The sequence below is a fragment of the Pseudoalteromonas sp. BSi20439 genome (assembly GCF_000241165.1).
Taxonomy (GTDB): Bacteria; Pseudomonadota; Gammaproteobacteria; order Enterobacterales; family Alteromonadaceae; genus Pseudoalteromonas.
The window spans coordinates 1-57,671 of record NZ_BADW01000024.1; the positions used below are offsets into that span (position 1 = coordinate 1).

A 57,671-nucleotide genomic window follows, 5' to 3' on the forward strand; every position below is an offset into this window, starting at 1 on the left:
TTTTAATCCGCAAAGGTTAACAGACCCTAGTGCCGAATATGGCCAGTAATATACCTAGTTTTTGTTAAGCTAAGCGCTACAGAACTTATAAGAGCAATTTATGGTTAATCAGCATTGGCAAAAAGCGCGTCAGAGCCGCGATGCGCGTTTTGATGGGCTTTTTTATGTAGCGGTAAAAACCACAGGTATTTATTGTCGGCCAATTTGCCCCGCGCCCACTGCGCATGAAAAAAATGTAACCTACTACCAGTTTGCGCACTCTGCTGCGCAAGCAGGGTTTAGGCCTTGTATTCGTTGCAGGCCCGATAGTGCACCAGGTAGTGCTGCTTGGCAGGGAGCAAAAACCACTGCCTTACGCGCTAAACAGTTAATTGATCAATTTAACGAGTGTGATTGTGAAGTACTTGCAGCGCGTTTAGGAATAAGCAGTCGCTATTTAAGACGACTTTTTTCTCAACATTTTGGTCTTTCAGTTACTCAATATCGATTATTCAATCAATGCCATTTTGCAAAAAAATTGATTCAAGAAACCAGCTTACCGCTTACCGAGATAGCGTTTGCCTCAGGCTTTAAAAGTGTACGACGATTCAATGATGCTTTTTTAAAACAACTTAATATCGCGCCCTCAGCGCTTAGAACTACCAGGCACCCAACTGATCTTGGGCTCACCTTAATTTTGCCTTTTCGTCCACCGTATAACTGGCAAGCATTGCATGGGTTTTTAGCAAAACGACTTATAGAGCCAATAGAGTGGTTAACGCCAACCAGTTATGGGCGTACTTTTACTTATAAATCGTGTAGAGGCCGCTTTAATGCTGAATTTATTTCAGATAAACATCATTTTCGGGTGCAAATTGATATAGATAATACGCAATATTTACAGCCAGTTATTAACAACATTCGCCGTGTACTTGATTTAGATGCAGATACTTATTTAATTGAGGCGCATTTAAGCGAACACATTAATAATGCATTTCCACTTACTAAAGGCTTAAGGTTACCGGGTATTTGGTCAAGCTTTGAAGCGGGCATTCGCGCTGTGTTAGGTCAGCAGGTGAGTGTAACTGCGGCGCATAATTTAGTGACTCAATTAGTGCAACAGCTTTCGGAGCAACAAGAGGGAAAGATGTACTTTCCAACACCTGAAGTAGTGTCAGGTAGTGATTTTGCTTTTTTTAAAATGCCGCAGGCACGTAAAAATGCACTGCATAATCTCGCTGAATTTTGTGCTATTCACCCCAAGGAGGATGATTTAGACCAATGGCTTACTTTAAAAGGAATTGGCCCTTGGACGGTTAATTACGCAAAACTGCGCGGTCAAAGCCAACCCGATATTTTACTTGATGGCGATTTAGGGGTTAAAAAAGCCCAAGCGGCAGCAAGCTCGTTTGAATCTGCGAACTGTGCACCATTTCGATCTTACTTAACTTTTCAACTTTGGCAGCAATTATGATAGTGCAAACCAGTTTACCCAGTCCGATTGACGATATTATTATTCAGGCAACTGAAAACGGTATTAGTTATGTGGGGTTTTATCCACCGACCAGTTATGTCAGTACGCCTTTAAATAAGGTGACTAATTCACATGTTTTATCTTGTGTGGCGCAGCTTAATGAGTATTTTGCTCATACGCGTACTGAGTTTGATTTAGAGCTTGATACTGGCGGCACGCCATTTCAGCAAAGCGTATGGCAGGCATTACAAAGCGTACCGTTTGCTAAAGTGGCAACCTATAAAGATATTGCCATACAATTAAATAATCCTAAAGCAGTGAGGGCGGTGGGGGCTGCAAATGGCAAAAACCCAGTCAGCATTATTGTGCCGTGTCACCGCATCATTGGTGCAAATAAAAAGCTAACTGGTTATGCTGGTGGCCTAGAGCGTAAGCAATGGTTACTAGAGCACGAAGCAAAATAAATAAAATAGCGTTTCCAAATTTGTATTCTCTGCACTTTAGGGTAGCATAAGCGCACTTTTTATTTGAAGGCACGGCCATGGCGCAATTATACTTTTACTACTCTGCAATGAATGCAGGTAAATCAACCACTTTATTACAATCAGCGTTTAATTATAAAGAGCGCGGTATGGAGCCGGTGATCCTCACCGCAGCCATTGACGATAGAGCAGGAGTGGGCAAAGTATCCTCACGTATAGGCCTTCAAGCAGATGCACATATTTATGATGCGGATAAAGACGTATACGAGCTAATTAAATCGCTCAATAGTGATAAAAAACGCCATTGTGTACTCGTGGATGAATGTCAGTTTTTATCTAAAGATCAAGTTATGCAGTTAACCGATGTAGTCGATGAGTTAGGTATTCCCGTATTGTGTTACGGCTTAAGAAACGACTTTAGAGGTGAGTTATTTAGCGGCTCGCAATATTTACTTGCTTGGGCTGATAAGTTAATAGAACTTAAAACGGTGTGTCATTGTGGGCGTAAAGCAAATCACGTATTACGTACCGATGAAAATGGCGAGGCTATTGCCGATGGCAACCAAGTAGAAATTGGCGGCAACGATCGTTATGAATCGGTGTGCCGCAAACATTATAAAGCCGCGTTAAATATGGGCCGTTAAGGCTTTAATAAAGGTATCTATATCCGCTTTGGTAATACCTAAATGGGTTACTAGCCTAAGCTGCTTACTTGGGCTAAACACAATGTCCTGTGCTTTTAAATCGGCTGCTAGTTTTGTGATGTTTATGTTGTTATCAAACGTAGCGTAAACCATGTTTGTGGTATTACTCATGTTTACGTTAAAACCTGCCACGTTATTTAACTGCTTTGCTAAATAACGTGCATTAGCGTGGTCATCGACTAAACGTTGAGTGTTATTTTCTAAAGCATATTGCCCCGCAGCAGCTAATATACCCGCTTGGCGCATACCGCCGCCAAGCACTTTTCGCCAGCGTCTTGCTTTGGCTATCAATGCTGTTGAACCAAGCAATAATGAACCAACAGGTGCACCTAATCCTTTTGATAAGCAAATAGATACAGAGTCAAAATGTTGGGTTATTTCTTTAATATCAACGTTAAGCTCGGCAGCGGCATTAAAAGCGCGAGCGCCATCTAAATGCAGTGCTAAGTTATGTTGGTTAACAAATTCGCGTGCTTTGAGTAAATAATCAATACCGAGTACTTTGCCACCTATGGTGTTTTCAAGGCTCAGTAATCGCGTTTTCGCAAAGTGGCTATCATCGGGTTTTATTGCAGCAGCAATTTTAGTAAAACACAAGCTACCATCGGCTTCATTTTCAATAGGCTGTGGCTGAATAGAGCCTAAAACGGCAGCGCCACCGCCTTCAAACTTGTAGTTATGAGCATTTTGGCCACATATATACTCGTCGCCGCGTTCACAATGGGCCATTAATGCAAGCAGATTTGTTTGTGTGCCTGAGCTACAAAAAAGTGCATCTTGCACATTAAAACGTAATCGAGCATAAGCTTCTAATTGGTTTACACTTTCATCATCGCCATAAACGTCGTCGCCGACGGGGGCATGATACATAATATCCCGCATTTTGCTGCACGGCTTTGTTACTGTATCTGAGCGAAAATCTATCATGGGGTGTCCTTAAGTGGCTTTATACTAATTCTTCACAAATTTGTTCTCGGGTGGCTTTATCAAAATAGCTCCATGCAATAAAGCGACTGACTTTTTGCCCTTGTGCCATTTCAACAATTTTAAATTCACTAATAGGCTGTTGTTTTAGCTGTGCTTCTAAGGCTGCTAGAGTTTCTTTTTTAGAAACCAACGAGGTAAACCAAATTACTTGGTCACTGTGATCCCTGCTTTCTTTGATCATGTTAGAAATGAATGCTAACTCACCACCTTCACACCATAGCTCATTACTTTGTCCGCCAAAATTAAGTGCTTGCGAAGGCGTTTTGCCTAAGTTTTTCCATTTACGTTCACTGCCTTTATTGGCTTCTTCTGCACTGGCGTGAAATGGCGGGTTACACATCGTTAAATGATACAAATCTTTCGCATTAACCACCCCTTTAAAAATATGCTCGGGATTTTTTTGTTGTTTAAGCGTTATTTTTAGATTATTGAACTGAGCGAGCTGCTTGGCTATTTTTATTGCTGCAGAGTCTATGTCGCTGCCAGTAAAGTGCCATTGGTATTCGCTATTGCCCGTTAGCGGGTAAACTAAGTTAGCGCCAGTGCCTATATCAAGCACTTTAATTTGTCGGCCAGTGGGGATAACCTGCTGATTATCTTCGCTGAGTAAGTCAGCTAAGTAATGAATATAGTCAACTCTTCCTGGAATAGGTGGGCATAAGTTGTGCTCAGGTATGTCCCAAAAGTTAATGTTGTAATGACTTTTTAATAGCGCCTGATTCAAGGTTTTTACAGCTAAGTTATTACTAAAATCAATACTTTGATTGCCTGCTGGAGTCGTAATTAAAAAAGCAGTTAACGAAGGGGTTTGCGAGGTAAGCAAATTAAAATCGTAACCATTTTTGTGTTGATTGCGCGGATGTAATTTAGAACGAGTTGATTTTGCTTTCATGAGGCTTTTTTAACAACAGGAATAAAAGCCAATAGTAACAAATACAGACAGAAAAAGTGCATAATTTTCCCTTTGGCTTACCAGGTATTACTGGTAGGATGAGTTGTTAGCAATTATAAGGAATTCGCTTTGGCAGTTACTCAAGAGTCTGTTTTTATTAAATTAGATGACCATCAAACACTGCATTTACGCCGTATCGCCAATCAGAAGCCAAGTGGGCCTGTGGTGTTATTAATTCATGGTGCGGTAGAAAATGGCAAAATATTTTACACTCATAGCAATAAAGGGTTAGCGCCTTTTTTAGCTGAACACGGATATTGTTGTTACGTAGCTGATTTACGCGGGCGTGGTGAAAGTAAACCTGCTATTTGTAAGCAAGCACGGTATGGACAAACTGAGGCGATTGTTGAAGATATTCCGGCATTTATTGAAAAAATTGAACAGTTAGAGAGTAAAAAACCTGACTTTTTAGTTGCTCATTCTTGGGGTGGGGTGTTGCTTAATAGCGTGTTTGCTCGCTTCCCTGAGCTGATAAACGATGTAAAAGCGTGTGCCTATTTTGGTTCAAAGCGTTCGCTATTTAATAACCACCCTAAAAAGTTATTTCAGGCCAATTTGATTTGGTATTTTATGGCGCCAATATTAGCGAAAAAACACGGTTATTTACCAGCAAAACGCTTAAAGTGGGGCAGTGATGATGAAACTCAAAAGTCGCATTATCAAAGTATGCAGTGGGCTAAGAAAAATCCGTGGATAGACAGTGATGATGGCTTTGATTACGCTAAAACATTAGCAAATCTCACGCTTCCTCCAACGTTACATATTGCGGCAGTAAAAGATAAAGCATTGGCACAGCCTATCGATATTCAAAAGTTTATTGATGAGTCAGGTACTGGGGTGCAAAAAATGCAAATATATGGCCGCCGCTTTGGGCACAAAGTAGATTACGACCATATTAATATGCTTACCCATCCACAGGCACGCCAAGAACAATTTATAGATGTGCTTAATTGGTTTGAGGCAACGAGAGCAAACTAAGTAAAGGGGCTTCATAACGCTGCCATTTATCAAGGCTTTTGTTATTTACAGGCTGCCTAATCGCATGTTTACTGAGCGTTGTAACGGCGCTTTTATTTTTGTAAAAGTCTAAACAAGTCTGTTCAAATTCACAGCCAGTAAAACTCAATAGTGCGGTTAATTGATCTTTAGGGTTTTCAATTAACTGCTCATAACTTAAATTATAAATAGCTAAGCGGTTAAATTGCTGCCAATGGCTCATCAGTTTTTCATAAAGCTGATGGTACAAAGTAAATTCATTCAAATCACAAAAATAGGGTTCGTTTTCAGCAAAGTAATTAGTAAACACTGAAAATGCGGTTGCGTTAAAGTTGCGAGTCAGGTTAATAAACTTAGCGTCTGGGAATAGAATATAAATTAACCCTAAGTTTTGGTAATTGCTAGGCAGTTTATTGATCACAAATGCGCAATTGCTCCCAGAAGAACTTAAGGTATCTAAATATATAGCTCTGGCTTGGTTAATTAAAGGCGTTGTTAGCTTAGTTAAGCATTGAGGGTAGCGTAATCTTGTTTTATGTTCTAAAAAAGCAACTACCTTACTACTAATACTGGTGTCTTCTCCAAGCGTTGCCCATTGACTGTGCCCTGATAACATTTGCTCAAGTAGGGTTGAACCGCTTCGTGGCATACCAATAATAAACACGGGCGTAACAGGATACTGCTTATTTAGGTTTGCTAAATTGAGCACACTTTCATTGTTATATTCAATAAGTTGATCATAAAACTCAATTAAATCCTCAGTATTAAATTCACTGAGTTTACGTTGTTGCTGATTGGCAATAACAAAGTAATTAAATGCTTGATCAGTATCGTCTAACTTGTCGTAACTTTTAGCTAAAGCATAGTAGCAGACCATTTTTAAGCGTAGGTTATTTGTTTGCGTTAAAAAATGGTGTAACTGATCAATGTAATTATTTGCTTTATTAAAGCGCCCTAATTGTACCAATTCAAATAAAACATAAGCCGTAACCGGTGCTATTCCAAGCTTTAATGACTCCTCAAATGTGGCCTGCGCTTTATCAAGCTCGCCAAAGTTTAAATAATGCTGAGCTAAATAATAATGGGTGTCTGGGTTGTCTGTGGCAATGCTTGTTGCGTATTCGAGTACTTTTTGCGCGTCCTCAGGGGAGTTGACTGCATTAAATGCATCACTTAATGCATACAAAGGTTCTAATACATAAGGGAGGTGCTGACACGCTCGTTGTAGTATATACACAGCGGCATCAAATTGTTCTAAACGCAGTGCTACCTTACCTAGGCCAAACAGGGCGTCACCATTGTCAGGCTCTGCTTGTAATAGCGTTTTGTAATGAAACTCAGCTTCTCTAAGCTTGTTTTGTGACAATAACTCATTCGCTTTTTTTAGTAGCATAATACAACTAATATTCTTTTTATTTAATATAACCCCAAAGCCACAAAAAATGCGAGTGTAAAAGTCATTTTAAATGGGTTTATAAAGGGCAATAAAAAGGCGAAATGCATTACACATTTCGCCTTTGATTATCATTAACACATTTTAGAAAGTATAGGTTGCTTTAGCGTAGTAAAAGCCACCATTAATCCCGTATGGAGATGTTTCGTAGTACTTACCACCCCAGTTGTTATTTGGTGCTACGGAGAAATCAAGTTTTTCTGCTTCTTGATCCAGTAGGTTTTGTGCACCGACTGAGAAACTAATTGAGTCATTCATGAAGTAAGTTACTTCAACATCTAACGTCACAGCTGCATCAGCCATTTTAGCCGTTTCATCATAATCTACGTGAACGCCTTGGTACTCACCAAAGTAATTAAGGCGAGAAAATGCTGAAAAGCTTTCCCATTGTTGTGCCCAGCTCAGTGTTGCACGGTGATTAGGTAAGTCATTTTCAAGACGACTTACTTTAAACGCACCGGTAATATCACTTGAACGTGTTACTTCTGTTTCATTCCAGTTGTAAGCTAAGCTAAATGTCGAGCTACCACTGAACAATTCAGCTGAGTAGTTAGCAACTAAGTCAACACCTTGCGTTGTGGTGTCAAAGTCATTGGTAAAGAAACTAACTTGCGCTAGGTTTTGTACGTTAGGTACGCCCGCAGCTTCAAGGGTGTCTTTATCTGCTTGGCTAAGTTCGATTTTATCTGATTGGCTAATACGATCATCTACTTGGATGTTGTAGTAATCAACTGTTAAGAATAAATCGCCAATGGTGTATACCGCGCCAAAGGTGTAGCTTTGTGATTCTTCAGGCTCAAGTTCAGTACCGCCTAATTGAATAGCAATTGGGTTTGTAGGTGGTAACAAGGCTGAGTCTACTAATACACCGCTGCTTAAGTTAGTTTGTACGTTACTAACATTCGCTTGGCCTACGGTAGGTGCACGGAAACCAGTACTAATTGAACCACGAATATTCAGATCATCAGTAAGGTGGTATTGACCCATTAACTTATAGTTAGTGGTTGAACCAAAGGTATCGTAATCTTCGTAGCGAAGCGCTAAGCCCATTAAGAACTCTTCAGTGAATGGCGCCTCAATATCAATGTAAGCTGCATAGTTTCGACGGTCGTATTCGCCTGCATCTGATGGTTTAAATCCAGGGAAACCGTTAGAACCAATACCAAAACCTTGATCAGTTAGTGGGCCAGCTATAAACGAAGCTTCATCGCCTGATACCACGGTAAAGGTTTCTTCATGCCACTCTAAACCACCGGCAATGTTTACATCGTAAGCTAAGTCAAAGTCAAAACCCTTTGAAATATCAAAATTAAAGTTTTTCTCTAATTGTTCATATTTACCTGGGCTAAAATCACGCGGGCTATCTGGACCCAACGATGCATTGATTGTGTCGTATATAAAGTAGCGAGATTCGTTGTAACCTACAGTACCGCTTAAATCATAGTAAGCGCCTTCTAAAAAGCCGCCAGTAAACTCACCTTTAGTACCAATAGTGAGTGACGTATCTGTGATATTACCACCAAAGTTTGGTGTAAAACCGCCCGGAAGCATTTCGTTAAATGCGAAACAATCAGGGTTGTTTGCTACACCATTAATGTAGTCAGGGTTATCAAGAACGTTGTCATCAATCATGATTGTTGGACAATTACCGCTCATATCGCCGGTTAAATCACCAACAAGGAGTGTTTCGCCACCATCGTTTGAGTATGCACCAGGGCGAGTATGTGGGTTACGGTAATAAAAACCACCACGTACATCACGCTCAGAATAGTTACCAAACATATAAAATTGTGAGTCATTAGTTAGCTCTAAACCAACATTACCAAAGATAGAGATGTCGTCATCAACCTCTGGTGCACCCCATACTTGGGTGAACGGAGCAATGTCTGGAACGCCTGCAGCATCAAGTGCTGTGGCATCGGCTCTTTGTACTGAACGGCTGGTCGCATCGGCTGTTTTGTACTGAAAACTTAAATTTGCAAAACCGCTATCGGTAAATGGTAAGCCCACATTACCTGAAATTTGGGTTGTATCGCCGTCGCCTTCGTAATATTGACCTTTACGAACTTCGAACGATCCGCCTTCTGAGGCATCTTTAAGCTGGAAGTTTAAAACCCCAGCAATTGCATCAGAACCATATTGTGCAGCAGCACCATCACGCAGTACTTCTACTTGTTTTAGTGCAATACTTGGAATAACTGAAATATCGGCACCTTGAGCACCATCGTTTATACCACCACCTAAAAAGGCAATAACAGATGCGCGGTGACGGCGTTTACCGTTTAATAGAATCAGTGTACTGTCTGAAGGTAATCCGCGTAAATTTGCAGGGCGAACTAATGATGCAGCATCACTAATTGGCATTGAGTGAACGTTTAAAGAAGGAATAGCCCCTTTTAATAGCTCTAACATATCAGTATTACCTGATTTGCTAAGCTCTTCGCCACCGATAATATCGATAGGTACAGGTGAATCACCAATAGAGCGAGGCGCAGAGCGCGTACCAACTACGGCAATTTTTTCTACGTTTTTGTTTACTTTAACTTCGGTTTGCTCTTCTTGAGCAATTGCTGAACCAGAAACAAATAAGCCTGCGGCTGTTGTTGCTAGAGCAAATTTGATCGCCTGTTGAAGCGCATTGCTTTTTAATTTCATTCTAAATATCCCCAGTTAGAATTGATTTGTATAGTCTATTTACTGACTTATTATTGTGGACATTTCACATTCAATGGGGAGCAAATATTGCTAACTCACTCCTAAAAGCTTAATTAATTAAGCGCACCTCCTGTGAGTCCTCGAAATAGACTATAGATAAAAAAGCTAAAGAGGGCAATGGCTAATTAACTAGTATTTAACAAGTTGAAACAAATGGTTTATCTAAAAATAACGCAGAGTTAATCACAACTAGGGCGAGAAAAGGGGGTAAAAACAGACATTGATACATAATTACTAACTAAATAAGCTATTTTAGTTATTTTCTATTATTGAATTAAATTGACTTACTGTTGACATTTTCACCATGGTGTTTTTTCCACGCAGCCAGCTTTTCTTTATATTCATCCCACACGCAAGGGCAGCAACTGCCGCCGCCACAGCACTCATCAGATTTTGGTCTTTCGGGTTTAGTACTAGGGATGTTTTTTTGCATTTTTTTATTACAAAAGTGGAAAAAAGGACGCTTAGAATAAATGATTGAATAAAGGGTGTAAATTATTCTTTGTGAACTTAGAACGCTGTGTGAGAATACAGGCTATGCGATTATATAAAGTCATTCATCGTGCACCCTGGCGGGTTGCTAAAATAAGTAAAAAGCGACAACAACTACGCTTTCGTCGTGCTATGGTCGCGCTTAAAATAGCCCTTGCTCAGGAAAAGCAAGAAACCAAAGAAATGCTAATAATTTATAGGCGTTATACCCAAGGGCAAACAAACAAAGCAGAACTAAAACGCGCCAACGAGCAGTTTGTAGATATATTAAAAGGATTAGGACTAGGCGTTTTTGCGTTATTGCCGTTTGCACCATTAACTATTCCACTGGTTGTTAAACTAGGGCAGTTAGTGGGTGTTGATGTATTGCCAAGTTCTTTTAGTATGAACAAGCCTATTAAAGAAATTGATCAACAGATTGCTCAACAAAGCCAACAGCAAGACTCAACTCCCTCAAAGAAGAAGTAAGCTAGCAGAGCATAATTAGCTATACCTTTTAATAGTGCTTATTGTTATGCTAAGGCATCATTTTCTATTATGTGAGTCATTTAATGAGTGCTTTACTTCGTCATACCTCTTCAGGAATTCCTCTATCTTTTATTGTTAAAAATGAATTAACAGACTGGCTTACGCAGCAACCGAGTTTTGTACAGCGCTGGCTAGCAAACACAGATTTTGAAAAATCAGGACTCGCACTAGTACCAAACCCAGAAACGGGTGAACTTAGTCAGGTATTTTGTGTAATGCAAAGCACTGATGATTTTTGGGCCGCTGGCGAGCTTGCCAGTAAATTACCTGCGGGTTGTTATCAAATTCAAGGTGATGAGTCTTTAGTTGCTCAACTTGCTTTAGGCTTTGTGTTAGGTGGTTATGAGTTTAGTGAATACAAACAAAAAGCCACCGCTAAAGCTCAGCTTGGTATTGCTGATAAAACATTATATGAACAAGTAAAACAACAAGCGGATGCCATTAATTTAGCACGCGATTTAGTTAATACCCCAGCTGCCGATATGATGCCGCAGCACTTATCACAAGTCATGAGTGACCTAGCAGATACATTCGACGGTGAATTTTCGCAGTGGGTAGGTGATGAGTTATTAGAGCAAAATTACCCAACTATTCATATGGTAGGCCGTGCAAGTGAAAACAAACCACGATTACTTGACTTGAAATGGGGGGCAGTCGATGCGCCACAAATTACGTTAGTCGGTAAAGGTGTCTGTTTTGATTCCGGTGGACTGGATTTAAAGCCCAGTTCAGGCATGCGTAACATGAAAAAAGACATGGGTGGGGCTGCGCATGTTATTGCCTTGGCTCAGTTAATTATGGCTGCTAACTTACCAATACGTCTTCGTGTTTTAGTGCCTGCGGTTGAAAATGCTGTTTCGCGAAATGCATTTCGCCCTGGCGATGTAGTAAAAACCCGTAAAGGTATTATGGTCGAAATAGACAATACCGATGCGGAAGGGCGACTAGTGCTGTGTGATGCACTAAGCGAAGCACAAAACGATGATCCTGAATTAATCATAGATTTTGCTACATTAACCGGTGCGTGCCGTATTGCGTTAGGTACGGAGTTACCGGGATTTTTCTCAACGGATCGCGCTGTAGCAAATGCCATTATGGACTCGGGAATACAAGTTAACGACCCTGTTTGGCAATTGCCGTTATTCGAGCAATACAAACCATTTTTGAAAAGCGATGTGGCTGATATGGCTAACTGTGCAAGTACGCCATTTGGTGGCGCAATAACCGCTGCGCTTTATTTGAAAGAGTTTGTAGAGCCAAATACACCATGGGTTCACTTTGACGTAATGGCATGGAATTTACGTGCATTACCTGGGCGTCCAGCTGGTGGTGAGGCACTGGGTATTCGTGCAGTATTTACTTACCTACAAAATCGATTTAACTAAATTAAATATACCTTGAGTTATTAGATGTTAAAGTGCATATAACTCAAGGGGTAAGCCATCTGGATCGGCAAAAAAGGTGAATTTTTTGCCGGTTATTTCATCTTCTCTAATATTTTCGACGATGACATTGTGTGACTCTAAATAATGTTTAGCAGTATTAATACACCCAACTTTAAATGCTAAATGTCTAAGTCCTTGTGCTTCGGGGTAGCTTGGTCTACTTGGCGCATCATTAAACGAAAATAATTCTAACTGACTACCATCAGGTAAAGCTAAATCGAGTTTGTAAGACTGACGCTGTGCACGATAATGCTCATTAATAATCGTGAGTTTTAATATTTCACTATAAAAATGTTTAGAGCGTGGGTAGTTGCTACAAATGATGGCTACATGATGAATGCCTAGTAGTTGCATATATTTTCCTTAAAAAGCAAAAAGCGCACTGAAAGCAGTGCGCTTTTTATCAATACATGTGCATGGTCATATATATTAGCTTTTAGCTAGGCTCTGCGTCTTTACACGCTTTTACAGCTGGTGCAACAAGCTCTAAACCTGTTTTATCACACGGTGGAAGTTTAGCATCGCTAACAGCAATGGGTGTTACTCGCTCGCCCCATTTGATATAGCTTGCCGCCCACGTTAGGCCTGCTCCAAATGCAGCCGACATAATATTGGCATGCGGCTTAATTAAACCTTGCTCAACGGCCTCACACAGCGCAATGGCAATCGTTGCAGCAGAGGTATTACCGTATTCGCCAATGTTTACTATTACTTTTTCGTCATCCACTTTTAAACGGTTTTGAATTGCTTGAATAATGCGTAAGTTAGCTTGATGCGGAACTAGTACATCAATATCATCGAGCTTAAGATTGGCTTGTTCAAGCACGTCGTCACAGGCTTCACTCATGCCTTTAACGGCACGTTTAAATATTTCACGGCCTTCAAATAAAAGGTCTGATGGACCAATTGGCTCATATTTATTTAAATCACTGCCAAAATTAGTAATGTGTAAAATATCACGATCTTCGCTGTCACAACCGGTTTTAGTCCCTAATAAGCCTGCAGGTGTTTCTGCTGCTTCAAGCACAACGGCACCGGCACCATCACCAAATAAAACGGCGCTGTCGCGTCGTGCCCAGTTTACATACCACGTCATGCGCTCAGCCGCGATAACGACTGCTTTTTTGATCATGCCAGCTTGAATTTGCGCTGTCGCAGCTTGTAAAGCATATAAGAAACCAGAACATGCCGCGTTGGTGTCCATGGCTGCAGCGCCTGTGGCACCAATATTTTTTTGTACTAATGAGGCGGTGTTTGCAACTACTGTTGAGGGGGTGCACGTTGCTAAAATAACTAAATCGATATCTTTTGCATCTACGCCAGCACAAGCAATGGCATGCTTTGCAGCCACACTAGCAAGTTCAGCAGTACTTACATGGCTAACTCTGCGAGACTTTATACCCGTACGTGTGGTGATCCACTCATCGGTTGTATCTACAATTTCACTTATTTCGTCGTTGCTGATGCTTGCTGGTGGAATGCATTTACCCCAACCAGTGATATGTGCGTAAGGCATAGTGTGTTCTCTTAAAAGTGGTATGACGTGTTCGTCTAATGAGGACGTTATATCAAAAATTAGCTGTTAACACTAGTTTATAGCATGGTTTGCTTAGTAATTACTGCTATTTTACGGACTATTTGCTGCATTTTTGTTTAAAGGTAAGTGGCTTGTTTTTATTGTGTTAATTAAATGCTTTTAATGATTGTGCGTGTTTTACACGATAGCTCATAGGCTTTCTAAGCTTAATAGAATACGAATACTTTGTTGACCATATATGCTTGAGTGCGGCTGAGTGAGCAGCTAATATGGGGCGCATATTATGAAATCATTACTTAAAAAGCATTATTTATAATGGATAACAAAGCAATGTATATTCAGTCAGGTGAATCTTATTGTGTTAATTAAAACCGATCCTGCTATTAGCCGGTTATTAATGCTACGCAGTGGCGCCATTGCTGTGCAGCTTATTGCGGTGTTAAGCGTTTATTTTTTATTAGAGCATCAAATTGCGCTCATGCCGTTGCTAGCCGTTATTACGCTTGAGGCGGTTTTTCAGTTAGCAAGTATCTTTGCTTATAGAAATGTTAGCCAAGCAAAGCCTGTTGGCATGCTGATGCAACTGACCGCTGACGTACTTTTTTTAACTATTTTGTTGTCTTTAAGTGGCGGTGCAACTAACGCATTTGTGTCGTTATTATTGTTACCTATTATGATAGCGGCAATTACATTGAGCGCTCGTGGGCTTGCCTATATTGCTGTGCTGGCTATCGCTGCCTACAGCATGCTACTGATTAAAATGCCAGAGCATAGCATGCACCAAATGAACATGAGTGGCCACTTTATTGGCATGTGGGTTAATTTTGTCATCAGTGCCTGCGTGATTGCGTTGGTTATTGGTGCAATGAACCGTGCCTTACAACAACGTGAGCGCACTATTGCCAAAGTTAGAGAGAAACAGTTACGTAGTGAACAACTGGTTACTCTCGATGGCGCAGCGGCGCAAATTACTCATCAATTAGCAACGCCTATTGCTAATTTACAATTATTGTTTGAAGAGCTTGTAGAAGAGTATCCCAACAATGAAATTATTCAGCAAATGCAATCACCCTTGCTGCAATGCCGCACTCAGCTTAATGATTTTAGAAAGCTCTCTATGCAGCTACGAGATAAAAACACGCAAACACCTATAAAAGCAGAGCAGCTGCAAAATCAAATTCATGATACGTTGCTATTACAATACCCTAATCAACAAATAAACTGGCTTAATGAGGCGCCTAAAGCCACATTAAAAAGTGATGCCATGCTGCTACCTGCTATTTTAAACTTATTACAAAATGCAGCGCTTGCTAACGAAAAAAAGGCCAAATGCAATTAGAGTTGAGTTGGCAACAGCCAGATGCGCAAAGTATTGCGTTAATTATTCGGGATTTTGGCGCTGGTTTTTTATCCTCAGAGTTAGCGGAGTTAGGCGGGCAGCTCATGCCCAGCGAGCAAGGCATGGGAATAGCGGTTATGCTATCAAATGTCACGTTTGAGCGTTTAAATGGTTCGTTAACTGTTTATAATCACCCCGATGGTGGGGCGGTGGCCAAGATACAAATGCCACTATTAATAACCGAGTCGGCGCTATGAAGCTGCTAATTATTGAAGATGACATTAACCTTGCTACCACTTTGGCAAGGCGCTTAACAAAACACAGCTTTAACTGTGAGGTTGCACATAACCAAACAGAGGCTTTACTTAGGGCTCGCCAGCAGCAACCTGATTGTATTTTATTAGATATGAAGTTAGCAGATGAAAATGGGCTGGCGCTTATTGCACCGCTGCGACACTTGTTACCCAAGGCGCATATTGTATTGCTTACCGGCTTTGCAAGTATAGCTACAGCCGTAGAGGCGATGCGCTTGGGCGCTAATGACTATTTAACTAAGCCTGTCGATATGGCAAGTTTACTAAAAGCGCTAAAAGTAGAGCTGGCAACGACAGTAACCGAAATCTCTGAGGAGGTTATGTCACCTGAGCGTTTGGAGTGGGAGCATATTCAACATGTATTGCACAGCAACAACGGTAATGTATCAATGACTGCAAGGCAGCTTAATATGCATAGACGCACTTTGCAGCGCAAGCTACAAAAAAAACCAGTGCAACAATAAGCCCTCGCTTGAGCAAGCAATTAATGACCCATACCGCCGCGCTAATAAAAAACCAAAAAATTATACTGTTCGACGCCCAGTGCAAGCTTTGTAGTGCGTGGTGTAATTTTATTATTGCTCACGACCCTCAGGCCATGTTTAAACTGTGCAGTGTACAATCACCAAAAGGGCAGCAAATATTAATGCACTTTTGCTATTCGACAACTGATTTTTCCTCTATGGTTTACATTGAAAACGCTCAAGCATTTATACAAAGCCATGCATTTTTTGAGGTGATTAAACAGCTAGGCTATCCGTGGAAACTTAGTGGTATGTTTAGTGTGTTGCCAAATCGTTTTAACAATTGGCTTTATGATAAAATTGCATCAAATCGATATACCTTATTTGGTAAATATCACTATTGCAGGATCCCTTCAAAGCAAGACCAAGCCCACTATTTATAAGTGCTTTAATAGATGCCTGAATATATTGGCTGTGCTAAAATCGCGGCGTTTAATTACTAGTAAATAGGTTTTAAGGGCTTTTTCATGGCAAATACGGCGCACGCACTGCATATTTTAGTAAAACATAAAGAGATTGCAGAAGACATCATCAAGCAATTAGGCAAAGGCGCAAAGTTTCAAACTTTAGCTAAAAAGTATTCGTCATGCCCATCGGGTAAAAAAGGCGGTGATTTAGGTGAGTTTAGACGAGGCCAAATGGTTCCACAGTTTGATAAGGTTGCCTTTAGTGGTGCAATTTTAGAACCGCATTTAGTAAAAACGAAATTTGGTTGGCATGTGATTAAGGTGCTTTATCGTACATAAACTAACGCAATTTTAAGTTGCCGCTATACTTATCATTTGTTTAGTTTGTTACATTGCTAAAGCAACTTGGAATAACTATGAAGCTTATTATTTTATGCTGCAGTTTAATTTTAATGGCAGTGTCATTTTTTGCCAGTAGCACTGAGCAAACGATCACCCTTAAGCTTGGCAAACCAAGCACCCAAGACATACCAAAAAACCACTATATTTTAACATTATTAGAAAAGAGCTTTGCAAAGGTTAATGTAAAGCTCAATATTGCTTATAGTCTTGAGCCAATGAATACTAAAAGAATTTTAGAAGAGCTCACACGTAACGATGATGTTAATTTAGCTTGGTTAACTTTGCCAAACTCCCTTGCAGAGCAAAGACATTTAATCCGCACAAGTTATCCTATTTATAATGGGCTGCATTCAAAGCGCTTGCCCATGGTTAAACAAAGCCGGTTGGGCGAATTTTCAGATATAAAAACCCTTGAACAACTAAAGCCGTTCATAGCCTTACAAAAGCAAAGTTGGTCTGATTATTATGCATTAAAGAACAATGGCTTAACAGTTAATGGTGATTTGAGTTATGAAAGCATGTTAAAAGCGTTAGATGAAGGACTTGGCGATTATTTTCCGCGTTCAGTAACTGCTATAAAAGCCGAAATACGTAAACATCCTCAGTATAACTTTGTTATTGAGCCTCATATTATGCTGCAATACGATAATTACTATTATTTTTACGCAAACGAAAATAACAAAGCAATCATTGAGTTATTAGAGCAAGGCTTAACAAAGTTAGCAGATAGCGGCGAGTTAAATGCGCTTTATGAGCACTATTATCGTGATGTTGAGGACGGGCTTAATTTAAATAACAGACGGGTGTTTAACTTAAAAAATTAATAAGGTTAGGCCGCAAAATGTAGCCTAACCCGAAAAATTATTGCTCCTGCTTGGCTTCTTCTTCATTTATTTGCTTAAGCGCTTGAATAAACGACTCACTCGGCTGCCCACCGGTAAGCGCATACTTATCATTTATAATGAAAGTAGGTACTGAGGTTATTCCCATTTGTTTAAAGTTATTTTGCTCTTGGCGTACCGCTTGTACGTATTTATCTGAGTGTAAAATTTCTCTGGCTGTGTCTTTGTTAAGGCCGACTTTTTCTACCACATCCAGTAACGCATCTTCTTGATTTAAATATTTTAAATCGGTGAAGTGTGCTTCAAAAAACGCCAATTTCAGCTCAGTTTGTTTGCCTTCTTCACGCGCCCACATTAGCAAGCGGTGTAGATCAAAGCTGTTGATCATGATGCGTTTACCGTCAAAATTAAAGGTAAACCCAGCTCGTTCACCCGCATCCGCCATGTTTTGACGATTTCGCGCGCTTTCTTCTTCAGTTAAACTGTATTTTTGCTGCAAGTGCTCGTTTAAGTCTTGTCCTTCAAGTGGCATATCTGGATTAAGCTCAAAAGGGTGCCATGTAATATCCGCACTCATTTCGTCTTTTAATTCTGCCAATGCGGTTTCTAAGTTTTTATACCCAATAATACACCACGGGCACATTACATCTGAGACGATATCAATTTTTAAGTTTTTCATAGGGATCCTTGAAGGATTGCTTTTTAATAACAATGGATATTGGGATGAAGTTTAGTTTATCAATCATTGAACATAAAAAGAGCAGCGAAAGTGCTGCTCGTTTATTGAATGTTTTCAGGTTAGCTGTTCAAGCCAAATGGGTCGTCAATGCTGTGGCTTGGCTGGGTAAACCAACGCGGACCGTCATCTGTCATATAGAAGTGATCTTCTAATCTAACCCCAAACTCATCTGGAATAACCAGCATTGGTTCGTTACTAAAACACATGCCTGTGGCAAGCGGGGTTTTATCGCCGCCCACTAAGTATGGCCATTCATGAATGTCTAAGCCAATACCATGGCCTGTGCGGTGTGGGCAACCTGGTGTTTGGTATTCAGGGCCTAAGCCTTGAGCTGCTAAGTAGCTGCGAGCTGCTTCGTCAACCGATTCACAGGTTTCGCCAAGGGCGGCTTGATTGAAAGCTGCTAACTGGGCCGCTTTTTCAAAATCCCAAAATAGGCGTTGGCGGCTGGTTGCTTCACCAAATACGTAAGTACGGGTAATATCAGACAGGTAATCGTGTACTTTGCATCCGGTATCAATAAGGACCATGTCGCCTTTTTTCAAAATTTGCGGATCTTTTACACCATGAGGGAATGAGGTAGCAAGGCCAAACAATACAATACAGAAGTAATTACCTGGGGCACCTACTTTTTGATGCGCTTTTTTTATAAATTCTTCGACTTCTACGGTGCTAATTCCTTCATAAAGCATGCTCGCCGTAGCCTGATGAACCGCTAAAGTCATATCCATAGCGCATTGCATTAATGCTAATTCATTGGCTGATTTATGCATTCTACAATGTGCGGTTACAGGTTGTGCGTTAACTAGTTTTAATCCTGAACTGGCTTTATTGATACCATCAAAAATAAAAAACTGTGCGCTCTCATCAATACCCACGGTAGCGGTGTCGCTAATATTAAGCTGTTTTAGCACTTTAACGAATAGCTCAAAAGGGTTCTCGTGTTCTTGCCAGCCGTGTATTGGGCCATCAATGACTTTAAAGCCATTTAAAGAGCCAATCTCAAAGTGGGGGGCAATGTATTGCACCTCACCCATGGCGGGTAAAATAGCGCCGACTAGTCGTTCACTGGCGTACCATTTCATACCGGTAAAATACGTTAAGTTGGTACCTGCATTTAAATATATCGCATCAATATTATTAGCTTGCATATAAGCTTGCGCTTTGGCCATACGCACTAAATACTCATCGGCCTGAATTGGCGTTACTGAGTGGGTCATATTGCTTAAACTAGCAAGTGCTTGTTCGGGTGTGTGTGTACCAATACCAACTGTGGTCATATATTTCTCCTACAAAATTTTGTATAGTGTGTAGGCTAAATGCGTTCAATTCAAATTAATTGCGATTAGTGAACAAGGGACTGAACAAATGGGGGGAGTTATCAAGTCCCTCATTCCCAAGGACTTGATAACCTTGGGCTATTTTTTCGCGTAGGGTAAACGATTGAGCTTATTCGCCGTGTGGTAGCTATCTAACCCTGTAACTGCAACTGTGTCGATGGCTTGTAAGTCTAAGAAGCCATCACTTTGGAGTGCTGATTCATCGACATACACATCCATTATTTCACCAATAACCAGCTCAGTGCCATTAACTGCTAGATGTTGATTCTCTACAAATTTTACCGCGTATTTAAGTCGACTTTGTGCAACAAATGGAGCGTTAAACTCGTTTAAGTACTCTGTTTTTAACCCCGTAGCATCAAACTCAGACTCATCTTTAGCGTAACGTGCCGATGTTTGGTGTGCTTGCTGGTATATATCACTGTTTACTTGATTAATGGTATAGATACCTGTTTCTATAATATTTTCAAATGTATGCCTTGGTACGCTGTGCGGGCGCATTATCATGCCTACTAGCGGTGGGTGTGCGCCTAAATGAATAACTGAACTGACAATGGCTAGATTAGTATTACCTTGTAAGTCTTGTGTGCCAATTAAGTTTGCACTTTTAAACCCTGAAAGTGAGTTGATAAAGTGTGTACGGGTATGTTTTTCAAGTGCGGCTATGCGGTCTTTGGAAAAATGCATGTGTTTGTTCCTTACCATTTTATGGTGTTTCCTTGCCAATCTAGGTAGGCAGGTTCGCCGTTGAGTTCTAGCTGTGGGTTTTCGTAAGTAAATTTAAATAATTGCTGAGCAACAAAGTCAGGGGTAAACAGTTTATCTGCGGGCACATTTTTTTGAAATGGCTTAGAGAGCTGTGTATCTGTAGTACCTGGGTGAAATAAAATCAGTTTGGTATTTTTAGCGCGACGAGCAAGTTCAATGGCGGCTGTTTTAAATAACATATTCAGCGCAGCCTTGGATGCGCGATAAGTATACCAGCCACCCAATTTATTGTCGTTAATACTGCCTACACGAGCGCTCAAAGCGGTAATTGTGCAGTGAGTTTTATGATTAAGCAGCGGCACTATACTTTGTAAGCACAGCAGGGGGACAAGTGTATTAGAGTGCAAAAGCTGCATAAAATAATCACTGTTAATTTCTTCGAGCTTTTTTTCCGGCATGTGCTGGTCGTTATGTAATTGACCATTAAATATTATTACCTGAGCAAGCTCAATTTGTTGTGACTTTAACGACTGGGTTAGCTCATTTAGGCTTTGCGCAGAGTAGTCGCTGTGGAAATAGGTTTCCTTGTCATCATTATGCTCAATATTCGATGAGCTGACACAAATTATATTAAATTGTGTTGCTTGCTGATTTAAATGATTTACGTAGGATTGTGCAATGGCGCTACTGGCGCCAAATAAAATCACTGTTTTCATTTTTCACCTTTAGATTTCATATTGCATTGACCATTACTACACTGCGCATTGGGCATTAAAAAACGGCTAATGTGGTGACGATATTTTGCAAAAAAAGTGTAAGCATGATCGGCAAAAAAGCGAATTACTGGCAAACGAATTATTTTAAGCCAGCGGTATTTTCCAACGATGCGCCAAGCTTGATAAGTGACGTCTAAGCCGTAAATCATCTGCCCCTTATCAGTTTGGGCGTGCAATAAATCCATGGCATTTTGTTTATCGATTGCAGGAAAACGCTCACTAAAATCATCCGCATTTAAATCTTCTAGTGTAATTTTATGATCAACATCGGCACGTTTTAAATGTTGCATTTCTGCATTGCAAAGGGGGCAACTGCCATCGTAAAAAATGATCATTTTGTCGCTTTGTGTTTATTTTACATATGCTTTTTTACGACAAGACAATGCAAATGGATCTATTAAATATTCCCTCTTAGTGATATTAATAGGTCTCCAAGAAACGAAGGAGAGCTAGAAATGAGTGAACAATATGCCGCCTTGCGAGGTAATGTTAATCTACTTGGGCAATTATTAGGACAAACTATTAAAGATGCCCAAGGCCAAGAGATTTTAGATAAAGTAGAAGAAATTCGGGCTTTATCAAAATCATCTCGCAGTGGCAATGAAGCCGATCGCCAAGCGTTAATTGATGTACTCCATGCGCTCAGTGATGAGGAGCTTTTACCGGTTGCCCGTTCATTTAATCATTTTTTAAACTTAGCTAATGTTGCAGAGCAGTTTCATACCGTATCACGTTTTAATGATGTTGGTTTTTGCCAACTAAATCCTCTCACTCAAACATTAAAAACGTTAGCAGCAAAGGCCGAACAAGGTCAGCTTAATCATAATCATTTAGCCGACACACTCTCAAAACTCCACATAAACTTAGTACTAACCGCTCACCCAACCGAAGTGACTCGCCGTACTATTATTAACAAACATGTTGAACTAAGCGATTGTTTAGCGTCGCTTGAGCGTACCGACAACCTTGCGCAAGAGCGCGAAGCGATATTAAATCGAATTGCGCAGCTAATTAGCCAAGCTTGGCATACCGACGATATTCGTCGTTCTCGCCCAAGCCCTGTTGATGAAGCTAAATGGGGCTATGCGGTAATTGAAAATAGCTTATGGGATGCCGTGCCACGTTTTTTACGTGAGTTTAGCCAGCATGTTAAACAGCATTTGAGCCTTGAGCTACCTGCCAACTACAGCCCGATAGAATTTACGTCGTGGATGGGGGGAGATCGTGATGGTAACCCGTTTGTAACCGCCGAGGTGACTAAGCAAGTACTCGATCATGGCCGTTGGATGGCGCTGGATTTATACCAGCGTGATTTAGAAACTTTGTGTGCTGAACTTTCTATGTCTGATGCCAGCGATGAGCTTATTAAACTGGCAGGGCAAGAGTTTGAACCTTATCGAGCCGTGCTCAAAGCGCTTAAAAATCAAGTGGCTGAAACAGTGATGTACTTAAGCGCTAAAATTAAAAATAAGCGTACAGAATCACAAGATTTAATTACTGATATTAACCAAATTAAGCACCCAATTGAGGTGTGTTATCGCTCATTATTAAAATGCAATATGCAAGTGGTTGCTGATGGCTTGCTATTAGATGTGATCCATCGTGTAAATAGCTTTGGTTTGCGTTTGGCTAAACTGGATGTGCGACAGGATTCGTCAAGACACAGCGATGTGTTTTCTGAGTTAACCCGTCATTTAGGTATTGGCGATTACAATCAGTGGGAAGAGCAAGACAAACAAGCTTTTTTACTGACAGAGCTCAATTCACGTCGTCCGCTAATTCCTAGGCATTGGCAACCAAGTCCAGAAGTGCAAGAGGTGCTTGACACCTTTGATGTTATTGCGCAACAAGATGAAAAAACCTTTGGTTTATATATTATTTCTATGGCCCGAACAGCTTCTGATATTTTAGCGGTGCAGTTATTACTTAAAGAGTCAGGCTGTGGTTTTGAACTGCCTGTGGCGCCTTTATTCGAAACCTTGGATGATTTAAACGATGGCCACAACGTCATCACTACGCTTTTAAATAACGAGTGGTACCGTGGACACATCAAAAACACCCAAAATGTAATGATTGGCTATTCAGACTCAGCCAAAGATGCAGGCATGATGGCTGCTGGTTGGGCACAATATGAGGCAATGGATAAGCTCGTACAACTAGCGGATGAACGCGGTATTGAGCTTATTTTATTCCATGGACGTGGTGGTACGGTTGGACGTGGTGGTGCGCCTGCTGCACAAGCATTGCATTCTCAACCGCCGGGGTCGTTAAAAGGCGGGCTTAGGGTAACAGAGCAAGGTGAGATGATCCGCTTTAAATTTGGCCTGCCTAATGTTGCATTACAAAGCTTAAATATTTATGCAGGTGCGGTACTACAAAGTAATTTATTGCCACCACCAGAGCCTAAATCACAGTGGCGCGAAGTAATGGCATTAATTAGCGATGTGTCGTGTGAGCATTACCGTAATGTGGTGCGCCACGATGAAAACTTTGTGCCTTACTTTAGAATGGCGACACCTGAATTAGAACTGTCAAAACTACCGTTAGGCTCAAGGCCTGCAAAACGAAATCCAAATGGAGGGGTTGAGAGCTTACGTGCTATTCCATGGATTTTTGCGTGGAGTCAAAACCGGTTAATGTTACCTGCATGGTTAGGTGCATTAAGTGGACTTAAAGCCGCGCTTGAAAAATATGGGATTGAAACCTTAAGCGAAATGAGTTTGCAATGGCCGTTCTTTAGAGCACGTTTAGAAATGCTAGAAATGGTATTTAGTAAAGCGGATAGCTGGTTGAGTGAGCATTACGATAATGCGCTGGTGGAAGAGATGTATAAGCCTTTAGGTGTTGCCTTGCGAGAGGAACTTGGTGAGGCGATGACGTTAGTGCAATCATTAAGCCCACAAAAAAGCTTATTGGCTGATCAGCCTTGGATCAAAGAGTCTATTGGGCTTAGAAACCCATACACCGACCCGCTTAATGTATTACAAGTTGAGCTATTACGTCGTTCTCGTGGCGATGATAAAGGCAATGAAAATGATATAGACAATGCCTTGATGATCACTATGACCGGTATTGCAGCGGGTATGCGTAATACAGGTTAATCCAAAACTAGATTAGTTTTAGAGGGAACACACGACGTGTTCCCTTTTTTTACGTTGAATAGGCTGGTATTTAGTTTGCCAACCTTTTACACTACTTGGCCATTGAACAAATAAAAACTATTATGGCTTCAGCAACTTTTAAAGTGCAACATAATACAGCACTTAGCAATTCACACATTTCTCTAAACGTAGCGCAAACGCAAGCTCTACGCAGTCAATTAAAAACTCAACGCGGTATTTTATATTCAAGCGATATTAAAGCGCTTTGCACCGAGCTTAATGTTAGCGACGATGCATTATTACAAGGCTTAGTGCCTATGGCTTCAGAGTTTTCCGTTGCACCTATTTCCAAATTTCATGTCGGCGCAATTGTAAAAGGGCTTGATTCACAAGGAAACACCACTTTTTACTTTGGCGCTAACGCTGAGTTTGACCATCAAGCACTTAGTTTAGTGGTGCACGGTGAGCAATCTGCAATTAATAATGCCTGGTTAAATGGCGGTAAAAAAATTCTTAAAATAGCGATTAGTGATGTCCCATGTGGGTACTGTCGTCAATTTATGAATGAACTCGCTGATGCGAAAGAGCTTGATATTTTACTGCCAGCACAAAACTTTAAATTGGCAGAGTTATTACCTCATTCATTTGGACCAACCGATTTAGGCAATGAGCACAGCTTATTTAACCCAGCAGAGCAAACTAATTGCTTTGAAAACAAACAACTTGATGAAAAGCTGATGAGCTATGCTTTAGCGGCTTATGTGCCATACAGCCAAAATTACAGTGCAGTAAAAATAAGTACGTTTGAAAACGGTGATTTTTATGGCAGCTATGCAGAAAATGCAGCGTACAGCCCGAGTTTATCGCCATTACAAAGTGCTGTGAGTCAGTTGTTTTTAGCAGGACTGAGCTTTGATAAGCAAACAGTTAAATCAGTTACGTTATTAGAAACGGCTGGTCATGAAAACCAATCAGGGGTGGCAAAAGCCGTGTTAGCAAGCTTTACTGGCTTGCCAACACTTGAGGTTATTAGCGTAACATTAGCCAAGTAACACTTTAGCGGCTTCAAGTACCACGGCAACCGATTTTTTCTCAATCTCGCCGTGGTCTACGTTAGGAATTTCTTGACGTGTTCTATTTACTAATACACCTGCAACACAGGCTGCTTGTAGGCCAAGAGCGGCACACATAGTAAATAAAGTAGCCGATTCCATTTCGTAGTTCATCACGCCTAGTTTTTGCCATTCTTCACAGCTACCCTGTAATGACTTAGGAACATAACCAGAATGCGTATCGTAACGCTCTTGTCCTGGGTAGAAGGTATCGCTTGAAGCGGTGATACCGATATGAAAATCGATGTTTAGGTTTTCACAGGCTTTTACCATCGCTTGAGTGGCAAAAAAATCAGAAACAGCTGGGTAGCACAGCGGTGCAAAATGCTGACTCGCGCCATCTAAACGAACTGAGGCTTGGCTAATTAAAATATCGCCTTCGTTAATGTGCGGCTGAATCGCGCCTGTTGTGCCAATGCGAAGAAAGCTACGTACGCCAAGTTGAGCCAGTTCTTCAACCGCAATTGACGTTGAAGGGCCGCCGATACCGGTTGAACATACAACCACTGAGTGGCCGTTTAATTGGCCTAAATAAATGTGAAACTCACGCGTTTGAGCAAGGCAGGTTGGATTATCTAAGAACTGTGAAATGCGTGCTGCACGATCTGGATCCCCTGGAACAATAGCCAGTTTCGCACCTTTTAAATCATCAATACACAGTCCTAAGTGAAATACCTTTTCCATAACTAAGCCTTTTTAATAAGAGTTGTTGTCAATTTAACATGATTACGAGAAACCTAAATGAAGTACAGGACGGATGTCCGTATTGATTTATTCATCAACTCTGAATATTCAATCAATAGCTAAAATCACTAACAAAATGAGCCAGTTGACTTGTTTGCTCAGACACTATATTCATACCTCAGAGCAAACCAGTAGCTAGCTAAAAGAGTTGTTAGCTAAATTTTAAATTGTTTATATTCATAAGGTTAGTTAGTAGGTTTTGTATTGTTTTGCCGCTGACCTAACCTCGCAAAACACAACGTTCAGTGATTTTTATAACCACAGACAATTAATTTTTAATTTATTCAGCGTTCGTCGTTTTGCATAACTACTCAATAATAGACAAGATATTCAGATTGAAAAAGGGTTTACAATGAGCACACAATTTCAAGCATTTAAAAATAAAGTTGAACACTGTTTATGTGCACCTGGCGACGGTGTATTCACGGTTAATACGGCAAAAGAACGCAAAGCAGCACTCAGAAATAAATTATATGGTCAAACTGAAAATGTCGATGCTTTATGGCGTGACTCGCTAAATGAATTACCTAACTCACCCCACAAAGCGGTTATGCTGGGGATTAGCTCTGATTGTGGTGGTGGTATTTTACGCGGTGCAAACTGGGGGCCTTTATTTTTACGTTCAGCTTTAATTGACCAGCAAACACAGTGTCGTTCATTTGACTTAGGTGATGTGCGCGTAATACCGCATTTATTACACGATAAATACTTAAACGAGGCAACAATTACCAATTGCCAAAAAGCGCTTTATGGCAATGACAATAACGATCATTTCGTAAGTCCACTGTCTATTACCGAAGATGTATGTGACAGCTTTTATGCAACATTCCAAGATAAAGGCATTTTTGGCATTGGTGGCGATCATTCTATTAGTTACCCGCTGACAAAAGCGTACTTAAAAGCAAAGCGTAGCCAAGGTAAGCGTACGGCTATTATTCATTTTGACGCCCACACCGATTTATTGGTTGAGCGTTTAGGCATCGATTTATGTTTTGGCTCTTGGTGTACCCATATTTTAGAATTTTTACCCGCGCCACATCATTTAATTCAATTTGGTATTCGCTCAAGTGGTAAGCCTAAATCACATTGGGAAAGTACCTTTGGCGTTAAACAGCACTGGGCAGCTGAAATTATTGAGCGTGGCGCAGCCGCTGTTGCTGCCGATACAATCGCGCAATTAAAGGCCGACAAGGTTGATGAAGTGTATGTAAGCTTTGATATTGACGCACTAGATGCGCAATTTGCCTCTGCGACAGGTACGCCTGAAGAAAATGGATTAACACCACAGCATGCGCTTGATATTTTGTCAGCTATTGCTGATGAGTTTCCAATAACCGGTGCAGATATGATGGAAATCGCACCGTTTACCGACAGCTCATTAGTGGGGCAATCAAGCTCAGAGACGACGCTTAGAGAAGGCGCTAAAATTTCAGCATTCTTAATTGCAGCAATGAATCGTTAATCCCACAGGCCCAAAATTGGCTATTTGTAAATAATCCGCTATATTAAATTTGCTTTTACCAAAAAAGTAACATCTTAAATTTTATATAGTGGGTTATTGTGACTAAGTGGTATTGTGTATTATTGCTCATTGTAAGCCATCATTGTGTGGCTAAACTTACTGTTGTAACAGAGAACTTCGCGCCTGCGCAGTATCTGGACGCGAATAACAATTTAGTAGGTGATGCTGCCGATAAAGTCCGATTGGCGCTTGATAGCGCAGGCATTGATTATTCAATTTCTGTAAACGATTGGAGTATGGCTTACAATATTGCACTGAGAGATCCCCAAACCTGTATATTTTCCATTTCTCGTTCGCCTGAACGGGAAAATAATTTTATTTGGTTTGCTAAGCTTGCCCAATTTGACACTAATTTTTACTCCCTTAAAAGCAAAGGTATTTCCTTAACTAATTTAGAGCAGGCTAAGCAATACCGTATTGCGGTTTTAAAAGATAACTACAGCCATCATTACTTACTTTCAAAAGGCTTTAAAGAAAACGAAAATTTAATGTTGTTTAGTAGTTTTGATAATATTTTTAAGATAATTCAAACACGAAGTTCGAGTATTGATTTAGTGGTTATACCTGCGCAGCGAATAAACCATGAACAATCTCATTTATTAAACAAATTACAACTCGAATCACTCATGCCCATCAATGCCCATCAAGCCCCTTTATATTTTGCCTGTAATAAAAATCTACCCGATAACGTAAAGCAACAACTTAGCGCGGCTTTTTCTTCATATGAGTCTAAACTATAAATATTAAGTTTTTGATTTTTATTAATTATTAATATTATTTAAATATCAATTGCCCTGTCTATAAAAGCGTCTATAATCCAGCTGCTTTTGCTTGTAAAAGCGATTATTTTGGAGTTATAAATGGGTGATTTAATCGGGATTGCGTTATTAATCTTGATGAGTGCGTTATTTGCGATGTCAGAAATTTCGATTGCCGCTTCACGCAAAATTAAGTTAAGAGTAATGGCGGACGAGGGCAATGTTCACGCTTTGGCGGTTTTAAAGCTGCAAGAGCAGCCTGGGGCTTTTTTCGCCATGATCCAAATTACGCTCAATGCGATTGCGATATTAGGCGGGATTGTTGGCGAGCAAGCATTGTCTCCTTATATGCAAGAAATACTACAGCTGTTTTATCAAGGTCCATTACTTGGGCAAATTAGCTTTGTATTATCGTTTTTAATTATTACCTCGTTATTTATTTTATTTGCCGATTTACTCCCAAAGCGTTTAGCGATGATTTTACCTGAGGCCGTTGCGGTGAGAGTGGTGACAATTATGCGCTGGGTTACTTTTGCGCTCACGCCACTGGTACTATTTTTTAATGGCTTAACCAATATTGTTTTACGGGTGTTTAAAGTGCCCAGTGAACGTGAAGATATTGTGACCACTGAAGATATTGTTGCGATGATGGATGCTGGTGCTGAATATGGCAGTTTACAGCAACAAGAGTATGATTTAATAGGAAATGTATTTGATTTAGAAGCGCGTTTTTTATCAAGCGTTATGTCACCGCGTGAGCAAATTGTTTATTTTGACATTGATGAATCTAGCGACGATATAGCAAATAAAATTATAGATCACCCGCACAATCACTTTTTAGTGTGCAAAGGCAATCTTGATAAGTTAATTGGCTCTGTTGAGTCTAAAGATATTTTACGTCAAGTACTCAAAGGTGAGGCGGCAAATATTAACGATGACATGCTTGATAAAGATATTTTTTTCTTGCCCGAAACATTGAGTTTATCTGAAGCGTTAAATGCGTTTAAAACCGCTGTACATCCTTTTGCGGTGGTAGTTAATGAGTATGCTTTGGTGGTTGGGATTGTTACGGTTAAAGATTTAATGAAAGGTTTTATGGGCGATTTAATTACTCATCAAAGTGAAGAGTTAATTATTGAGCGCGACGCGAGTTCTTGGTTAGTAGATGGCTTAACCCCGATTGTTGAGCTGGCGAAGGTACTTGAAATTGATGAATTTCCTGATCAAAATCATTATGAAACCGTGGCCGGATATTTAATCTATACCATGAAACATATTCCTAAACGCGCAGAGTTTGTTTTATTTGCAGGTTTTAAATTTGAAGTTGTGGACTTGGAAGGAATTCGTATTGAGCAATTACTAGTCTCTAGAGTTAATACTGACAACGAATAATGACAGCCAACATAGCTTAAGAGCAGCCAATGAAAGTTCATTGGCTGCTTTTTTTATGGGTGTTGCTTAAATAACTCAGCTGTTATTTGTGTTACTTATCTATTCAATTGTAAAAATGTGTAAATGTTGCTCAGTAGCTATTTTTAATTGCTTTACTTTAGTTTAGAATGATCGTTCATTCTAAACTAAAAGGTATTTTACATGCAGCGTTCCCGCATCGCTTTTTTTGTATTTTCGGCCCTCGTTGGTTCTGTTGCTTTAAGTGGTTGTGATCAGGTTGCTGAACAGCCTAAGGCTTCTGCTCCTGCAGCGACACCTGTTGGTGTGGTCACCTTAACAAGCCAAGCTATTACACTTAAAAAAGAATTACCAGGGCGTGTTAGTGCGTTTCAAATTGCTGAAATTCGTCCTCAAGTAAGTGGTATTGTTCAATCTCGCTTATTTGAAGAAGGCACACAGGTTGAGCAAGGCCAAGCGCTTTATCAAATTAATCCTGACATTTTTGAGGCAGAACTCGCAGCCAGCAAAGCGGCCGTTGCGCGCGCAGAGGCTAGTATTGCAAGCAGTAAATCTAAAGCGTCGCGTTATAAAGAATTACTAGAAATTAAAGCGGTAAGCCAGCAAGACTTTGATGAAGCCGATGCAGCATACAAGCAAGCACAAGCCGAGCTATTAACAGCAAAAGCACAGTTACAAAGCGCGCAAATTAATCTTGATTACAGCCATGTATCTTCTCCGATTAGTGGTCAAATTAGTAAATCGAACGTTACTGTTGGTGCGCTTGTAAGTGCTAATCAAACAACGGCACTGGCAACAGTAACCCAGCTTGACCCTATCTATGTTGACTTAACGCAATCAAGCAACGAGCTAACTCAACTTAAAAAAGCCATTTCTTCTGGTTCACTAAGTGTTGACTCAAAAGCACAAGCCGACGTTGAGCTGCAAATGGAAGATGGCTCTATTTACCCAATTAAAGGCACGTTACAATTTTCAGAAGTAACTGTAGACCCAAGCACTGGGTCGGTAACTTTACGCGCTAAATTCCCAAATCCAGATAAGTTATTACTACCGGGTATGTATGCACGTGCCTCAGTGGTTGAGGGTGTAAAACAAGACGCTATTTTAGTGCCGCAGCGTGGAGTAAGCCGAAACACCAAAGGTGAGCCAACAGCGATGGTTGTAAGTAAAGAAAACACCGTAGAAAGCCGCGTGTTAAAAGTAGATAGAACGATTGGCTCTAACTGGTTAGTTACCGCTGGATTAGCTGATGGCGATAAAGTAATTGTTGAAGGCTTACAAAAAATTCGCCCAGGTGCGCCAGTTAGCCCTTCAGAAGTTTCACCGTCTGCAACAGCCGACAAAGCGCAATAACGGAGAGTTTTAATGTCACGATTTTTTATCGACAGACCCATCTTTGCGTGGGTGCTTGCTATCGTGGTTATGCTTGCAGGTGTGTTGGCTATTCAAAGTTTACCAATAGCACAATACCCGTCAATTGCACCGCCAGCAATTAGCATTACCGCTACTTACCCAGGGGCATCAGCTCGTACCCTAGAGGATACGGTTACCCAGGTTATAGAGCAAAAAATGAAAGGACTAGATGGCTTGTTGTATATGTCATCTACGTCTGAGTCGAGTGGTTCGGCTACGCTTACGCTTTCATTTAGCGCCGATACAGACCCAGACATTGCACAGGTACAAGTGCAAAACAAGTTAGCCACAGCTACACCGCTTTTACCAGAAGAAGTGCAAAGGCAAGGTGTATCGGTGGCTAAGTCTGCACGTAACTTTTTAATGGTATTAGGTTTTGTATCAAAAGATGGCAGCATGACCAATATCGACATTGGTGATTATGTTTCATCTAATGTGCAAGATATTATCTCGCGTGTTGAAGGGGTGGGTGAAGTTCAGCTATTTGGCTCTCAATATGCTATGCGTATTTGGTTAGACCCAGCTAAGTTGCAAAACTACAAATTAACCCCTGCTGATATTAGCACCTCAATTAGTGCGCAAAATGCGCAGGTATCTGCTGGTCAATTAGGGGGCATGCCAGCGGTTGAAGGCCAGCAGCTCAATGCAACGGTAACAGCACAAAGCCGTTTGCAAACCGCAGCAGAGTTTGAACAAATTATAGTAAAAGCAAACGCTGATGGCTCGTTTGTTCGCCTTAAAGATGTAGCGCGTGTGGAGCTAGGTGGCGAGAGCTACCGTGTTGTAGCTCGTTACGATGGAAAACCTGCATCAGGCCTAGGTATTAAGCTTGCCAGTGGGGCAAATGCCCTTGATACAGCTGAAGGTGTAAAAGCTGCGATTGCAGAGCTTAAAGCGTTTTTCCCTGAGGGATTAGACGTTGTTGTACCCTACGATACCACCCCTTTTGTATCACTATCGATTGAAAAAGTGGTTCATACCTTAATAGAAGCAGTGGTACTCGTTTTTGTTGTTATGTATCTGTTTTTACAAAACTTCCGCGCTACGCTTATTCCAACGATTGCTGTGCCGGTGGTGTTACTCGGTACTTTTGGTATTTTGTACACGTTTGGCTATTCAATAAATACATTAACCATGTTTGCCATGGTACTTGCCATAGGCCTACTGGTTGATGATGCCATTGTTGTAGTAGAAAACGTTGAGCGTGTAATGAGCGAAGAAAAACTCTCTGCGCTTGAGGCAACACGTAAATCAATGGATGAAATTAAAGGCGCGCTAGTGGGTATTGCTATGGTGCTGTCGGCGGTATTTATTCCGATGGCGTTCTTTAGTGGCTCTACCGGTGTTATTTATCGTCAGTTCTCTATTACGTTGGTATCAGCAATGGGACTATCGGTATTGGTGGCGCTTATTTTAACACCTGCGTTGTGTGCTACGCTTTTAAAGCCAAGCCATGTTCACGATAACAGCTCGTTATTCGGTCGTTTTTTCAGTGGTTTTAACCGCGGATTTGATAAAACTAATTCAGGCGCACAAAGTCTTGTCAGTCGTATGATCCGTTTATCTAAGCGCTATCTTTTATGTTATGGCCTTATTGTAGCGGGTATGGTGTATATTTTTTCAAGCTTACCAACGGCATTTTTACCAGATGAAGACCAAGGTATTTTGTTTAATCAGGTGTCATTACCAGCAGGCTCAACGACTGAAGAAACGCTTGAAGTAGTTAAAAAAGTAGAAAAACACTTTTTGAACGATCAATCGGATGCTGTAAATGGTATTTTCACGGTGACTGGATTTAGTTTTGCAGGTTCTGGCCAAAACTCAGCAATTGCCTTTGTTAACTTTAAGCACTGGGATGAGCGTCAAGGCGAAGGTTTATCTGTGCAAGCAGTTGCAGGTAAAGCAATGGGCTATTTTTCTACCATTAAAGAAGCGTTTGTATTTGCATTTCCGCCGCCAGCGATTGTGGAACTAGGTACAGCCAATGGCTTTAATATGTTTTTACAAGACCGTGTTGGACTTGGCCACGAGGCTCTACTGGCCGCGCGTAACCAGTTATTAGGCTTAGCAAGCCAAAGCCCAATTCTCGCGGGCGTACGACCTAATGGCCAAGAAGATATGCCAGAGCTCCAGCTTGATGTGGACCTTGCAAAAGCTCAGGCACTGGGCGTTTCGCAAGCTAATATTAACAGCACGCTTGCAACAGCCTGGGGTAGTAGTTATGTAAATGACTTTATTGATCGCGGCCGTGTAAAAAAAGTATACCTACAAGGCGATGCTGAATCGCGAATGGTGCCTGAGGACTTAAACAAGTGGTATGTACGTAATGATAGCGGTGATATGGTGCCATTTTCAGCATTTGCCAGTTCGCATTGGACCTATGGTTCGCCACGTCTTGAGCGTTATAATGGTTTTTCTGCTATGGAAATTCAAGGAACAGCTGCGCCAGGTTACAGTACAGGGCAAGCAATGGATGAAATGGAACGTTTAGTCAAGCAACTACCTAACGGTATTGCCTCTGAATGGACTGGTATTTCATATCAAGAGCGATCAAGTGGCGGTCAAGCGCCATTGCTATATGGCTTATCACTGTTGTTTGTATTTTTATGTTTAGCAGCGCTTTATGAAAGTTGGTCAGTACCATTTGCAGTAATGATAATTGTGCCACTGGGTATTTTTGGTGCGATTGTAGCCGCCTTTATGGGTAACTTATCAAACGATATTTACTTACAAGTGGGTTTATTAACCACCATAGGTTTAGCCTCTAAAAATGCCATTTTAATCGTTGAGTTTGCGATTCATAAAATGGAAGAAGGCTTAAGCTTAGTTGACTCGGCGATTGCCGCTGTACGCCTTCGCTTACGTCCTATTTTAATGACCTCAATGGCCTTTGTGTGTGGTGTGCTTCCATTAGCTATTGCCTCAAGTGCTGGTTCAGGTGCACAAAATGCATTAGGTATTTCAATTATTGGTGGAACACTTGCCGCCTCGTCATTGGTTGTTATTTTTGTACCGTTGTTTTTTGTTTTAGTACGTAGACTGTTTTCAGGAAAAGCTAAAACCACCTCCGAGGAGGAAGTATAATGAGTTTAAGAGCAATCAGTTTTAGTGTTTTAACTTTAGCCATTTTATCTGGATGTCAGTTAGCTCCTCAACAAGAAGCGCTAAATTTACCTGTCCCTGATGCGTATGCATCAGAGACAGGGGATGAGCAGGTGTCCTCGTTAAAATGGCAGCAGTTTTTTAATGATGAAAAACTTAAAACACTGATATCACAAAGTCTTGAACATAATAAAGACCTGCAAATAGCAGCACTTAATGTGCAACGAGTGCGTGGTTTATATCAGATCGAAGATTCTGCGTTATATCCATCACTGGATTTTAATGCATCAGGAAGTCGTCAGCGTTTACCCAGCGATTTATCAGCAAGTGGTCAACCACAAATAAGTTCTCAATACAGTGCAACGGTAGGCATGACGGCTTACGAGTTAGATTTATGGGGTAAAGTACGCAATCAGTCAGAGCAAGCATTACAAACGCTTTATTCAACTCAACTGAGCCAATACACCATGCAAGTGTCGTTAATTGCAGAGCTTGCTAATGCCTGGTTAAATTACGCGACCGATCAACAGTTGTTAGCGTTGGCACAAGAGACGTTATCATCGCAGCAAGCATCCTTATCATTAACCCAAAAAAGTGTTGATTTAGGTGCCGCTTCTAAAATTACGCTGGAACAGCTTAAAAGTACGGTAGCCACAGCGAAAGTTGATATTGCTAAATACCAACGTTTAGTGAAACGCGATAAAAACGCGCTTGATTTATTAGTAGGTAAAACGGTAGGTGAGGATTTACTGCCAAGTAAGTCGTTAAATTATTTATTAGACTTGCCTAGTGTGCCTGTGGGTTTACCTTCTGATTTACTAACGCAGCGACCAGATATAAAAGCAGCAGAGCATCAGCTGTTAGCCGCTAACGCTAACATTGGTATTGCCCGTGCAGCGTTTTACCCGAGCATTAGTTTAACTGCCAATGCAGGAACTGCATCACGTGATTTAAGTAATTTATTTGATGCAGGCTCAGGCACATGGAGCTTCATGCCATCGGTAAATTTACCTATTTTTAATATGGGTCGAAATCAAGCAAATTTAGATGTCGCTAACGCAGAGCAACAAGTTGCTGTAGCAACGTACCAGCAAAAAATACAGCAAGCATTTCGTGAAGTTGCTGATGTACTTGCGGATAGAGAAGGCTATAACGCACAGTTAATGGCTCTTGAGGAGTTATTACAAAGCCGAAAGACAACCTTTGAATTATCGCAGGCGCGCTACGATAAAGGGGTCGATAGCTTTTTACAAGTGCTCGACGCTCAGCGAACTTGGTATAGCGCAAAGCAACAATTGATCACCGGTCAACAAGCTTTGCTTGCAAGTCAAATTAATTTGTACAAAGCGGTTGGCGGTGGCTGGCAGACCACTACTTCAACCGTTAAGTAAATTAGTACGCATAAAGCCTGTTAACAATAAAAGGTTTTATGCGTGATTAAAGTAATGCCCGTTTAGCGTTTATTTTTTGTGATCAAAGCAGTAAACGCTAAATATTTCGAGTTGAGAGACTCGATACTGGAGTTTCAAATGAAACCTAAAAATAAAAAACACCTAGATCCGGTGCAAGCACAAGCGCGTCGCGAGCAGGTATTAACCGCCGCTGCTGATTGTTTTCGTCGCAAAGGTTACCATGGCGCAGGTATGGCAGAAATAGCTAAAACAGCCGGGATGAGTGCCGGCCATATTTATAATTACTTTGAAAGTAAAGAAGCCATAATTGAAAGTATTATTGAACAAGATATGGAAGAAATGTTTTCCATATTTCAAGAGTTTGAAGATCAACCTGGCGATATTTTAACAGTGTTACTTGATGGCTTACACCATGGTGTGCAGCGTCATATGGACACGGGGGCCTGCGTAGTTGACTTAGACATGATGGCAGAGGCCAGTAGAAACAAAAAAGTCGCTTTATTACTACGCGAGGCTGATACGCAAGCACGTAACAGAATGCGTGATTTATTAGTCAGTGAAAGTAGTTTAATAAAATCACATTCAGAGCAAGAACTCGAAAGCCGCATTAATGTGATTTTCTCAGTGATGGCCGGACTGCTATTACGAAAAATGTTATTTCCTGAATTGACCGAGGAAACTGTATTGATTGCACTGCGCCCAGCAATGAAAACATTACTTATGCCATTTGATAAATAATAAGTTGAAGCATTAAATAACTATGAATATTTGACTGATATTGTTGTAAATATGAAAAAGTTATATAAATTAAGCTGCTTTTATTTAAGCGTAATCAATAAAAACTGAGTACGATGTTTTAGCGTGAAGTCATTCCTTTTTATATTAAAAAAGCAATGATTAACAATGGGTTATAGCCAGTTGATGTGACATCGACGCCGGTGGCGAAACGACAACAAACAAGATAAATTGCTTTTTTGGCGTATTATTTGCAAGTTAGGACTATATTAAAGGCGCTAATATGGCGCTGCCAACTTAAAGGAGAGCACATGTGGGCTGCAGTCAGTTATCTTGTAACAGCATTAGTATTTATAGTACTGGGATTGAAGGTTAATTCTGTTTACTTCGCGGTTGCATTTTTTTGGACGGCGCTGTCGCTGATATTGGTCAGCGGTGCTTATTTTTTTAATGCGGGAAAAATATTCAGAAAGCGAGAAAATGGCGTTATCCCTTTTTACATTCGTTGGGCATTTGTTCCTTTTTTGTTAGGTGCACAAATTTATAATGCATGGTCACGCAAGCGCGACAAAGTACCGCCTATTCAACAAATAAACGATAATCTATTTTTAGCATGTCGTTTGTTCCCCTCAGATATAGACACATTGAAAGAAAATGGCATTACCGCTATTTTGGACGTTACTTGTGAATTTGATGGGCTTGAATGGACATCTACCCAAGAAAATATTAGTTATTTAAATATTCCTGTTCTTGATCACAGTGTGCCTACACATTCACAGTTAAACCAAGCCATTAACTGGATCCATCATCATATTAAAAAAGACCGTCGTGTTGTGGTGCATTGTGCATTAGGGCGTGGGCGTTCGGTGTTTGTTATGGCAGCGTATTTATTGAGTCAAAATAAAGATGCGGATGTACATGATATTCTGGCACAAATTAAAGAAACACGTGAAACTGCTAACCTTAACAAACGCCAATTACGCCATTTAGTTAAGCGTCATCGTAGAGGGGAGTTACTAATAAAAAATAAAGCGTACTTAATTGCTAATCCGGTTTCAGGCACTAAGTTGTGGTCTGAAAAAGAGCATTTAATTGTTGCGCGTTTATCTGCGTATTACGATTTAACTATTTTAAAAACTACGCCAGAACAAAACGGTATTACGTTGGCTAAACACGCCATAGAGCACAACCCCGATATTATTATTGCTTGTGGTGGCGATGGAACCGTGACTGAGGTTGCCAGTGTGTTGGTGGGTACATCGTGTCGATTAGGAATAATACCACTGGGCACAGCGAATGCGCTTGCTCATGTATTGATGGGAATAAAGTCTAAATTCATTCCTGTTGAGCAAGCCTGTGATTTAATTATTGATGGTCAAACAAACTTGATAGATACCGCGTATTGTAATAACGATTTGATGTTACTGTTAATAGGTATTGGCTTTGAGCATGCAATGATTGAAAAAGCAGATCGAGAGTCTAAAAATAAGTCAGGTCAACTTGCTTATTTAAACGGCTTTTTACACTCGTTTGGTGAAAATAAAGCGCAACAGCTTATGGTCAAACTCGATGATAATGAGCCTGAGACTATTAATACAAATAGTTTTATAGTGGCAAATGCCGCGCCGTTCACTACGTTATTAGCGCAAGGGGGCGGGCAACCCGACCATCGCGATGGATTATTAGACGTAAACTGGTTAACGCCGAATAAAGATGATGAAACCACGGTATTAAGTATTGCTGAGCTAATGTTTAGCAGTATTACGCAAACGCATTTTGCTATTAACTCGCATTATACAAATGCAAAACGTGTAGAAATAAGCGCAGATGAAATGCTTAATTACGTGATTGATGGCGAGGTTAAATCTGCAGAAAAAGTAGTGGTAAGCATCCACCCAGCATCGTTAAATGTAATATGCCAAGAGCAAATAACTGATTAAAATGGCGTAAGTTGTTACGCCATTGCTTTTTTTGAGCCTTTTATTTTTTAATAGAAGGCCATACAAAACCCGATGTATCAGGTTGTGAAGATTCAGATTGCTTAGGTTTATTTCTAGGTTTACGTAACGGCTTGTTATTAATGGTATGAATATAAAGCGCTTCTACTTTATCCCTTGCCCAAGGCGTTTTACGTAAAAATTTTAAGCTTGATTTTATACTTGGCGAATCGGTAAAACATTTGATATTTACTTGCTCGCCCATTGCTTTGAAGCCTAAACGTTGTTCTAGTTCAACAAGGATTTGCTCTAAAGTTACCCCATGAAGCGGGTTTTTTGGTTGATTATTCATAGTCACACTGCTTTTTTAAACTGCATGTATTGTAACGTATACCGCCGCATCTTAATAGTTTGGAGATGGCTGGCAGATTCCAGATTGTTAATCTTGATTAATTTACGGTAATGGTTGAGGGCTTCTTGGGATAAATAAGGTTACCTTGCTTATCAAGCTTTAGCCACATCAACTGACTGTTGCTATGTTGGGGGTATTTTGCGGCACAAATAAGCGTAACAGAATGAACCTGCACTACGGCACCTTCGCTATAGCGTTTATTATCATACCAGCACTCAGTGTTTGTGTTTATAAGCTGGGTAGCATCAACAACAGAAAGCGTTTTTATTGTGTTTGCGTAGCTTAAAGCTGAAAAACACAAGCATAAAACAGCAATAATAAAAGTAAAATAATAACGCATGAATAACCTCAAGGTGTTTAAAATAACTACACTTAGCAAAAAAACATGCTAGGGTAAGTAAGACAACTTCAGTAAAACACAGAACAATAAAAAGGTGAACACATATGCTATTTAATCAAACTATGATTGATGAATTTACACTACTAGCAAAATTTCCACGCGAGAGCAAAATGCAGGGAATTAAACTTCATTCAGACGCTGAACCCGCCTTACTAAGCGCAGCACAACGTTTATTCGATAAAGGGGTTATAGATAGCCCAGATGGCGGTTATTTAACTGATCTGGGCTTAGATTTAATTGAGCATGTCACTGTAATACACAGTGCGTTAAAAAGTTAGTTTGCGTCGGGTTGGTTTTCAGGGGCTGCATCAATGAAGGCAGTTAACTCATTACAACGTTGGTATATGGCTGCTATTTTAGGATAGGCAGCCATATCTACTTTAAAACGAATGGCATTAAATACCTGTGGTACTAAACATACATCAGCTAAGCTTGGCGAGTCGCCTGCGCAAAATGTGTTTTTGCTATCGAGCATGCGTTCTATTTTTTCAAAACCCACTTCAACCCAGTGCCGGTACCACTTATTTTTTGCTTCATCATCAACATTGAGTTCACTACTCAAATATTTAAGCACCCGTAAATTATCAATAGGATGGATATCGCAGGCAATCGCGTAACTTAAATTGCGAATGTGTGCTTTTTGCCATGCATTACCTTGCAATAATGGTGTCTCAGGATATTGCTCTCCAAGGTACTCTAAAATTGCTAAAGATTGACCTAATACGCCGTCTTCTGTTTCTAAAGCAGGTAAAAGTCCTTGGGGGTTTTTCTGTAAGTAATCTGTGCTTTGTTGCTCTGATTTTAATAAGTTTACCGGCACCAACTTGTGATCAATATTTTTTAGGTTTAATGCGATGCGCACACGATACGCTGCAGATGAGCGAAAATAAGTATAAAGCTTCATAATCTAATTATCCTTGATTGCCATTAAAGTGTTTTTTGATTGTGCGCCAGCAGTCAGTGTAATTAGCTTGGCGCTCTTTACCTTCTAATGCGTATTTAGTCGGCGATATTACATAACGTGACTCAAACATAAACGCCAGCGTATTATCGTAGCGTTGTGGTTCTAAATCGACGTTTGACGCTTTTTCAAATACATCCGCTTCAGGTCCATGCGGAGACATACAATTATGTAAACTTGCGCCACCTGGCACAAAGCCATGCTCTTTTGCATCATATACACCTTCAATTAACCCCATAAATTCACTCATGATATTGCGATGGTAGTAGGGCGGACGAAACGTGTTTTCAGCAACCATCCAACGCGGCGGAAAGATAACAAAATCAACATTAGCCATCCCTTCAGTAGCTGATGGCGAGGTTAAAACGGTAAATATAGACGGATCCGGATGGTCAAAGCTTACTGTATTCATTACATTAAATCGCGATAAATCGTATTTATAAGGCGCGCTATTACCTGTCCATGCAACAACATCGAACGGGGAATGCTTAATCTCACAGCTGAATAAGTTGCCATTAAATTTTGACACCAGTTCAAAATCACCTTCTTTATCTTCAAAAGCCGCAACTGGGTATTGAAAGTCACGGTCGTTGGCATAGCCGTTTGCACCAACCGGGCCTCGCTCTGCAAGCTCCAAAGCATGACCATAGTTTTCGCAGATATAACCACGGGCCGTTGATTGTATTAAATCAACAGAAAACTTCATTCCTCGGGGTATAACTGCAACTTCACCTGGTTTTACACAGAGCTTACCGCATTCTGTATGCAGGAGTAGCTCGCCTTGTTGGGGTACAAATAGCATTTCACCGTCAGCGTTGTAAAAGTAGCGATCAAACATAGACTTGTTAGCAACATAAACATGAATACCGATGCCAGATTGCCCATTAGCACTGCCGTTAGCAGCCATTGTTATGAGTCCATCTAGAAAATCAGTTGGCTTTGTAGGAATTTCAACGGGGTTCCAGCGAAGCATAGTCGGAGGTGTTACGGCTTCAGTGATAGGCGCAGTTCGAATCAAGCCGTTATCAACTGCGGTGTAATCACCTTGCACTACCGAAGGGCGTAACCGATACAGCCATGTTCTGCGGTTAGCTGCTCTAGGCGCGGTAAATGCTGTAGAGCTAAATTGTTCAGTGTAAAGATCGTACTTAACTTTTTGAGGAGTAAATTGCCCTATAGGCAAGGCACCGGGTAGCGCTTCGGTTTCAAATTCATTACCAAAACCGGTCATGTACTTTAACTGTTCTGCCATTACTGACTCCTGTGAGAGAAGGCTAGTTTTATGTTTTATTTATTTAAGTTAAGATACTCTCAAGTGAGAGTAATTTCAAATTGCTCAATGAATGTGTATGTAAATATAAATGAACAGCTAGTAAACCTATTTAACGGGATAACAATGAAACTGGATTTAGACACTTTTTTAGCATATCAACTAATTAATGTAGCAATTTTGGTAAGTAATGACCTTGCTAAGGTATACCAGAGCAAATTTGACTTAACGATACCTCAATGGCGAATTTTGGCGAATTTAGCGCAATTTGGTCATAGTAATGCCAAAAATTTATGTACGCAGGCAAATATGGATAAATCGACCGTGTCGCGTGCAATAAAAATATTAGTAGAAAAAAAGTTGCTAATAACTCAAATTAATTCAGAGGATAAGCGCGCAGCCATACTTTCATTGAGTGAAGCTGGAAAAGATATGTATAAAAAAATAGTACCCGAGGCGTTAAAGTGGGAAAAAGAACTATTGGCTTCGTTAAACACACATGAACAGGATTTATTAATAAGCTTACTTAATAAGCTAAAAAATAAATTACAGGCATAAAAAAGCCCATCAAATGATGGGCTTTTATAATTTTAACTAATCTAACAATTTAGATTAGAAAGTGTAACGGACACCTACACGCATTTCCCATACTGAAGCACCAGTTTGTACTGAAGTATTTGCGTTATTACCGTTAAAGCCTGAGTAAACGTAACGACCTTGGTCATCAATAGATGTTGAGATCATGCTTGCGCCTACGAAAGGACCTTTCTTAAGTACGCCCCAGTCATCATTTAGCATGTTTGTAAGGTTGTCGATTACAAAGAATGCTTCACCTTTATGGCCTTCCATAAAGCCTGGTAATTCTTGTGTAACTTTAAGGTTAAACTTAACAAACCAGTCAGCATTTTGTTGGTTACGACCTGTGATTTCACCACGTTTAAGTCCTTCAGAAGCAATAAAGTCGTTAAACTCATTGATTTCATCAGCCGACATGTTGTAAATAACGTTAGGATCGTTTTCAAGTGGAACGTACATTAACTGACGGTTGCCATTCCAGTTGTTATCACCAAAGGTAGTGTTGCGGTTAGCATCTGTGTTATCGCTACCATCAAACGTAAAGCTGTAAGGTAGGCCTTTGTATGCTTCACCGTAAAGGTTAAAGCGTGTTTCAAAGCCATCTACAAACTCATATTTGTAACCAAGCGTCATAGTAAAACGATGCGGAATTTCATAATCTGAAGACGCAACACCTGGGTTACCTGGGTTAGTAAGTGCGATGTTACCATAGTTAGAACCAGCTACAGAGCTAGTCATTGGGTTTACATCGTCTGCATCTGTGTATGCATAACCAAAGCTAAAGTTGATGCCGTTATCGAACATTTTGCTAACTGCTGCAGAGATAACTGAAGAATCACCGCTATCGCCACTAACATTTGTTAATAAATACTCATTACTACGACCTTCGATTGACTCGTAAATAGGACGACCATCAAACGTAGTTTCGCCGCTATCTTGAAGTGCAATATCACGCATCAATGCAGCATCTTTCTTCTTCGAGTATAGGTAGTCTACAGAGATTACGTATTCGTCTTCAGTTGTGTATGTAGCACCAAGAGAGTATTTCCACTCTGAAGGGATTTCAAAATCTGGGTCTACAGCATTAACTGTTGCATCGCCTACACCAATTTCTGTATTTGCAACAATGTCAAACATACCTTGTGGTACGTCAAAACCAGGTGTACCGCCGTTTACGTTAGCTGTATTGAATAAATCTACACCACGGAACTGCGTACTAATGTTTGTAATACCATCGTTAGAGTAAGAGTTAGACAGCCATACGTTCGGGTTACCACCAGAGAACAAGCCTAAGCCAGCGCGCACTTCAAGTTCGTCAGTTGCATACCATTGGAATCCAACACGTGGCTGCAGTAAGTCAATACCGTCGAATGTAGACTGGTTGCTGAAACCGTAACGGTTAGTGAAGTTTTGGTTAAAGTTAGGAACGTCATCACTTGTGTACTTGTCGTAACGTAAACCAAACTGAATGGTTGCATCTAAGTCAGTGAATGCGTATTCATCTTGGACATAGAATGTATGCTGCGCATATTTAAAGCTTGCAGCCGCATCATTCGGGTTATTAGTACCTGCAGCATTGTTGTAGTAGATACGCGCTGCTTGACCTGCTTCAAAGTCGTCAATTGAGTCAAAGCGCCACTCACCTTCTGTTTGCTGTACGAACAAGTTAAAAACAGATAGCTCTTCAAACTCGTAACCAGCAGTAATTGTGTGTTGATCTAGGTAATAAGTACCAGCAACTTTAAATGTAGTTGTGTCGTAATCTAGATCGTTTGATTGACGAGAATCATCTGGACCAATGAATACAGTACCGCCATTATCAGTGCGGATTTGCATTTCACCAAAGCTGCTTGCAGCATCTAATGACTGAACCGTTGCATCTAGCTCTGATTTACCTAAACGAATTTCAGTAGAAAAATCGTCTGACCAATCAGAATATACAGAACCAATGATTGATGTAAACTCAGCACTTTGATTGTAGAAGTGGTTTGATAAAGAAACGCGGCTAGAACCAGTATCAGACTGAGAAATTGTGTTACCGTCGTTGTAGTTATAAATTAAGTTTGCACGGTGATCTTCGTTGATGTTCCAATCTAGTTTTACTAAGATTTTTTCATCTTCAACAGGCATGCTTGATGGCATACCGCCTGCATCGTAGCCGTAAACTGATTGAGAAATACTCTGAATGCGAGATACGTCATCAGCTGTAACACTACCACTGCTAAGGCCGTCGTAATTAAACTGGCGAACACCTTCAAGTTTTTCGTATGAAGTGAACAAGAATAATGTATCTTCAACAAGCGGAAGGCCTACGTTGAAACCGTAACGTTTTTCAGTGTAGTTACCGTTATCAACTTCATTACCTTCAATTTCGTCGCCTTTCATTGAATCGTTTGTGTAATCGAAGAAAACACCACCGTGAACGTCGTTGCCACCAGATTTAGTTACAGCGTTAATATTACACGATGTAAAGCCACCGTATTGAACGTCAAAAGGTGCTAGTTCAGCTGAAACTTGTTCAATAGAGTCGAAAGAGAAAGGGGCACGGATAGTAGGGTAACCGTTTGAGCTTAAGCCGAAGTTATCGTTCATGCGAACGCCGTCAAGCGTTAAGCTGTTGTAACGTGGGTTACCACCACCACAGTTGATTGAACCACGGCTATCATCAATTGTGATACGTGGGTCAATACGGATGATATCTTTTAAATCACGGTTGATGGCTGGTTGGTTTTCAAGATCTGTTAGCGTAAAAGTAGACGCAGGACCTGTACCACCAGACATAGCACTGATAGGAGCACCCGTAACTACAATTTGCTCGATGTTAGAGATATTCTCTAAAGAAGCATTTACCGGGTAATCGTTACCAATGTTAAGAATAATGTTATTGAACTCTTGGTCTGCATAAGTGTCAGAATCTACAACTACTCTGTATGGACCACCAACACGCAGGCCTTTAGCTGTAAAGTAACCAGCATCATTAGTTTCAGTTGTTTTAACTGAGCCTGAAGGAACGTGTAAAATTGTAATTTTAGTGCCAGCAGCAGGGTTGCCGTTAGGACCAGTGATTTGACCTTTAATTGCAGATGTTGTTTCATTTGCAATTGCAGCGCCACTAACACCAACACATGCTGCGATAGCAAGTGATAGGGCCGTTTTGCGTATTTGAGTTTTCATTTAATTTTCCCGTGTAGTTAATAATTAAATTTTTATATTTTTATTTTTTGGTTTTCAAAAAATAAACTAAATGCAGGTTTATATTTTAAAAACCATCGCTATTGTACCCCAATTGTTTGTTACAAATAAAATACAACTGCAATGTTTTTTTAATAAATAGTACAAATTTTGACTATTTTTTACCTTTTTTTGAGTAATCACTCTATTAGCGAGCTCATACTACCGATGTTTTATGACAAACTTGTGAAATGTAAAACAAGCTTTTACAAAAAATCCCCGTGTGTAGGTTTTATGTGTCACAAATTACATAGATACTTTTTTTAACGCTGTTTCTAGCTCTTTAGCTGAAGGGTCAAACATAGCGTTTAACAAACCAGCCAATCGGACACCTGCTTGTAGCAGACGTGTTTTTACGATAGGTGTATTTTTATAAACATAGCTGTAGCCAACTTCTTCATTTGTAGATTTATAAAGTGCATTTGCTAAATTATGAGATTCTTCAATCCAAGTAGTTGGTGTACTTTCTAAATATTCTGCAATTAGTTCACTGTTATTAGTATTTATAAACTGCGCGTACTCAGTAAATGATAAGTTTTCGTTTTCAACTAATTTAGTATCCCACAAGCTGTGTAAGTTTGTATCTTGACCAAAAAACGACACTTTAATACGGTTTCCGCCTCTATCTTCGCTTCTTCCTGCATGGAAGGGTTGATGGCTATCACCAACCAAGTGAACTAAAAAACGTAAACTAAATTGCTTTGCATCTAGGCTGCTGTTTTTATCTTTGAGTGTTTTTATAGAATAGTGGATGCCTTCTAGAATATTGCTAACCGACTCTTTGTTGTTTGTATGGTCGTGATTGATTGTGAAGGACTTGTTAGGTGAGGCGTTAATGTAGTGCCAACGAGAAGATTGCTTTTGCCAAAATCTCCCCGGGTTTGAGCGCATCTCGTCAGGCCAAGTTGAAACCTGTGCAAGTGATTCACCCGCTAAGAATGGTTTAATAGCTGACTTTGTGGTGTCTGTTATATGAGATTCAGCAATTTTACCTACAACCCGGTGACCGTTTTGGCCCCAAGCAAGTGAATCGCTACTTGTAAAAATGGCACCTATTAAAAGCGCTGACGTTATCGAATATTTTACATTGATACGCATTAAGGTTCCCTAATTAATTTGGAGTGGTGTTGCTGCGTTGTAATAAGGTCAATTGTCCTTACTTTTGTTGAAATTAGGAAGGACTCAATAAAATTCATAATTTCTTATTCATATTTATTATAAATCATTGCTTTAGCATCTATAGGTAAAATTACTTGTTGTAATAAGTAATTAAAATTGTTCAAATGAATAAGTAATGTATTTTAGGATGTCTTTAGCTTGAATATTAAAAATACGGTATTGCAAAAAACTTCAATTGTTACATTTTTGTTTATAGTAATAGTTTTTGCTTGGGTGTGTGGTCAATTAATTGTAAATGACGATGAACTCGCTTTTCCTGTACTTATTGAAACATCAACAACATGTCGTACAACAGCGACCGCAAACGATAGTGAGCTTATTGTATTTACACCCTCTAAAAATATTGCAGTGCAACTTACACAGAATTTGTGTGGTGATAATGTCGTTGCTAAACAGTACGGAGTGGTTGTTGGGTATTGGGGGTATAAAACATCAGACAGTTTAGAGTTTGTAGGTAAAGGAATTGCAGACCTGATACTCGCAAAAAACAACATTATGGCGGCTTTTAAAGCTGAATCTACCTATAATTATATGCCCGTTGTTGGTTTTTCTGATTACACTGCATTCTTTATATCTTCAAAAGAAAAGCCAATTATTTCAAAATCTTATTTTTTAGACAAAAAAATAGGGCTGCTTGATTACCCAACGAGTCGCTCAGGGCATATTCTTCCAAAACAGGTCTTTAAAGATCTCGATATAAATATTGCAAACTTAAATATATTGTACGCAAGCTCTCATAATGAACTACGAGACTTATTAGCCAACGGTAAAGTAGATATTATTGCGTCGTTTTGGAAAGAAAACGATAAAGACCGTTTCTCAAAAAACTATATCACCCCATTAAGCAATAACATAACAGGCACACGTTGGTACTTGAAAATGCAACAAAACAACACTGATTTGTTATGTGCTGTACAAGAACATCTAATGGCTATGTCTAGAGACCAAGAACTTCATTATTATCAAGATGTTTCGCCCTTTTGGCAATGTGACAATAATACAGCTGTTTTTAATATAGGGGGACAATAATGAGTAGGCTTAAGTTTTTTGCAGTGTCTTCGTGTATTTTTTTAATGCTTTCTTTAGTGTTTTATATATCTATGATTAATAAAACCCAGCGTGTTAGCGAGCAGCAAAAGGTCCAAATTGAAAAACAAATTGCACTAGATTTACCATTACTCGATTTGCCAAATGAACTGTATAAGCATGCAGGTAATAAAGACGCTTTAGATGGCTATATTGACTCACTAAATAGTTATCTAAAAACGAGTAACTTGCGTGTCATCGATATCAGTACGGGTCAGGTTGTTCACAGCAAGTTAAAGGCAAAACAATTTACTAGTAGCTTAGCGACGAGTGAAGGCCCTGTGAATATTATTTTTAGTGTAGATGAGCATTACTTGACACCTAGTAATAAAATCTTCTTTTTGTTTTTTTACTTGTCAGTCTTTTTGTTGCTGTGTGGTTAAAAGTGGTAGAAAGTAAGAAAAGCAAGCTAAGCTTAAACAAGAGTATTAACTCTGTTGCATCAATGCCAATGCCTTTAGTGCTCATAATTGATTTACGCAATAAAACACTTTCACATAGTTATGATAAAGAGCACAGCGTTCAATTAGCTAATAAACCATTGTGTTTTTACCTAGCCCTTGTTGAGTATTGTTCAGCTAATAGTGATGTCATTTTAAATCATAATAAAAATGTACCCGATGAGCTTATTGAACTTGCCAACAAGTATTTTTCCCGATTAACAGAGCTAGGGCATACGATAAGGAAGCGACCAAACTTCAATAATAGCCTTGAAAAAACGTTGAGTGAAATAAGGGCTTCGCTTGACGACGTTTTGAATGAATATCCTGAAGAAAAAGAAATTTATTACCCTCCAAAAGCATATGGAGAAGGCTCTCGCTCTCGTCTGCACAGCTACGGGCTCATAAATATTGCAAAGGGAAATATTGAAATAATAGGGAAGTAATTTTACCTCCCTATTGTTATCAGTGATTATTTAGGAGCAAACTCAGCCGCTTTTATTGGACTATGTTGCGATATAAATGTTTTAAGTGCTTGGGCGTCAGTTTCGTCAGTGCTAACAAAACCCTCTAGCGTATTTATAGTTGGGTAACCATCACCGCCCGATGCGTTATAGCTATTTAAACTCATGCGGTATGTTTTACTTTTATCGAACGGTTTACCGTTAATAAATACGTTTGTAAGCTTACCATCTTTGCGTTCAAACGAAAGCTTGTGATATTGCAAGTAAGCACCAGCGTCTGCCGGGAAGCTTGTTACTGTATTTAAGTAGTCCCATAGTTCATCACCTTGCCAATCCATATACGTTATACGGTTTTTAAAAGGGTGAACTTTTAATATGTCTTTATAGCTTATTTCACCAGCATCAATTGAGCTGCGAATACCACCGCCACTGATCAAACCAAAATCTGCACCTACCACATTCATTTGTGCTTGGATAATAACACGAGCAAGGTTTGTTTGTTGATAGCGTACTTTGTTTCTATCACCTTCTAACCTTGCATCAACAGAGCCAATAGTCCCCTCAATTTGTTTAGCACCAATCGCTTGGTATTTAGCTAAAAACGCTTTTAATGACGTGTCTGGCTTAATATATTCGTTCGCAAGTACCTCTTTTAATGTGCCGTCAGCTTGTGTTTTTTCTACATATAAATTAACTGGCATTAATTTATAATCAAGTAGGCTCAATTCACCATTTTCTAATTTGAACTCAGCCTTACCAACGTACTTTCCCCACTCGTGGGCTTGCATTATCCACGTGCCATTTTGCTGATCAGGATTACAAGCTAAGCCAGGTTTAAAACTATCATCGTTTACATTTTCTGATGCCATACACACAGGCTCTTGTGAGTGGCCACCTATGATCATATCAAGCGTATTAGCAGGCAATGAGCGAGCAAGTGTTACATCGCCCGGTGCGTTTATGCCATGTTTAGCATCAATAAAATGGCCCATGTGAGTAACAGCAATAGTAATGTCTGGGTTGTATTTTGCTTTTATCTCTTTAGCTAGGTTGGCTGTTACTGGAACAGGGTCTTTAAATTCTAAGTGACCAATGTACTGAGGGTTTCCTATTTTTGCTGTATCGGTTGTAGTTAAACCTATCACGGCAATAGTTAAGCCATTTTTTTCAAAAATTTTATAGGCGTCAAAAGCGTTCTTACCTGACGACTTTTCCACTATATTAGCCGATAAGAGAGGGAAGTTAGCCCAGTTTTGTTGCTTGGCTAAAACACTAAGTGGGTTATCAAATTCATGATTACCTAATGCCATTGCATCGTAGCCGAGTAAAGACATCCCTTTAAAGTCAGGCTCTGCATGCTGTAAATCAGATTCTGGTATACCTGTATTTATGTCGCCACCTGATAGCAGTAAAACTGCATGACCTTTTATTTTCGCTTCACTACGTAATTGATCCAGTAGTGTTTTGCGAGCAGCCATACCGTATTCGCCTTTTTCGTTATGCCAAAAGCGACCATGATTATCGTTAGTATGAAGAACGGTTAAGTATTGTGTAGAAGATGTTTTTTCATTAGTTGTGGCAGATGTGCATCCCAGTACACCCAAAATGATCGAAAAAATAAAAATTATGCGCATAAAATACCTGTGTATTAAGTTGTACTTAATGTTGTAGGTGGCTAGTTTAAACTAGTTTGAAATATAAAAAAGGCAGATATTTATATTTTGGCTAATTACGACTCGTAGCCGCATTTTCCCTGCGTTTGAGTTCTTGGCTAGCGTAATGTGACTTTTCGTGTTTTGTAGCAACCATCCAATTTAAAAAGCTTGCTGGGAGTTTGGTGTATGCTTCGCCTTTGTGTAGGCCAAAGTCGCAAATTGTGTGTGGTGTTTGTGTCATGTGTATCCGTTATCTCTGTTATTTAATAATTAGCAATGAGCAAAGTTAAACATTTACTCGGTTTACATATTCATAGAAAATATAAATCAATATTGTGTAATTGAAATGTTACCAGAACGGTCTAATTTGTATCAACTATCTTAATGCTATCGATTTTCTTAGTGTGTAGCATTAACCTAAACAAAACTTATTTTTAAATAACTATAATAATAGGATCTAACATGAAAAAACGTTTACTGTGTTCATTGCTCGCTTCATTAAGCTTTGCTAGCCATGCAACCATAGTCGAAATGCAAACTAGCCAAGGCACAATTGAGATTAATTTATTTGACCAGCAAACACCAAAAACCGTAGAAAACTTTTTAAGTTATGTGCAAGACGACTCATACAATGAAACAGTTATTCATCGTTCAATAGACAATTTTGTAATTCAAGGCGGTGGTTTTACATTTTCAGACACACTTGACCCAATAACAACTAAACCTGCTGTTATCAATGAACCTGTATTTTCTAATGTTAAAGGTACTATTGCCATGGCTAAGTTAGGGGGCAACCCTAATAGTGCTACTAGCCAGTGGTTTTTTAATATGGCTAATAATAGTGGGGGAAGTGCGGCACTTGATACGCAAAATGGTGGGTTTACAGTGTTTGGACAAATCACAGCAGAAAGTCAGGAAACGCTTGATAAAATTGTGGCCCTTGTTCATTGTTCAGAAGTGCCATTAGTTGGTATTACTCAAGCGCAATGTTCAGATGAAAATGTGGTTATTAGTAATGAAAACTTGGTATCAATTCAAAGTGTGGTTGTACTTAGTGATGATCCTAATTCAGCACAAAATTTAACACCTAAAGAGAATACATTAATTGATAACGTAGAAGTTACCCCACCACAAAGTTCAGACTCTAGTGGCAGTATGGCATGGTTATTAGGTGCACTATTACTAGTAGTACCTCGCTTGAAACGTGCTAAGTAAACTTTAATAAATAACGGCGAATGATTAAATCCGCCGTTATTTTTGTTTAATTATAAAGTATGCTCAGCACTAGCAAAGTCCACATTACAAACACAGATAAGCAACCAAGTAAAAATACTCTAAAACGGGTTCTTAAATGATTACTACCAAGGTGAATGAGGCTATGAATAATCCGTGTGGCTACAAATAAACAGGCAAGTACTGCAATACTGACACTTGCCATATTAAGCTGTAAAGCAAGTAAACATCCCGCATAAAAAAGCACAGGTATTTCAAATTGATTGCTAAAATTACGATCAGCAACCCTCACATGATCGCCTGCATTATCGAGGCGCATAGCAGCAAAGTCGCTTAACTGTATTTGTTTATTTTTAGCTGCTGCAAAACGACGTTTTCCCATAATCACCATAACAACTAATGAAAGTGTTACCTGCACAAACATGGCCATTATTATTATCTTTTCCATAACTTACCTTATTATTTTCTTTGAGTATTCGATTGTTATTCACAATGTGTTACATAATTAAGTGCTAATTAGTAGCATAGTATTAATTGATAGTGGTAGTTTATAGCTGATTTAGTCTTTTTAAAACGCTAATACCCTATTCTACGATAACGGATAAAACTAAAATGAAACACATCATCGGCTTAAGTGCAATTGCACTAGCAATATTAAGCGGTTGTTCAAATACCGCCACTCTTTCTCAATCATCACAAACCTCACTTTTATCACCAACGCTCGTTGTAAGCCCTAACGATAACCGTGAATACAAAACCTTGAAACTTGCTAACGATATTGAAGTGATTTTAGTCTCTGATCCAAGCGCAGAAAAATCAGCGGCTTCACTTAGTGTAGGTGTAGGTCTGTTACACGACCCAATGAGCCAGCAAGGTATGGCGCATTATCTAGAGCACATGCTGTTTTTAGGTACTGAGCGATACCCTGACACTAAAGGGTACTCCGATTTTATGACTAAAAACGGCGGCGCGCATAATGCTTACACTTGGCTCGATATTACTAACTACATGTTTAAAATTAATAACGATGCGTTTGATGAAGGCTTAGACCGCTTTTCAGACTTTTTTAAAGCCCCTAAGCTTTACCCAGAATACACAGAAAAAGAAAAAAATGCAGTAAATGCTGAATGGTCAATGCGTCGTGAAATGGACTTTTTTGGCCAATTTAAGCTGGCACGTAAAATGATGGGTGAACACCCGGCTAACCGATTCTTAATTGGTAATCTTGAAACATTAGGCGACAAAGCGGATAGTTCGTTACACAAAGAAACAGTTGATTTTTATAATAAATATTACTCATCAAATATTATGAAAGTGGCGCTTATTTCTAATTTACCGATTGCAGAAATGCAGAAAAAAGCACAAAAATACTTTGCCGACATTGAAAATAAAAATATTGAAAAGCCTAGTGTTACTGCCAGCTTAGATTTTGATAATGCCGGTGGAAAACGTGTTTTTTACTCACCAAATGAAGACGTTAAACAATTACAGCTCGATTTCACAATTGCGAATAACCAAAATGAATTTGCAGTAAAACCTAATCGCTTTGTTGCCTATTTACTTAGTAATGAAATGCCAGGTAGCCCAGCACAATTATTACGTGATAAAGGTTGGGTATCTCAGTTATCAGCGTCTGCCTCTCCAAATCAGTATGGTAACTATGGCTCTTTAAATGTGAACATAGAGCTGACTGATGAGGGGATGAAAAACCGCGAATCAATTGTCGCGACAATCATGCAATACATTGACTTGATTAAGCGTGAGGGCGTTAATAGTAAGTACTTTAATGAAATTCGCACGTCGTTAAATAACCAGTTCAAATTTTTAGAAAAGGGCGATGAGTTTAACTATGTCAGTGCGTTGACTCAAAGCATGCAAGATTACCCGTTAAATCATGCGATAAACGCACCGTACTACTATGCTCAATTTGATGCTGATGCGGTGAACAATGTACTTAAGCAACTTAATGCCGATACACTGCGCATCTGGTATATTTCTCAACAGGAAGAAACAGATTCTGAGCTGCATTTTTACGATGGTAAATATAAAATTAACGATATTAGCGATGCAGAAATTGCCAGCTGGGAAAAACCAAGTGATTTTAATTTAGCCTTACCAAGTGTTAACAATTTACTACCAGAGAGTTTTGCTATTAAAACGCAAGCTTTTAAAGAGCAGAAGCATCCTGAGCTTAGCTATGATAAAAACGGCGTAAAAATTTGGCGCCAAGCAAGTCAGCAGTTTGCAGAGCAGCCTAAAGGTTTAGTTGAGGTGTATATCAACACGCAAACAGGTTTGCATGATATTAACTCAACCGTACTTTATTCTGTTTGGGCTGATCTGTATAACACTCAATTAAGTCAGTTACGAACTGAAGCTGCCATTGCTGGTATGAACGTTAATTTAAGCTCAAGTAATGGATTGGTGCTATCGTTAAGTGGTTTTACCGATAAACAAGATATTTTACTTAAACAAGCGTTAGCTGGGTTTGACGATGAAATTTCAGCACAAGCGTTTAATCAAGCGATTGACCGTTATCAGCGAGATTTACTAAATCAACAAAAACAGTTCCCGTATGCACAAGCATTTGGTGAGTATTCTAAGCTAACTCGTACTGGTAGCTTTGATACAGGTGCGCTTATTAATGCTGCAAAAGCACTAACGCTTGCAGATTTACAGACCTTAAAGCAAAGCACGTTAGCGAATAATAACTTACGTGTATTTAGCTACGGTAATTACAATCAAAAAGACATTGATGCTATTGCTGCTGAGTTAACGGCTATTTTACCAAGCAGCCATACTCAAACTGAGTTTGCACGTAGTAAAGCATGGTTACCGCAACTAGGTGAAGCGCGTGTATTACACAAAGATATTGATGTAGCCGATGTAGCGGTGGTCGATATGACTATCCACCCAACACCTGGTTACAAACAAAAAGCACAGGCAGCTGTATTACAAGGGCACTTTAGAACAATCGCGTTTGATAAAATGCGTACTGAAGAGCAACTTGCCTATGCAGTAGGCGCATTAGCGCGTCCTATTGAAGATTACTCTGGTATTGGTTTATTTATCCAAACACCGGTGAAAGGGCCAAAAGACATTCAAGTACGCTTTGATAAGTTCAAAAAAGAGTACGCTTTAGAGCTTAATGCCATGAGTGAAGAAACATTTTCACAGCTTAAAAATGCAACCTTGGTATCGTTAAAAGAGCAGCCCAAGAATTTAAGTGATGAAATGAGCCCGCTTATTAACGATTGGTACCGTGAAAACTTTGATTTTGATTCAAAACAAAAATTAATTGCAGAGGTGGAAAAAGTCACACTTGCTGATATTAAAGATTACTACCAGCAAACAATGTTAAATCCAAAAGCAGCTCGTTTAAATGTGCAGCTACGCGGCACTAAGTTTAGTGATAGCGAGTTTGCTGATTTACCAAACCAAACTAAAGTGACGAGTTTAGATGCCTACTACAGCGATATAAAATTGCAAAAGTAAGTTGAAATTACTTTAAAACCAAAAACCCAGTCACTGTTGACTGGGTTTTGTTTTAACGGTGCTATATTTTTGGCTAAGTATGACTTTAATTAAATACTCACTTTAAGCCATTAGTAAAAAGCCAATGATGGCTAAAGCTGCAGCAATGAGTGTATAAGGTAATTGAGTCACGGCATGACTGATTAAATTACATCCTGAGCCTTGAGCTGCCAGCACGGTAGAGTCAGAGTAAAAACAGGCTTGGCTGCCAAATGAAGACGCTGAGAGTAATGCGCCAATCACCAATGGAATATTTGCATCAACAGCGGTTGCCAGTGGCATAACAATAGGGATTGAGACCGCAAAAATACCCCAACTTGACCCCGTCGCAAACGCTAATATCGACATCGCAACAAATACCACCGCGGGTAAATAGCCAGCGGTCATATATGGACTTAAGCTGCCAATTACAAATTGTGGTAAACCAATCAAGTCACATACGTCTTTAAATATAAAGGCGGCTATTACAGTCCCAATTGCCGGGATCATACTTTTAAAACCATCCAGCATACGCTCTATCATTTCGCTAAAGCTCATTAATTTTTGTAACGCGTAAAATGGTAAAGTAACAGCCATTGTCGCTAAAAGGCCTTTGTATACGTCTATTTCAAAGTAAACAGTAAATGCCACTAACAAAATAATCGGCAATAAAAAGTTATATAACTTACCTTTGGGATCAGCATCTTCAAAGTGTTCTTCTGCTGCTTTAACTGCGTATTCATCCGCCGTTTGTACCTCAGTATAAAGCGCAGGCTCTAAAGATGGAGCGTGAGTAAGCGCAAGTTGTTCTGCTTTTTTCATAGGGCCAAAAGTAGGGATCACACCTGCAATAACCAGCACCACAGTCAGCACCGCAAACCATGCATAAAACATGTAAGGAATAGCCTGCATATAAACGGCAATGCCTTGGCCTTCTTCTGCAATGCCGTTATCCACTAACAGGCCACCAAAAAATACAGCCCACGTTGACAAAGGGACGAGTACACAAATAGGCGCTGCCGTTGAATCAACAACGTAAGCGAGCATTTCACGACTCACTTTAAATTTGTCGGTGATCCGCTTCATGGTTTCACCCACGGTAAGCGCGTTTAAATAATCGTCAATAAATATCACGACACCCAAACAAAAGGTCATAAATAAGGAGGATCGTTTACCTCGGGTGTACTTTAAAGCCAAACTACCAAACGCAGAAGCCCCTCCAGTGCGCACTAATAAGGCAATAAGCGCACCAAAGCCGCCACACACAAGTATTAACCAACCAATGGTTTCATCAGTCATTACTTTGAGTGATGTGCTGGCAAAATTTGAGAGAACTTTGCTAGGGTCAGCTAAAACAAGGCCAACTAATGCACCAATCAGTAACGATAAAATAGGGCGGCGTAAAACAACAGCCAATACAACCACTACCGCAGGCGGCAGTAGAGTTAACGCAGAAGGTTCAAGCATTTATAAGATCACAAAATTAAAAGCAGATTTAAAAAGTAAACTGCTTATACAAAAACAAAGAAGATGATAAGTTTGTTGTTAAATCATTTTCCAAGTCACTGCTTTTGCACGCGTGGAGGGCACTTAAAAAATTATGTTAAATTAATAGTTTTAGTGAAACGCGTTGGCTTTGGCGCCAGACGGCGCAAGGAATGCATGCCGCTATTGTTGTGCCTTTAAAAACATCGGCGCAAAAATAATCTTCTTTTTTATTTCAGTCAATAAAAAAATATCGGGTCGTTAAAAATTTATCAGGAGTTATTTTGAATATTGCTTTTACAACAGAGCGTTTATACATACGCTTCGCACAAATAGCAGACGCGGCAGAGTTATTTAAGTTGGTTAATCAGGATAATTTCACTAAATACATTGGTGATAAAGGTATTTACACCTTAGACGACGCTAAAAAATACATCAAAGACAGTTTTATATCTGCCCATAAGCAGCATGGCTTTGGGCCTTATATAATCGTATTACATGATGAAACACTGGTTGGTATTGTTGGGTTTTATCAGCGAGCTGTTCTGCAATATCCCGATTTAGGGTTTGCGCTAAAAGACGGTTTTGAAAAAAAGGGCTATATTTTTGAAGCGGCAAATACCTTGATAAGCCATAGACAAAACTTGGGGATTAAACAAGTTACGGCGATCACCCGCAATGATAACCGTGCATCAAAAAATGTATTACAAAAGCTCGGTTTTAAAACCCAAGGTCAAGTGATTATAGAGAACACTAACATTGCGGTAGATGTATATTTACTTAATACAGAGCGAAATTAAATTCGCGCTTTTTCAATTTCTTTTGCCGCAAGGATGTTGATTTGTTGCCACATTTTTTCAAGAGTCGCCACCAATGAATCATAGCCATCATCATCAATTGGCAAAACAGATGAGAAATTATGGATGCTTATTAAACGCCTACCCGATTCTGGGTGAGTGTAGTATAAACGCCATAGCCCTGAAATATCTGCATTACCTTGCAGATCACCGTTAAAGTGGTGTAGTTCGTATTCTAATTCGTAAAATGTTTGTTGCTGTTGGTCAGTAATAACGGGTAAGCCTTTAATAACCATCCAGTTGGTCATGGTATTAAATAATGTTTGCTGCGCGCTGGCACTGAGCATAACATCTGGCGACTCGCCCCATAGATGATAATTAGCAGCATGGATTTGATTACTATCTACTTTCATAGCAATACCCCGGTTATTCAATGCGCCTCTTAAGGTGACTGTTTGCACGCGCAGTTGTGCCTGTGTATCTTGCACATTTCGCGAAGAGTCATTAATGGGTTGCTCAAATTGGTAATACTGAATTGTTGTTTGAATAGCAGAGCTGCAACCACTGATAAAGATCACACCCGTTAAA

50 protein-coding genes and 2 pseudogenes (1 of these 52 running past the window's edge) are annotated in these 57,671 nt (G+C 39.9%); 28 read left to right on the forward strand and 24 right to left on the reverse strand.

The features are described from left to right. Window positions 1-100: 100 nt before the first annotated feature. The 3 genes from P20439_RS02300 to P20439_RS02310 all read left to right on the forward strand — a co-directional run bounded on the left by P20439_RS02300 (window position 101) and on the right by P20439_RS02310 (window position 2,579). Window positions 101-1,453, forward strand: coding sequence for a DNA-3-methyladenine glycosylase 2 family protein (locus P20439_RS02300; protein ID WP_008112274.1), 1,353 nt, complete (start codon window positions 101-103; stop codon window positions 1,451-1,453). Further along, entirely contained in the window at window positions 1,450-1,917 is a 468-nt protein-coding gene (locus tag P20439_RS02305; RefSeq protein ID WP_008112277.1) for a methylated-DNA--[protein]-cysteine S-methyltransferase, read from the forward strand. Before P20439_RS02300 ends, P20439_RS02305 begins: the two co-directional genes overlap by 4 nt. Before the next feature lie 77 nt (window positions 1,918-1,994). Beyond that, on the forward strand, window positions 1,995-2,579 hold the full coding sequence (locus P20439_RS02310; RefSeq protein ID WP_008112278.1) for a thymidine kinase: 585 nt from the start codon (window positions 1,995-1,997) through the stop codon (window positions 2,577-2,579). On the opposite strand, the gene ltaE is transcribed toward P20439_RS02310, so the two are convergent. Then, window positions 2,562-3,566, reverse strand: coding sequence for a low-specificity L-threonine aldolase (gene ltaE / locus P20439_RS02315; protein WP_008112280.1), 1,005 nt, complete (start codon window positions 3,564-3,566; stop codon window positions 2,562-2,564). The genes P20439_RS02310 and ltaE overlap by 18 nt on opposite strands. Before the next feature lie 19 nt (window positions 3,567-3,585). Then, window positions 3,586-4,518, reverse strand: a complete 933-nt coding sequence (gene rlmF / locus P20439_RS02320; protein ID WP_008464290.1) for a 23S rRNA (adenine(1618)-N(6))-methyltransferase RlmF — start codon at window positions 4,516-4,518, stop codon at window positions 3,586-3,588. Between the two features lie 129 nt (window positions 4,519-4,647). On the opposite strand from rlmF, the gene P20439_RS02325 reads away from it, so the two are divergent. Continuing rightward, a complete protein-coding gene (locus P20439_RS02325) occupies window positions 4,648-5,556 on the forward strand; it encodes an alpha/beta fold hydrolase (protein ID WP_008112284.1) in 909 nt (302 codons plus the stop codon). On the opposite strand, the gene P20439_RS02330 is transcribed toward P20439_RS02325, so the two are convergent. From P20439_RS02330 to P20439_RS18080, 3 genes are all read right to left on the reverse strand, one after another. Beyond that, entirely contained in the window at window positions 5,525-6,967 is a 1,443-nt protein-coding gene (locus P20439_RS02330; RefSeq protein ID WP_008112287.1) for a sulfotransferase, read from the reverse strand. The two genes, P20439_RS02325 and P20439_RS02330, sit on opposite strands and share 32 nt — an antisense overlap. Window positions 6,968-7,111: 144 nt before the next feature. Beyond that, window positions 7,112-9,682: a TonB-dependent siderophore receptor gene (locus P20439_RS02335; protein WP_008112288.1), complete on the reverse strand. Its 2,571-nt coding sequence runs from the start codon at window positions 9,680-9,682 to the stop codon at window positions 7,112-7,114. Between the two features lie 334 nt (window positions 9,683-10,016). Then, a complete protein-coding gene (locus tag P20439_RS18080; protein WP_083834467.1) occupies window positions 10,017-10,175 on the reverse strand; it encodes an oxidoreductase-like domain-containing protein in 159 nt (52 codons plus the stop codon). Window positions 10,176-10,279: 104 nt separating this feature from the next. On the opposite strand from P20439_RS18080, the gene P20439_RS02340 reads away from it, so the two are divergent. Together P20439_RS02340 and P20439_RS02345 are read left to right on the forward strand one after the other, a co-directional pair. Then, entirely contained in the window at window positions 10,280-10,702 is a 423-nt protein-coding gene (locus tag P20439_RS02340; RefSeq protein WP_008464293.1) for a hypothetical protein, read from the forward strand. An 83-nt stretch (window positions 10,703-10,785) separates the two neighbouring features. Then, the gene (locus P20439_RS02345; protein WP_008464294.1) at window positions 10,786-12,147 is read left to right on the forward strand and encodes a M17 family metallopeptidase; all 1,362 of its coding nucleotides are present in this window, start codon (window positions 10,786-10,788) and stop codon (window positions 12,145-12,147) included. Window positions 12,148-12,174: 27 nt separating this feature from the next. Here P20439_RS02345 and P20439_RS02350 read toward each other — a convergent pair whose 3' ends face one another. Together P20439_RS02350 and P20439_RS02355 are read right to left on the reverse strand one after the other, a co-directional pair. Continuing rightward, entirely contained in the window at window positions 12,175-12,561 is a 387-nt protein-coding gene (locus P20439_RS02350) for a VOC family protein (protein WP_008464296.1), read from the reverse strand. 82 nt (window positions 12,562-12,643) lie between these two features. After that, entirely contained in the window at window positions 12,644-13,723 is a 1,080-nt protein-coding gene (locus tag P20439_RS02355; RefSeq protein ID WP_008464299.1) for a ketoacyl-ACP synthase III, read from the reverse strand. A 379-nt stretch (window positions 13,724-14,102) separates the two neighbouring features. Here P20439_RS02355 and P20439_RS02360 point away from each other — a divergent pair. The 5 genes and pseudogenes from P20439_RS02360 to P20439_RS02380 all read left to right on the forward strand — a co-directional run bounded on the left by P20439_RS02360 (window position 14,103) and on the right by P20439_RS02380 (window position 17,554). Continuing rightward, window positions 14,103-15,340, forward strand: a pseudogene (locus tag P20439_RS02360) (sensor histidine kinase). Next, entirely contained in the window at window positions 15,337-15,861 is a 525-nt protein-coding gene (locus tag P20439_RS02365) for a response regulator transcription factor (protein WP_008464307.1), read from the forward strand. Before P20439_RS02360 ends, P20439_RS02365 begins: the two are co-directional and overlap by 4 nt. Window positions 15,862-15,884: 23 nt before the next feature. Beyond that, on the forward strand, window positions 15,885-16,304 hold the full coding sequence (locus P20439_RS02370; RefSeq protein WP_008464309.1) for a thiol-disulfide oxidoreductase DCC family protein: 420 nt from the start codon (window positions 15,885-15,887) through the stop codon (window positions 16,302-16,304). A gap of 84 nt (window positions 16,305-16,388) precedes the next feature. After that, window positions 16,389-16,667, forward strand: coding sequence for a peptidylprolyl isomerase PpiC (ppiC, locus tag P20439_RS02375; RefSeq protein ID WP_008464312.1), 279 nt, complete (start codon window positions 16,389-16,391; stop codon window positions 16,665-16,667). A 77-nt stretch (window positions 16,668-16,744) separates the two neighbouring features. Further along, entirely contained in the window at window positions 16,745-17,554 is an 810-nt protein-coding gene (locus P20439_RS02380) for an ABC transporter substrate-binding protein (RefSeq protein ID WP_008464314.1), read from the forward strand. A 37-nt stretch (window positions 17,555-17,591) separates the two neighbouring features. Here the strand turns inward: P20439_RS02380 and P20439_RS02385 are convergent, their stop codons facing one another. From P20439_RS02385 to P20439_RS02405, 5 genes are all read right to left on the reverse strand, one after another. Next, on the reverse strand, window positions 17,592-18,251 hold the full coding sequence (locus P20439_RS02385; protein WP_008464316.1) for a DsbA family oxidoreductase: 660 nt from the start codon (window positions 18,249-18,251) through the stop codon (window positions 17,592-17,594). Between the two features lie 119 nt (window positions 18,252-18,370). After that, entirely contained in the window at window positions 18,371-19,591 is a 1,221-nt protein-coding gene (locus P20439_RS02390) for a Xaa-Pro peptidase family protein (protein WP_008464319.1), read from the reverse strand. Between the two features lie 138 nt (window positions 19,592-19,729). After that, complete coding sequence (locus P20439_RS02395; RefSeq protein ID WP_008464320.1) at window positions 19,730-20,338, reverse strand: flavin reductase family protein; 609 nt, start codon at window positions 20,336-20,338, stop codon at window positions 19,730-19,732. Between the two features lie 11 nt (window positions 20,339-20,349). Then, on the reverse strand, window positions 20,350-21,075 hold the full coding sequence (locus tag P20439_RS02400; protein WP_008464321.1) for an SDR family NAD(P)-dependent oxidoreductase: 726 nt from the start codon (window positions 21,073-21,075) through the stop codon (window positions 20,350-20,352). Further along, window positions 21,072-21,470 (reverse strand): thiol-disulfide oxidoreductase DCC family protein, encoded by a 399-nt coding sequence (locus P20439_RS02405; RefSeq protein WP_008464323.1) that lies wholly within the window; start codon window positions 21,468-21,470, stop codon window positions 21,072-21,074. The genes P20439_RS02400 and P20439_RS02405 overlap by 4 nt, the downstream gene beginning before the upstream one ends. A gap of 120 nt (window positions 21,471-21,590) precedes the next feature. Between P20439_RS02405 and ppc the strand changes: the two genes are divergently transcribed. After that, window positions 21,591-24,236: a phosphoenolpyruvate carboxylase gene (gene ppc, locus P20439_RS02410; protein WP_008464325.1), complete on the forward strand. Its 2,646-nt coding sequence runs from the start codon at window positions 21,591-21,593 to the stop codon at window positions 24,234-24,236. A 122-nt stretch (window positions 24,237-24,358) separates the two neighbouring features. After that, entirely contained in the window at window positions 24,359-25,288 is a 930-nt protein-coding gene (cdd, locus tag P20439_RS02415; RefSeq protein ID WP_036932763.1) for a cytidine deaminase, read from the forward strand. On the opposite strand, the gene udp is transcribed toward cdd, so the two are convergent. Further along, window positions 25,277-26,032, reverse strand: a complete 756-nt coding sequence (udp, locus tag P20439_RS02420; protein WP_008112319.1) for a uridine phosphorylase — start codon at window positions 26,030-26,032, stop codon at window positions 25,277-25,279. The two genes, cdd and udp, sit on opposite strands and share 12 nt — an antisense overlap. Before the next feature lie 412 nt (window positions 26,033-26,444). On the opposite strand from udp, the gene P20439_RS02425 reads away from it, so the two are divergent. The 8 genes from P20439_RS02425 (at window position 26,445) to P20439_RS02460 (ending at window position 38,384) form a co-directional block, all read left to right on the forward strand. Continuing rightward, entirely contained in the window at window positions 26,445-27,554 is a 1,110-nt protein-coding gene (locus P20439_RS02425; RefSeq protein WP_008464328.1) for an arginase family protein, read from the forward strand. 98 nt (window positions 27,555-27,652) lie between these two features. Continuing rightward, complete coding sequence (locus tag P20439_RS02430; protein ID WP_008464330.1) at window positions 27,653-28,354, forward strand: ABC transporter substrate-binding protein; 702 nt, start codon at window positions 27,653-27,655, stop codon at window positions 28,352-28,354. Between the two features lie 120 nt (window positions 28,355-28,474). Beyond that, complete coding sequence (locus tag P20439_RS02435; protein WP_008464332.1) at window positions 28,475-29,764, forward strand: hemolysin family protein; 1,290 nt, start codon at window positions 28,475-28,477, stop codon at window positions 29,762-29,764. A gap of 201 nt (window positions 29,765-29,965) precedes the next feature. Then, the gene (locus tag P20439_RS02440; RefSeq protein ID WP_008464333.1) at window positions 29,966-31,135 is read left to right on the forward strand and encodes an efflux RND transporter periplasmic adaptor subunit; all 1,170 of its coding nucleotides are present in this window, start codon (window positions 29,966-29,968) and stop codon (window positions 31,133-31,135) included. Window positions 31,136-31,147: 12 nt separating this feature from the next. Next, window positions 31,148-34,279, forward strand: coding sequence for an efflux RND transporter permease subunit (locus P20439_RS02445; protein ID WP_008464335.1), 3,132 nt, complete (start codon window positions 31,148-31,150; stop codon window positions 34,277-34,279). Further along, on the forward strand, window positions 34,279-35,688 hold the full coding sequence (locus tag P20439_RS02450; RefSeq protein WP_008464337.1) for an efflux transporter outer membrane subunit: 1,410 nt from the start codon (window positions 34,279-34,281) through the stop codon (window positions 35,686-35,688). Before P20439_RS02445 ends, P20439_RS02450 begins: the two co-directional genes overlap by 1 nt. A 138-nt stretch (window positions 35,689-35,826) precedes the next feature. Further along, window positions 35,827-36,447 (forward strand): TetR/AcrR family transcriptional regulator, encoded by a 621-nt coding sequence (locus P20439_RS02455; protein WP_008464339.1) that lies wholly within the window; start codon window positions 35,827-35,829, stop codon window positions 36,445-36,447. A 308-nt stretch (window positions 36,448-36,755) separates the two neighbouring features. Next, complete coding sequence (locus P20439_RS02460; protein ID WP_008464341.1) at window positions 36,756-38,384, forward strand: diacylglycerol kinase family protein; 1,629 nt, start codon at window positions 36,756-36,758, stop codon at window positions 38,382-38,384. A 40-nt stretch (window positions 38,385-38,424) separates the two neighbouring features. Here the strand turns inward: P20439_RS02460 and P20439_RS02465 are convergent, their stop codons facing one another. Together P20439_RS02465 and P20439_RS02470 are read right to left on the reverse strand one after the other, a co-directional pair. Next, window positions 38,425-38,733, reverse strand: coding sequence for a VF530 family DNA-binding protein (locus tag P20439_RS02465; RefSeq protein ID WP_008464342.1), 309 nt, complete (start codon window positions 38,731-38,733; stop codon window positions 38,425-38,427). Window positions 38,734-38,830: 97 nt separating this feature from the next. Then, on the reverse strand, window positions 38,831-39,133 hold the full coding sequence (locus P20439_RS02470) for a DUF1496 domain-containing protein (RefSeq protein ID WP_008464344.1): 303 nt from the start codon (window positions 39,131-39,133) through the stop codon (window positions 38,831-38,833). A 104-nt stretch (window positions 39,134-39,237) separates the two neighbouring features. Here P20439_RS02470 and P20439_RS02475 point away from each other — a divergent pair, with 104 nt between their 5' ends. Further along, window positions 39,238-39,471, forward strand: coding sequence for a TIGR02647 family protein (locus tag P20439_RS02475; RefSeq protein ID WP_008464346.1), 234 nt, complete (start codon window positions 39,238-39,240; stop codon window positions 39,469-39,471). Here the strand turns inward: P20439_RS02475 and maiA are convergent. Both maiA and hmgA read right to left on the reverse strand, forming a co-directional pair. Beyond that, window positions 39,468-40,097 carry a maleylacetoacetate isomerase gene (maiA, locus tag P20439_RS02480; RefSeq protein WP_008464348.1) on the reverse strand — a complete coding sequence of 210 codons (630 nt, stop codon included), beginning with the start codon at window positions 40,095-40,097 and terminating at the stop codon, window positions 39,468-39,470. The two genes, P20439_RS02475 and maiA, sit on opposite strands and share 4 nt — an antisense overlap. Window positions 40,098-40,104: 7 nt before the next feature. After that, window positions 40,105-41,406, reverse strand: coding sequence for a homogentisate 1,2-dioxygenase (gene hmgA / locus P20439_RS02485; protein WP_008464350.1), 1,302 nt, complete (start codon window positions 41,404-41,406; stop codon window positions 40,105-40,107). 30 nt (window positions 41,407-41,436) lie between these two features. Here hmgA and P20439_RS02490 point away from each other — a divergent pair, with 30 nt between their 5' ends. Continuing rightward, the gene (locus tag P20439_RS02490) at window positions 41,437-41,982 is read left to right on the forward strand and encodes a MarR family winged helix-turn-helix transcriptional regulator (protein ID WP_008464354.1); all 546 of its coding nucleotides are present in this window, start codon (window positions 41,437-41,439) and stop codon (window positions 41,980-41,982) included. A gap of 54 nt (window positions 41,983-42,036) precedes the next feature. On the opposite strand, the gene P20439_RS02495 is transcribed toward P20439_RS02490, so the two are convergent. After that, window positions 42,037-45,174, reverse strand: a complete 3,138-nt coding sequence (locus tag P20439_RS02495) for a TonB-dependent receptor (protein ID WP_008464355.1) — start codon at window positions 45,172-45,174, stop codon at window positions 42,037-42,039. A 303-nt stretch (window positions 45,175-45,477) separates the two neighbouring features. Then, window positions 45,478-46,329, reverse strand: coding sequence for a S1/P1 nuclease (locus P20439_RS02500; protein ID WP_008464357.1), 852 nt, complete (start codon window positions 46,327-46,329; stop codon window positions 45,478-45,480). A gap of 219 nt (window positions 46,330-46,548) precedes the next feature. Here P20439_RS02500 and P20439_RS02505 point away from each other — a divergent pair, with 219 nt between their 5' ends. Beyond that, window positions 46,549-47,439, forward strand: a complete 891-nt coding sequence (locus P20439_RS02505) for a hypothetical protein (RefSeq protein ID WP_008464359.1) — start codon at window positions 46,549-46,551, stop codon at window positions 47,437-47,439. Beyond that, a pseudogene (locus tag P20439_RS19180) lies at window positions 47,439-48,382 on the forward strand (hypothetical protein). Before P20439_RS02505 ends, P20439_RS19180 begins: the two are co-directional and overlap by 1 nt. Before the next feature lie 26 nt (window positions 48,383-48,408). On the opposite strand, the gene ushA reads toward P20439_RS19180, so the two are convergent. Further along, window positions 48,409-50,034 (reverse strand): bifunctional UDP-sugar hydrolase/5'-nucleotidase UshA, encoded by a 1,626-nt coding sequence (gene ushA, locus P20439_RS02520; RefSeq protein ID WP_008464365.1) that lies wholly within the window; start codon window positions 50,032-50,034, stop codon window positions 48,409-48,411. A gap of 91 nt (window positions 50,035-50,125) precedes the next feature. Beyond that, window positions 50,126-50,296: a hypothetical protein gene (locus P20439_RS18640; protein WP_008464367.1), complete on the reverse strand. Its 171-nt coding sequence runs from the start codon at window positions 50,294-50,296 to the stop codon at window positions 50,126-50,128. A 221-nt stretch (window positions 50,297-50,517) separates the two neighbouring features. Here P20439_RS18640 and P20439_RS02525 point away from each other — a divergent pair, with 221 nt between their 5' ends. Then, the gene (locus P20439_RS02525) at window positions 50,518-51,270 is read left to right on the forward strand and encodes a peptidylprolyl isomerase (protein ID WP_008464369.1); all 753 of its coding nucleotides are present in this window, start codon (window positions 50,518-50,520) and stop codon (window positions 51,268-51,270) included. A gap of 46 nt (window positions 51,271-51,316) precedes the next feature. On the opposite strand, the gene P20439_RS02530 is transcribed toward P20439_RS02525, so the two are convergent. After that, window positions 51,317-51,736: an MAPEG family protein gene (locus P20439_RS02530; protein ID WP_036932760.1), complete on the reverse strand. Its 420-nt coding sequence runs from the start codon at window positions 51,734-51,736 to the stop codon at window positions 51,317-51,319. A 164-nt stretch (window positions 51,737-51,900) separates the two neighbouring features. Between P20439_RS02530 and P20439_RS02535 the strand changes: the two genes are divergently transcribed. Next, on the forward strand, window positions 51,901-54,783 hold the full coding sequence (locus tag P20439_RS02535; RefSeq protein WP_008464373.1) for an insulinase family protein: 2,883 nt from the start codon (window positions 51,901-51,903) through the stop codon (window positions 54,781-54,783). A 102-nt stretch (window positions 54,784-54,885) separates the two neighbouring features. Here the strand turns inward: P20439_RS02535 and P20439_RS02540 are convergent, their stop codons facing one another. Next, window positions 54,886-56,268 carry a Na+/H+ antiporter NhaC family protein gene (locus P20439_RS02540; protein ID WP_008464374.1) on the reverse strand — a complete coding sequence of 461 codons (1,383 nt, stop codon included), beginning with the start codon at window positions 56,266-56,268 and terminating at the stop codon, window positions 54,886-54,888. A 302-nt stretch (window positions 56,269-56,570) separates the two neighbouring features. Here P20439_RS02540 and P20439_RS02545 point away from each other — a divergent pair, with 302 nt between their 5' ends. Continuing rightward, the gene (locus tag P20439_RS02545; RefSeq protein ID WP_008112358.1) at window positions 56,571-57,086 is read left to right on the forward strand and encodes a GNAT family N-acetyltransferase; all 516 of its coding nucleotides are present in this window, start codon (window positions 56,571-56,573) and stop codon (window positions 57,084-57,086) included. On the opposite strand, the gene P20439_RS02550 is transcribed toward P20439_RS02545, so the two are convergent. Beyond that, window positions 57,083-57,671: the 3' portion of a PqiC family protein gene (locus P20439_RS02550; RefSeq protein ID WP_008112359.1), read on the reverse strand. 20 nt of this gene lie beyond the right edge of the window; 589 of the gene's 609 nt are visible here — the last part of the coding sequence; its start codon lies off the right edge, out of view; its stop codon occupies window positions 57,083-57,085. The genes P20439_RS02545 and P20439_RS02550 overlap by 4 nt on opposite strands.

Coding starts and splice junctions, on each gene's coding strand:
- hmgA (WP_008464350.1), bottom strand. CDS start 41,406: ATGGCAGAACAGTTAAAGTACATGACCGGTTTTGGTAATGAATTTGAA.
- P20439_RS02345 (WP_008464294.1), top strand. CDS start 10,786: ATGAGTGCTTTACTTCGTCATACCTCTTCAGGAATTCCTCTATCTTTT.
- P20439_RS18640 (WP_008464367.1), bottom strand. CDS start 50,296: ATGACACAAACACCACACACAATTTGCGACTTTGGCCTACACAAAGGC.
- P20439_RS02495 (WP_008464355.1), bottom strand. CDS start 45,174: ATGAAAACTCAAATACGCAAAACGGCCCTATCACTTGCTATCGCAGCA.
- P20439_RS02425 (WP_008464328.1), top strand. CDS start 26,445: ATGAGCACACAATTTCAAGCATTTAAAAATAAAGTTGAACACTGTTTA.
- P20439_RS18080 (WP_083834467.1), bottom strand. CDS start 10,175: ATGCAAAAAAACATCCCTAGTACTAAACCCGAAAGACCAAAATCTGAT.
- P20439_RS02460 (WP_008464341.1), top strand. CDS start 36,756: ATGTGGGCTGCAGTCAGTTATCTTGTAACAGCATTAGTATTTATAGTA.
- P20439_RS02390 (WP_008464319.1), bottom strand. CDS start 19,591: ATGACCACAGTTGGTATTGGTACACACACACCCGAACAAGCACTTGCT.
- P20439_RS02370 (WP_008464309.1), top strand. CDS start 15,885: ATGACCCATACCGCCGCGCTAATAAAAAACCAAAAAATTATACTGTTC.
- P20439_RS02440 (WP_008464333.1), top strand. CDS start 29,966: ATGCAGCGTTCCCGCATCGCTTTTTTTGTATTTTCGGCCCTCGTTGGT.
- P20439_RS02385 (WP_008464316.1), bottom strand. CDS start 18,251: ATGAAAAACTTAAAAATTGATATCGTCTCAGATGTAATGTGCCCGTGG.
- P20439_RS02335 (WP_008112288.1), bottom strand. CDS start 9,682: ATGAAATTAAAAAGCAATGCGCTTCAACAGGCGATCAAATTTGCTCTA.
- ltaE (WP_008112280.1), bottom strand. CDS start 3,566: ATGATAGATTTTCGCTCAGATACAGTAACAAAGCCGTGCAGCAAAATG.
- ppiC (WP_008464312.1), top strand. CDS start 16,389: ATGGCAAATACGGCGCACGCACTGCATATTTTAGTAAAACATAAAGAG.
- P20439_RS02310 (WP_008112278.1), top strand. CDS start 1,995: ATGGCGCAATTATACTTTTACTACTCTGCAATGAATGCAGGTAAATCA.
- P20439_RS02530 (WP_036932760.1), bottom strand. CDS start 51,736: ATGGAAAAGATAATAATAATGGCCATGTTTGTGCAGGTAACACTTTCA.
- P20439_RS02405 (WP_008464323.1), bottom strand. CDS start 21,470: ATGATCATTTTTTACGATGGCAGTTGCCCCCTTTGCAATGCAGAAATG.
- P20439_RS02490 (WP_008464354.1), top strand. CDS start 41,437: ATGTTTTATTTATTTAAGTTAAGATACTCTCAAGTGAGAGTAATTTCA.
- udp (WP_008112319.1), bottom strand. CDS start 26,032: ATGGAAAAGGTATTTCACTTAGGACTGTGTATTGATGATTTAAAAGGT.
- P20439_RS02305 (WP_008112277.1), top strand. CDS start 1,450: ATGATAGTGCAAACCAGTTTACCCAGTCCGATTGACGATATTATTATT.
- P20439_RS02465 (WP_008464342.1), bottom strand. CDS start 38,733: ATGAATAATCAACCAAAAAACCCGCTTCATGGGGTAACTTTAGAGCAA.
- ushA (WP_008464365.1), bottom strand. CDS start 50,034: ATGCGCATAATTTTTATTTTTTCGATCATTTTGGGTGTACTGGGATGC.
- P20439_RS02395 (WP_008464320.1), bottom strand. CDS start 20,338: ATGCATTTTTCCAAAGACCGCATAGCCGCACTTGAAAAACATACCCGT.
- P20439_RS02380 (WP_008464314.1), top strand. CDS start 16,745: ATGAAGCTTATTATTTTATGCTGCAGTTTAATTTTAATGGCAGTGTCA.
- P20439_RS02330 (WP_008112287.1), bottom strand. CDS start 6,967: ATGCTACTAAAAAAAGCGAATGAGTTATTGTCACAAAACAAGCTTAGA.
- P20439_RS02470 (WP_008464344.1), bottom strand. CDS start 39,133: ATGCGTTATTATTTTACTTTTATTATTGCTGTTTTATGCTTGTGTTTT.
- P20439_RS02340 (WP_008464293.1), top strand. CDS start 10,280: ATGCGATTATATAAAGTCATTCATCGTGCACCCTGGCGGGTTGCTAAA.
- ppc (WP_008464325.1), top strand. CDS start 21,591: ATGAGTGAACAATATGCCGCCTTGCGAGGTAATGTTAATCTACTTGGG.
- P20439_RS02540 (WP_008464374.1), bottom strand. CDS start 56,268: ATGCTTGAACCTTCTGCGTTAACTCTACTGCCGCCTGCGGTAGTGGTT.
- P20439_RS02445 (WP_008464335.1), top strand. CDS start 31,148: ATGTCACGATTTTTTATCGACAGACCCATCTTTGCGTGGGTGCTTGCT.
- P20439_RS02365 (WP_008464307.1), top strand. CDS start 15,337: ATGAAGCTGCTAATTATTGAAGATGACATTAACCTTGCTACCACTTTG.
- P20439_RS02435 (WP_008464332.1), top strand. CDS start 28,475: ATGGGTGATTTAATCGGGATTGCGTTATTAATCTTGATGAGTGCGTTA.
- P20439_RS02400 (WP_008464321.1), bottom strand. CDS start 21,075: ATGAAAACAGTGATTTTATTTGGCGCCAGTAGCGCCATTGCACAATCC.
- P20439_RS02455 (WP_008464339.1), top strand. CDS start 35,827: ATGAAACCTAAAAATAAAAAACACCTAGATCCGGTGCAAGCACAAGCG.
- P20439_RS02300 (WP_008112274.1), top strand. CDS start 101: ATGGTTAATCAGCATTGGCAAAAAGCGCGTCAGAGCCGCGATGCGCGT.
- P20439_RS02355 (WP_008464299.1), bottom strand. CDS start 13,723: ATGCCTTACGCACATATCACTGGTTGGGGTAAATGCATTCCACCAGCA.
- cdd (WP_036932763.1), top strand. CDS start 24,359: ATGGCTTCAGCAACTTTTAAAGTGCAACATAATACAGCACTTAGCAAT.
- maiA (WP_008464348.1), bottom strand. CDS start 40,097: ATGAAGCTTTATACTTATTTTCGCTCATCTGCAGCGTATCGTGTGCGC.
- P20439_RS02525 (WP_008464369.1), top strand. CDS start 50,518: ATGAAAAAACGTTTACTGTGTTCATTGCTCGCTTCATTAAGCTTTGCT.
- P20439_RS02475 (WP_008464346.1), top strand. CDS start 39,238: ATGCTATTTAATCAAACTATGATTGATGAATTTACACTACTAGCAAAA.
- P20439_RS02450 (WP_008464337.1), top strand. CDS start 34,279: ATGAGTTTAAGAGCAATCAGTTTTAGTGTTTTAACTTTAGCCATTTTA.
- P20439_RS02535 (WP_008464373.1), top strand. CDS start 51,901: ATGAAACACATCATCGGCTTAAGTGCAATTGCACTAGCAATATTAAGC.
- P20439_RS02500 (WP_008464357.1), bottom strand. CDS start 46,329: ATGCGTATCAATGTAAAATATTCGATAACGTCAGCGCTTTTAATAGGT.
- rlmF (WP_008464290.1), bottom strand. CDS start 4,518: ATGAAAGCAAAATCAACTCGTTCTAAATTACATCCGCGCAATCAACAC.
- P20439_RS02350 (WP_008464296.1), bottom strand. CDS start 12,561: ATGCAACTACTAGGCATTCATCATGTAGCCATCATTTGTAGCAACTAC.